We start from the raw sequence: 53,033 nt of genomic DNA on the forward strand, positions 1-53,033 counted from the left end.
ACCGACCGCCGCGTCCGACGCGGTGCCCACGCCTGCATCGACCAGCACCGGCACCTTCGCACCCTCGACAATCAGGCGGATGGTCACGCGGTTCTGGATGCCCAGCCCCGAACCGATCGGCGCACCCAGCGGCATGATAGCGACCGCGCCTGCGTCCTCGAGCTGCTTCGCTGCAATCGGATCGTCGGCGCAATAGACCATCGGGTGAAAGCCCTCCTTCGCCAGCACTTCGGTGGCCTTCAGCGTCTCGCGCATGTCGGGGTAGAGCGTGCGCGCCTCGCCCAGCACTTCCAGCTTCACCAGATCCCAGCCCCCCGCCTCGCGCGCCAGCCGCAGCGTGCGCACGGCCTCGTCCCCCGTGAAACAACCGGCGGTGTTGGGGAGGTAGGTGATTTTCTTGGGGTCGATGAAGTCGGTCAGCATCGGCGCCTTGGGGTCGCTGACATTGACGCGCCGCACCGCGACGGTGACGATCTCCGCGCCGCTGGCTTCAACCGCGGCGGCGTTCTGCTCGAAGCTCTTGTACTTGCCCGTGCCGACGATCAGGCGCGAGCGGAAGGTGCGGCCCGCGACGCTCCACGTATCGTCGTGGTCGCCTCCGCCGACGAAGTGCACGATTTCAAGCACGTCGCCCTCCGCCAGCGCGGCCTCGCCCAGCGTCGAGCGCGGGACGATTTCGCCGTTGCGCTCAACCGCGACCTTTTCGGGCGCAAGGTCGAGTTCGCGCACCAGATCGGCGATGGTGACGGCCTTGCTGTTGTGGGGCGCGCCGTTGAGGGTGATGCTCTTGGTCATGTCGCGAGACATAGTCCCTCGCCGCTGAGGTGCAACCGCGCGTTTTGCGAGGATCAGTGCGCCGCGCGCAGGTTCAGCCAGTGCGCGAGCGAGACCAGCGCGACCCCGATCAGCGTCAGCACAAATTCGTTGGTTCCGTGCGGCACCACCAGCGCCGCTGCCATCAGCGCGAGCCCGCCCGCCGCGATGGCAAAAGGCAGCATCCGCCCATGGCGCAGCAGGCCCCAGCCGATTGCGATCGCCGCCACGACGAGCGCCAGCAACAGGCCGATGCGGTGGATGTTCTCTTCCAGCAGGAAATGCCCGCCCACACCCAGCGCCGAGACGATCACGATGGTCAGCAGGCAATGCACCGCGCACAGGCCAGCCAGCCCGATCCCGATCTGATCGAGTCGGCGCCGGAACGAGGTTCGACTCGCGGAGGGGAAAGCATCCTGGGACATTGTCCACCCCCAGATATGTAATGTTGTTACATTTCGCAAGCGGCAATGACGGAGAGAATCCCGGCAGTCGCCGCTGCGCTTGCACGTGCCGCACCGGCATTTGCGGCAAACAGGCTTGCGTGCGGGGCGGCAGAGGGACAAAGACCGGCGCGTCATGGCTACATCTGCCTCCGTTTCGAACCTGTTCCGTCCCGCAACAGCGAGCGATGCGCGCCCGCTGGTGCTGGCGCACTGGCTCTCTGTAGTGGCGGCGCTGGTCGTACTGATCGTGCTGGTCGGCGGTATCACCCGGCTGACTGAGAGCGGATTGTCGATCACCGAATGGAATGTCGTCAGCGGAGTCCTGCCGCCCCTGACCGAAGCCGCGTGGCAGGCCGAATTCGCCAAGTATCAGGCGACGGCAGAATTCCGGATGGAAGCCGGCCCAGCGGGGATGGACCTGGCGGCCTTCAAACTGATCTTCTTCTGGGAGTGGTTCCACCGGATTCTTGGCCGGGTAATCGGGCTCGCCTTCCTGCTGCCGCTGATGTTTTTCGCGGCGCGGCGGATGATTCCGCTCGGATACGGCTGGCGGCTGGCTGCAATGTTCGCGCTGATTTGCGGGCAGGGCACATTGGGCTGGTATATGGTATCCTCGGGCGTCGGGAACACCGATCTCACCGATGTCAGCCACTTCCGCCTCTCGGCCCACTTGCTGACCGCGCTGTTCCTGCTGGCGGGACTGGTGTGGACCGCGCGCGATCTGCGGCAGCTCGCCCGTGACCCAGCCGCGCCGCCCGCGCCGCTCAAGGCCGGGGCGGCGCTGGTCGGCTTCGTCCTGTTCGTCCAGCTGCTGCTCGGCGCGTGGGTGGCGGGGCTCAATGCCGGGCTGGCCGCGAATGACTGGCCGCTGATGAACGGGCGGCTGGTGCCCGAGGTGGACTGGTCGCAGGGCGCGGTGTGGACGCTCACCAACGATCCCTTCCTCCTCCACTTCCTGCACCGCTGGTGGGCGTGGGTCGCGGTCGCCGCGCTGGTGTGGCTGGCGCGCGCGGTGCGCAAGACCGCGCGTATCGATAGCGTGCTGGTCCACACCGCCTTCGGGACGATGGTGCTGCTCGGCATCGCCACGGTGATGAGCGGCGTCTCGCTGTGGATCGCCGCCGCGCACCAGTTGGTCGGCGCGCTGACCGTGGTGGCGACGGTGCGGGCGATGCACTCCTATGGGCGGGCATGATGCCCGGCGCGGCGCTGGTCTGGTGCCCCTTTCCCGAAATCGAGAGCGCCCGCGTCGCCGCCGATGCGCTGCTCGATGACCGTCTGATCGCCTGCGCGAATATCCTCGGCTCCGTCGAAAGCCGCTTCGTCTGGGACGGCGCCCGCGCGGTCGGGAGCGAGGTGGGCGTGCTGTGCAAGACCACCTCCGAGCGGCTCGAAGACGTGATCGAGCGGCTGGGCGAGCTTCATCCCTACGACACCCCGGCAGTGATCGGCTGGCACGCCGACGCCGCCCATCCGGCGACTTTCACGTGGCTGGCAGGGAGCATTCCGGGGTAGCGGTATTATTTTACCGTATCGAGAAATGGCGCTTTTGCTTGACTTCGCGCCCCTCAACCGACATTTGCGCGCCACTTCGCCAACCGGGCCGCGGGCCTGGCGGGTGATTCTCCCGGATCATTCCCGGCAGACAGTTTCGAACCAAGGACACATGCCATGAAGGCGCTCACCAAGCAGACCCGGTCGATCAAACCGGCCGAGGTCGAAAAGAACTGGCACATCATCGACGCCGACGGTCTCGTCGTGGGTCGTCTGGCCTCGATCATCGCCAACATCCTGCGCGGCAAGACCAAGCCGAGCTACACCCCGCACGTCGATTGCGGCGATCACGTGATCGTCATCAACGTCGACAAGGTGCAGTTCACCGGCAAGAAGATGGGCGACAAGGTCTATTACAAGCACACCGGCCACCCCGGCGGCATCAAGGAAACCACCCCGGCCAAGGTGCTGGGCGGCCGTTTCCCCGAGCGCGTGCTTGAAAAGGCTGTCGAGCGCATGATTCCGCGCGGTCCGCTCGGCCGTCAGCAGATGAAGGCGCTGCACCTCTATGTCGGCACCGAGCACCCGCATGACGGCCAGAAGCCGCAGGTGCTCGACGTCGCTTCCATGAACCGCAAGAACAAGGTGGCCGCATAATGGCTGACGAAACCACCACCGTCTCGGATCTCGCCGATCTCAAGGACATCGCCGGCAACGCCCCGCAGGGTGACGCCGCCGAAATCGCCCGCGTCGCCGCGCCGCTGCGCGACCGCGAAATCGATGCGCAGGGCCGTTCCTACGCCACCGGCCGTCGCAAGGACGCGGTTGCCCGCGTGTGGGTCAAGCCCGGCACCGGCAAGATCACCATCAACGGCCGCGATCAGGAAACCTATTTCGCGCGTCCGACCCTGCGTCTGGTGATCAACCAGCCCTTCACCGTCACCGACCGTGCCGGCCAGTATGACGTCGTCGCCACCGTGCGCGGCGGCGGTCTGTCGGGCCAGGCGGGCGCCGTGAAGCACGGCATCGCTCAGGCGCTGACCAAGTACGAGCCCGAGCTGCGCAGCGCGGTGAAGGCCGAAGGCTTCCTCACCCGCGACAGCCGCGTGGTGGAGCGCAAGAAGTACGGCAAGGCCAAGGCCCGCCGCAGCTTCCAGTTCTCGAAGCGCTAAGACCTTTCCCCAAGGGGACACAAAAAGGGCGGCTCCTGCGAGGGAGCCGCCCTTTTTCGTGCCGCGCTGCCGGAGCCGGTCAGCGCTGCAGCAGCATCACCCCGAACGACAGACCGGTTCCCGAAAAGAAGATCGGCCACGACCAGAAGAACTTGGTCTGCGCGATATTGACCATGTGGATCGCCAGGGGCCCTGCGCTCGTCCCCTGCGCGCCGATCACCAGAGCGAGCGTGACCGAAAGCACCGCGCCGAGCATGACAGACTTGATGAGATCCATCGCAAATCCCCTTCATCTCACGCGCCGCACCAGGCGGCGCATCGGTTGAACAGGACAGGTCGGGCAGCACTGGTTGTTGCAGACCACCCCCGCCTGCGCGTGCAATATACCGAAGAATTCCTTAACACGGGAAATAGAGAAAAGGTTAAGCTTTCCCCCCGTCAGGTTACCGAGGGCGTCAGGTCGGCGCCCGAACCGAGCGGCGCGATCAGCCGCAAGTGGGTGTCGATCACCCCGCCGGGCGCGCAGTCGATCACCCGCCAGCTGGCCGGGGCATCGTGTCGCAGCCGGGTGGAGAGCGTGCCGGTGCCGATCGTCCGCATCGCCTGCCCGCCGCTCTCGCGCTGCTCGTCGAAGGGCACATGGACATGGCCCGAAATCACCGCATGGGCCCCCGCCGCCGCCAGCGCGGCAAAGGCGGCATCCCCGCCGATGGTGGGATTGCGCTGCGCCCCCGCCGGGCCGAGCAGCGGGTGATGCGCGATTACGATCACGGTGCGCGGATCGCCCTTCAGCGCCTCGAGCGCGGCGAGCGTGCTGCTGAGGGCAGCGGGCTTCACCACCCCGTCCGACCACGGAAACCGCCGCTGTGCCCGCACGGTGGTGCGCAGCGGCACCAGCACCACATCCTCGGATTCAAATCCGCCCGCCACCGCGGCGCGCAGGGTCTCGAACCGCCGGAAGGGATCGGTGAAGCGCTCCCACGGGTTGTAATAGGGCATGTCGTGATTGCCCGGTTCGAGCACCACCGGCACCCCCAGCCCGGCAAACCACGCCTGCGCTGCGGCATATTCGGAATGCTTGGCGCGCTGGGTCAGGTCGCCGGTGCACACCACCGCCGCCGGACGCTCGGCCGCGACCGCCGCCGCCACCGCATCGAGCGCGGCGCGGTCCTCCACGCCGAAATGGACATCGCTGATATGGAACAACCGGGTCGTCATGCCCGCGCCTATAGTCGCCGGGTCAGGATAAGCCACGCCGCAAAGCCATTGGCGATGGTGTAGATCCCATAGAAATAGGCGAAGATCGGCCAGCCGCGGACCGACAACAGCAGCGCCACCCACAGCACCACGAATTCGCTGACCAGCGCGGCGCGGCTACCGAGCGTCTGGCTCGCCTGCGGCAGGCGCACGAACAGCGGGTGGCCGCTGTCGAACACCGCGCGGTTGATCGCGAAATTGGCGATTCCCATCAGGAAGATGATCACCGTCGCCCAGGTCATGCCCCCACTATGGCGCTGCGCTGGTCGATTGCAAACCGCCATTTGTCCGCGCGCTGGCGCCATTGGTCATCGCGCCGCTGCCCCGGTCGAGCGAGCGGACGGGGTTGATCGAAGGTCGCATGATCGGGGACTGGTGGGGGCGTAGAACAGGTTTCAGCAGGATGCCTCATCCCCCCCAATCGGGCCCCCAAAGTTCTTGGCACCCGATCACAGGCCGCCTGCCAAACGGAGGAAGAGAGAGATGAAACCCCTTGCGAAAACAATCACCCACACCCTTGCGGCGATCGGCATGGCCGGCGCCGCGATCAGCCCGGCGCTGGCCGGCGAAGTGCAGACGATGACGATCAGCGTCGACACCGCCGATCTCGATCTCGGCACGGTCAAGGGTCAAAAGACCCTCGATCAGCGCGTCGAAAAGGCCGTGCGCAGCGTATGCCGCACCACCAGTGCCCAGACCGGTTCGCGCGTGATGAGCGATGAGGCCCGCACCTGCCTCGCCAAGGCCCGCGCCGATGCGCGCCAGCAGGTCGCGCTACTGCTGTCGAACGAACGGCGCGGCGGCTGATCTGCGCTTACCCAGCTTGCGCCGTCCCTCGCCCCGCAGGCGGGATGGTGCATCCTAAGGCCCGAACCCCTCCAGTCCCTTGGGGTTCGGGCCGTTTTTTTGTGCTCTTTGTTTGGTAGCCACCTTCGGTGGCGCAGACCCCCCGCCCCACCTCCCCACCCGGCCACCATACCGTAATGGTATTCTTGGTGGCCGGGTGGGGAGGCGGGGCGGGTGGTCTGTGGTTCGCGTCAGCGAACCCGCAATCAACCACTCACCTTCCGGCCATCGCCTTGACGCGCGCCAGATAGGTGCGGCCGATGCGCAGCGCCTCGCCGTTCACCAGTTCCGCCGACCACACGCCGAGGCCATCGTGGCGCAGCCCGCGGATATGGTCGCGGCGCAGGATGGTGGAGCGGTGGATGCGGATGAACTGTTCGGGATCGAGCCGTTCTTCCAGCCCCGCGATCGTCTGCAGCAGCAGGTAGGAACGCCCGCCCTCGGCCCCGCCGACATGGAGCCGCACATAATCGCGCTCGGCATCGATCTGGTGGACCTCGCTCACCGCGATGCGCAGCAGCTCGGAGCGGTGCGGCACCCACAGCTCGTCGAGATAGCGGCCCTGCTTCTCGCGCCGCTGCCCACGGCGGGCGACCGCGCGCTCGATCGCGCGCTCCAGCCGGTCGGCGGAGACGGGCTTCAGCACATAGTCGACCGCTTCCAGATCGAAGGCCTCGACCGCGAAGTGGTCATGCGCGGTGACGAAGATCACCACCGGGGCCTGCGGCTGCGCGGCAAAGTGGCGCGCGACGCCGAGGCCGTCGAGCTCGGGCATGGTCATGTCGAGCAGCACCAGATCGGGCGTCAGCTTCTCGGCCAGCCGCAGCGCCGCGGCGCCATCGCTGGCGGTGCCGACCACGCGCACCGCGGGGATCTCGGCGCAGATCACCTGAACACGCTCAACCGCGAGCGGTTCGTCGTCGACGATCAGGGTTCTGAGGGCGGCGGTGTCGGCTTGCGGATCAGACATGGCGGCTCGTGGTTCTGGTCAGGGGGATGCGGATTTCGGTGCAATAGCCGCCCGGCACGGGGGCGGAGGAAAAGCCGATATCGGGGCCGAAGCGCGCCTCCAGCCGGTCACGCACATTGGCGAGCCCGATGCCGAAGCCGTGCCGTGTGCCCTGCGGCACGCCGGGGCCATCGTCGCCCACGGTGATCACCAGCCGGTCGAATTCCTCACGCGCGGCCATCGTAATCGTGACGGGGCGCGAGACCGGCGAGACCGCATATTTCACCGAATTCTCGACCAGCGGTTGCAGGATCATCCCCGGCACGCGCGCGTCCTCGAGATCGGCAGGCAGATCGAACACCGTCACAAGCCGCGTGGGAAAGCGCACCGCCTCGATATCGAGATAGAGCTTCTGCAGGTCGAACTCGTCGATCAGCGACACATCGGCGGTGGGCTCGTTGGCGAGGCTGTGGCGGTAGAAGCGGCTGATCGTCTGGATCATCCGCTCGGCCCGCTCGGCCTTGCCGGTCATCACCAGCGCCGAGAGCGAATTGAGCGTATTGAACAGGAAATGCGGGTTCACCTGATAGCGCAGGGACAGCAGTTCGGCGGCCTTGGCGGCGGAGCGGAACTGCTCCTCGCGCCGCTGCGCCGCACGCGCCTGCACCCCGGCCAGCAGCGCGAAATAGGTCGAGGCCCAGGCGAGCAGCAGGAAATAGCGCCCCAGCGCCACGTCGAGCAGCTTGCGCCAGAAATCTGCGCTGGTTTCGGCCGACTCGATCAGCACGCTCTGTGAATCCACCACCTCGTCCTGAGGTGTTTGCGTGCCGTTTCCGGCGGTCTGTCCCGGCGGGGCAGGGCGACGTACGGGTACATCGATCAACAAGTTGCCGCTTTCGTCGCGGCGCAGGTTGAGGTTGTATTTCTCGGCATAGGCTTGTCGCTGGGCGAACTCCATGTCCTTGAACACGAGGTAATTGACCTGCCCGATCCCCAGCGCGACCGGCATCGCCAGCACGATCGCGCCGGAAATCTTGATCCACAGCGGGCGGGTGTCGAACAGGCGCAGCAGCAGCCACAGCACGATGGTGAAGCCGACCCCGATCACCGTCACCAGCAGGCGCCGCCAACCGAGCTCGAACTGGAGATCGAAATCCATCACCATCGCGCGCACGGTGGTGAGGATGAAATAGGTAGCCCACAGCACGATCATCGAGAACAGCACCGTGCGGAACGAAACGGTCGGCACGGACCCGTCGGGCGCGGTGTCGTGGGTGTTGGTAATCGCCATTATGGCAATCAGCGATACTGCGCCCGCCCGGCGAAAGCTAGCGGGCGGGGCGAAGGTTGTCGGGCGGAGACTCGCCTTGGTCGAAAGATGAACGGCTGTTCACAATCGACCAACGGCACTTAATCCCGCGGCTTAATCATATCCGAGGGCACGACCCACTGCGCAAACTGCTCTTCGGTCAGCAGCCCGAGCGCCAGCGCCGATTCCTTCAGCGTGGTGCCCTCCGCGTGCGCCTTCTTGGCGATCTTGGCGGCGTTGTCGTAGCCGATGTGGAGGTTGAGCGCGGTCACCAGCATCAGGCTTTCGTTGAGCAGCTGGGTGATGCGCGTGGTGTTCGCCTCGATCCCCACGACGCAATTGTCGGTGAAGGCGTGGCTCGCATCGCCGATCAGCTTCATCGACTGGAGCACGTTGTAGATCATCACCGGCTTGAAGACGTTGAGTTCCAGATGCCCGTGCGATCCCGCCACCGTCACGGTCATGTGGTTGCCCATCACCTGCGCGCAAACCATCGTCATCGCCTCGCACTGGGTCGGGTTGACCTTGCCCGGCATGATCGAGGAGCCCGGCTCGTTGGCGGGGAGGCTCAGCTCGCCGAGACCCGAGCGCGGGCCGGAGCCCAGCAGGCGGATGTCGTTGGCGATCTTCATCAGGCTGACTGCAAGCACGTTCAGCGCGCCCGAAATCTCCACCATCGCATCATGCGCGGCGAGCGCTTCGAACTTGTTGGGCGCGGTGACGAAGGCGTGGCCGGTGAAGTCCGCGACTTCGGCGGCGAAGGCGACATCGAAGCCGACCTTGGCGTTGATCCCGGTGCCCACGGCGGTCCCGCCCTGCGCCAGCTCGAGCACGCGCGGCAGCGCCGCCTCGACCCGCGCGATGCCATATTCGATCTGCTTGGCGTAGCCCGAGAACTCCTGCCCCAGCGTCATCGGGGTCGCGTCCTGCAAGTGGGTGCGGCCGATCTTGACGATGTCGGCGAATTCCTTCGCCTTGGCATCGAGCGCGCCGTGCAGCTTCCGTAAGGCCGGGATCAGGTGGTCGATCGCCTCGCTCGCCGCGGCGATGTGCATCGCAGTAGGGAAGGTGTCGTTGGACGACTGGCCCATGTTGCAGTGATCATTGGGGTGGACCGGGCTCTTGCCGCCCTTCTGGCCGGTGAGAATCTCGTTCGCGCGGCTCGCGATCACTTCGTTGGCGTTCATGTTCGACTGTGTGCCGCTGCCGGTCTGCCACACCACTAGCGGGAACTGGTCGGCGAGCGTCCCGTCAATCACCTCGCGCGCGGCCTGGACGATCGCCTCGCCCAGATTCGGATCGAGCACGCCCAGCTTCATGTTGGCCTTGGCCGCCGACAGCTTCTGCACACCCAGCGCGCGCACCAGCGCAGGCGGCATCTTTTCGCCGCCGATCGGGAAGTTGACGATGCTGCGCTGCGTCTGCGCGCCCCAATGCATGTTCGCCGGAACCGCCACTTCGCCCAGCGAATCGGTCTCGATCCGCACCTCTGCGCCATTCGCCGTCATGTCACTCATCGAAGCCATCCCTCACTAAGTCGATTTGCGCCCCACAGGGTTTGGCGCTCCCCTAAGCACCGGGAGGCGGCGAGGTCAAAGGGCGAAATCGCCAGCCGGGCCAAAGCGCTTGGAACCGCGCCCGCGCACGTTTAAGGAGAGGGTTGACGAACTGTATTGCCATCCTAATACAGTTACCCAAAGAGCGATGAGCACCATGACCACGACCCTCCCTGACAGCACCACCGCCCGCCGCGCGATGATCGACAGCCAGCTGCGCACCAGCGGCGTGAACGAGGAATTCGCGCTCGCCCGGATGCTGGCCGTCCCGCGCGAGGATTTCCTCCCCGCCGACAAGGTGGCGCAGGCCTATACCGACCGCTCGGTGATGCTCGGAGAGGCCGGTCATCTCGCCGCGCCGCTGTTCTACGGCAAGGCGCTGCTTGAGGCCGCACCCATGCCCGAGACCCGCGTGCTGGTGGTGAGCGGCGGCACCGGCTACCTCGCCGCGCTGCTGCGCCCGCTGGTCGCGACGCTGACCGAAGTTTCCGCCGAAGATGCCGCCGCGGGCAAGGTGACGGGCGAATATGATCTGATCGTGATCGACGGTGCGATCGAACAGCTGCCCGATGCGCTCGCCGCGACGCTGACCGACGAGGGCCGGATCGTCACCGGGCTGCTGCTGCGCCAGGTCACCCGGCTCGCCACCGGCCGCAAGGTCGCGGGGCGGGTCAACCTGCTCCCGGTCGAGGATCTCGGCATTCCCGTGCTCCATGCCTTCGACGCGCCCAAGGGCTGGACCTTCGCGTGAAGCTGAGGCCCGCCTTGCTGATGCGCGCCGCTCCGGTCGGCCTGCTGGCGCTCGCCGCCGCAGGAGCCCCGGTTGCGGCCGACAATCTGCGCGAGGCGCTGGTCGAGGCCTACAACACCAACCCCACGCTCGAAGCCGCGCGCGCCAACCAGCGCGCCACGGATGAAGGCGTGCCGATCCAGCGTTCGGCAGGGGTGCCGTCGGCGAACATCACCGCGACTCATATCGAATTCATCCAGCAATCGGCCAACGCCTTCACCGCGCCCGAGCGCAACCTCGGGGTCAATGCGCAGGTGCTGGTGCCGGTCTATTCGGGCGGTGCGGTGCGCAACGGGATCGCGGCGGCGAAGCAGCGGGTCGAGGCCGGGCAGGCCGAATTGCGCAACACCGAAAGCGCGATCTTCAGCCAGGTCGTCGCCGCCTATATGGACGTGCTGCGCACCGAAGCGCTGGTGGCACTGGCGACCAACAATGTCGCGGTGCTGCGCACCAATCTCGAAGCCACCGGCGACCGGTTCCAGATCGGCGATCTCACCATCACCGATGTCGCCCAGTCGCGCTCGCGCCTTGCCATAGCCGAGGGCGATTTGCAGGTGGCCGAGGCCAATCTGATCGCCGCGCGCGAGACCTATATCCGCCTTGTCGGCAGCGAACCGGGTGAGCTTGAAGCCCCGCCGCCGCTCCCCGGCTTGCCCGCGACGGTGGGCGAGGCGATCGTCACCGCGCTCGAAAACAACCCCAATCTCGATGCCGCCAAGCAGCGAGCCGAGGCTGCCGGGTATGACACCAAGGTCGCAGGCGCGGGCCGCCTGCCGACGGTCAATGTCTTCGTCAACGGCGATTACAGCGATTTCTACGGCACGCTGGGCGGCCCGATTTCGGCCGATTTCGCCCAGAGCGAAAAGACCGCCAATGCCGGGGTGCGGCTGACGATCCCGCTGTTTCAGGGCGGGCTCCCCGCCGCACGCCAGCGGCAGGCCGGAGCGCGCGAGAGCGCCGCGCTGGAAGACGTGATCGCCGCCGAACGACAGGTGATCGCCGAAACCCGCTCGACCTATTCCAACTGGCAGGCCGCCAACGGGGTCATCAAGAGCGCGCAGGCGGCGGTCGAAGCCGCCGAACTCAGCCTTGAAGGCGTGCGCGCCGAACAGTCGATCGGCAACCGCCAGGTGCTCGACGTGCTGAATGCTGAGCAGGAGCTGGTCAACGCCCGCGCCCAGCTGGTGACAGCGCGGCGCAATGCCTATGTCGCCGGTTTCACGCTGCTGGCGCTGATGGGCCGGGCCGAGGCGCGCGATCTCAACCTCGACACCGGCGGGGTGCTCTACGACCCGCAGGTCAATGCCGACCGGGTCAGCAGCAAGATGTGGGACTGGGACCGCGACCCCGAACCTGCCCCGAAATCGACCAGCACCGTTGACATTCCCCCCGCCACGGCAACAATCGGCCCGCAACTGCTGCCCGGCGAGTGAATCTGTTCCCGATTCGGGACAGGCCGGGTGGTGTGATACGGGGCGAATAATGGGCCAAGACAACGAAGCGTCAGTCGAGGAAATCCTCGAATCGATCAAGAAAGTGATCGCGCGCGACAACCGCGTGGGCGCGATGGAGGCCCGCCGCCGCCGGATTCTCGTTCCCGAAGAGCCCGAAGGCGAAAGCCCCCCGCTCGCGCGCACCCACACCGTGCGCGATTCCGAGGAGGTGCTCGATCTCGGCGAAATGGAGCTAGCGCCCGAGGCCGAAACGCCCGCCATGCCGATGGACACGGCCGAGGAAACCCCGCTGATCGCCGATCAGGTGCGCGATGCGATGCAGGAAAACCTCGCCGCGCTGGCGATGCTGGCCGAACCGCCCGCGCGTCCGCAGATCGTGCGGCAGGGCGAGACGTCACTGGAAGGCCTGACCCGCGAGTTGCTGCGCCCGATGCTGGCCGAATGGCTTGAGGCGAACCTTCCGGCGATGGTGGAACAGCTGGTGCAGGCCGAAATCGCCCGTATCGTCGGCAAGCGGCGCTAAGCGCTGGCAAGAGGCGGGCAGGCGGGCTAATCCCCTGCGCCATGCGTAACATTCTTGCTTTCGGCGCAGTCGTCGCCGCTGTCGCCCTGTCCGCCACCCCGCTGGCCGCGCAGGAGGCCGCGCCTCCGCCCGCGATCCCCGGCCTCGCCCACCCGCCGATGAGCGCCGCGGATCTGGTGACGCTCCCGCGCCTCGGCGCACCTGCGGTCAACCGCGAGGGCACGCTGGCAGCCTACAGCGTCACAGTCACCGACCCGGAGACGCTCAAGCGCTCGCCGCAGCACTATCTGCTCGATCTGACCAAGCCGGGGGCCGCGCCGGTACCAATGGAGGGCCTGACCGCCTCCGATCTGACCTTCGGCCCGGACGGCTATCTCTATTACCTCAGCGATGCCGCGCCGGAAGAGGGCGCACCCGAGGTCAGCCGGGTGTGGCGCATGAGCGTTGCCGCCGACGGCCGGACCGGCATTCCCGAAGTGGTCGCCGGGTTCGACACCAGCATCGCCGGCTTCAAGCTCGCCCCCAACGGATCGGCCATCGCCATCTGGGGCGGGATCGCTCGCGACTGCCCGACCTTCGGCTGCCCCGACGCCCCCGAGCGCAGCCTTCCCGGCCCGGGCACCGGGCGGCTTTATGACGGCACGGACGGCTTCGTGCGCCACTGGGACCGCTGGGCCACCCCCGGCACGCACAACCGCATCTTCACCTTCCCGCTGGTCGCCGGCAAAGCGCAGGGTCCCGGCGCGCCCGCCGACGGGCGCGACCCCGCCACCGGCATCATCGCCGACACCCCCACCCTGCCCTTCGGCGGGGGCGAGGAAATCGCCTTCGCGCCCGATGGCAAGACCCTCTACTTCACCGCGCGCCTTGCCAACGCCGAAGAGCCGCGCTCGACCAATCTCGATATCTACGCCGCCGACCTCACCGGCGCCGCGCCACGCCCGCTGACCGCGGCCAACCTCGCGACCGACACCACCCCTGCTGTCTCCCCCGATGGCCGCTATCTCGCCTGGCTGGCGATGGAGCGGGCGACCTACGAGGCGGACAGGCTGGCGGTCCAGCTGCTTGATTTGAGGACCGGCAAGGCGCGCAATCTCACGAAGGACACCGATCTCAGCTTCGGCAGCCTTGCGTGGAGCGCCGACGGCAAAAGCCTGATCGCCACCGCGCAGCAGGTGCTCGACACCCCCGCCTTCCGCATCGACATCGCCACCGGCAAGGTGACCGAGCTCAACCTGATGGCGGGCAACGAAGCGCATATCGCCAATCTCGTGCCGCTGCCGGGCGGCCGTGCGCTGTTCACGCGCGATTCGCTCGGCGCGCCTTCGGAGCTCTACCTGTCGGACGGCATGGGGCAGGCCCGCCCGCTGACCGATGTCGCCACCACCCGCATGGGCGGCATGGCAAGCGTCGTCACCCGCCGCTTCAGCTTTGCCGGGGCGGATGGCGACACGGTGTGGGGCCAGATCACCCGCCTTGCCGACCAGACAGGGCCGATCCCGGCGATCCTCTATATCCACGGCGGGCCGCAGGGCAGCTTCAACGACAGCTGGTCGAACCGCTGGAACCCGCGCGTCACGGCTTCGCAGGGCTATGCCGTGATCTCGGTCGATTTCCACGGCAGCACCGGATACGGGCAGGCCTTCACCGATGCGATCAACCGCGACTGGGGCGGCAAGCCACTGGAAGACCTGCAAAAAGGCCTCGCTGCCGCGCTGGTGCTCGATCCGCAGATCGACGGGGAGCGCGCCTGCGCGATGGGGGCGAGCTATGGCGGTTACATGGTCAACTGGATCGCCGGGAACTGGCCCGACCGCTTCGACTGCATCGTCCAGCACGACGGCCTCTTCGACATGCGCTCGATGTATTATGCGACCGAGGAATCGTGGTTCCCGCGCTGGGATTTCGGCGGCTCCTACGAAGAAGCCAAGGAAACCTATGAAAAGTGGAACCCCGCCAATTACGTCGCCAACTGGCGCACCCCGATGCTGGTGGTGACGGGCGAGAAGGACTTCCGCGTGCCCTACACGCAAGGGCTGCAAAGCTTCACCGCGCTGCAGGAACGCGGCATCCCCTCGCAACTGCTGGTCTTCCCGGACGAAAACCACTGGGTGCTGGGCGCCAAGAACTCGCTGCAATGGCACAACACGGTATTCGCCTGGCTGGATCGCTGGCTGAAGGCGGAGGAGAGCGGCGAGTGACCGACGAGGATTTGCTCTGTGCGCGGAGCAATCTCGCGCGGCATTACGGCAACCCCGCGAGCGGCACCGGCATCGCGCGGCACATCATGCTGTGCGCGATTTCGGAGAAGCAGAAGTGCTGCTCGCGCGAGGCGGGGGAGGAGGCGTGGGGCTTCCTCAAGTCACGGCTGAAGGAACTGGGCCTCGTCGGCCCGCAGCGCAGCGCCGAGAGCGCGCGCGGGGCAGGTGGGGGCGTGCAGCGAACCAAGGCGGACTGCCTGCAACTCTGCGCCGCCGGCCCCATCGCGGTCGTGTGGCCCGACGGGGTATGGTATCACTCCTGCTCCCCCGCGGTGCTCGAGCGGGTGATTCAGGAACATCTGATCGGCGGCGTGCCGGTTGAGGATTATCGCCTCAAGCCCGCCTAATCATCCCTCGGGCTCCAGAACTCGTCCTTCCCCGGAAGCTGGTTGTCGACCGATTCGTCGTGCCCCGTGCCGTTGGAGAGGAACACCAGCCCCATCAGCGCGCCGCCCAGCAGCATCGTCAGGCTTATGCCGAGCGCGACCGCGATGTAGAAATGCACCGAAATCATGCCGTTATAGGCAAACAGCAACCCCATCGCGATGGCCACGACCAGCACGGTCGCCGCGAGCAGCAGCTTCATGATCTGGCGATAGCGCGCCCAGGCGTGGGCGGCGTTCACGGGATCGTCGAGCGGGGATTTGCGGGTCATCCCTCCGACATGGCGCGCACGGGGGCGCAATGCAACGCGCGAAAGCTGCAAGGTGGCCTGCATCGGACGCAATGGCAGCACTACGTGATGCGACGGAGCGATTCGCCTTTTGCCGCAAATCATGGCATTTTCTTCATCCGATAGAGGGAGACTGCCATGACCATCGCCCGTATCATCGCCCAGCGCGGCCCATCCGACATCATCGCCTGCGACGTTGCCACACCCGTGGCGCAGGTCGTCCAGACGCTCGCCACCAAGCGCATCGGCGCGCTGCCGGTGCTGCGCGAGGGCAAGGTGGTGGGGATCGTCTCGGAACGCGACGTGATCTACCGCCTCGCCGACAAGGGGCGCGAATGTCTCGACTTTCCGGTCGGCGAGATCATGACCTCACCCGCGATCACCGTCGAACCCGCCACCACGGTTGACGAAGCGCTGGGCATGATGACCCGCCGCCGGTTCCGCCACTTCCCGGTGGTCGAAAATGGCGCGCTAGTCGCCTTCATCTCGATCGGCGACCTCGTGAAGCACAAGATGGACGAGGTGCAGCACGAGGCCGATCAACTGCGCAACTACATTCAGGCGGTGTGACCGCTTGAGGAACGCCCCTGCGCGTCTTAAATGAGTGGCATGAGCGCCGAGCCCCTGATCCTCACCCCGTCCGCCGCCAAGCGGGTGGCCTTCATCGCGCAGAAGCAGGCGCGCCCGGCGATCCTGCGACTTGCGGTCGAGGGCGGGGGCTGTTCGGGCTTTCAATACAAGTTCGACCTCGCCGACGCGCCCGATGCAGAGGACAGCGTGTCCGAATGCGAGGGGGTGAAGCTGGTGGTCGATCCGGTCAGCCTCGATCTGATCGCGGGCAGCACGGTCGATTTCGTCGAATCCTTGGGCGGGGCGGCCTTCAAGGTCGAAAACCCGCAGGCCGCCGCCGGTTGCGGCTGCGGCGCGAGTTTCGGGATTTAGATTAGACCCGCGGGGCCGTTTGCGGCACAAGCGCGCGCATGAAAATCGCCACCTTCAACATCAACGGCATCAAGGCGCGCGGGCCGCGCCTGATCGAATGGCTCGAAGAGACCCGCCCGGCGGTCGCCTGCCTGCAGGAGATCAAGACGCAGGACGAAGGCTTCCCCGCGAGCGATTTCGAGGCGATCGGCTATTCCGCGATCTGGCACGGACAGAAGAGCTTCAACGGCGTCGCGATCCTCGCCGATACGCGCGCGGGTTACACGCTGACCGAAGTGCAGCGCGGTCTCGGCATCCCCGGCCCCAATGAGGGCGACGAGGAGCAGGCGCGCTATCTCGAGGCGGATGTCTCGGGCGTGCGCATCGCCTGCCTCTACCTGCCCAACGGCAACCCGCATCCGGGGCCGAAATTCACCTACAAGCTGGCGTGGATGGCGCGGCTGCGTGAGCGGATGGCGCAAATCTGGGCCGAGGAAGTGCCCGCGGTGGTGCTCGGCGACTTCAACGTCATTCCGCATGACGATGATGTGTGGTCGGTGAAGGCGATGCAGGATGACGCGCTGATGCAGCCCGAAAGCCGGGCTTCCTATGCCAGCCTGCTCGCCGATGGCTGGACCGACGCGATCCGCACGCACAACCCGCGTGGGGGGGTGTGGACATACTGGGACTATCAGGCCGGCGCCTGGCAACGCGACCACGGCTTCCGGATCGACCACATCCTGCTCTCGCCCGAATGCGCCGACCGGATGGAAGGCTGCGGCGTCGACAAGGCCTATCGCGGCCGGGAAAAAGCGAGCGACCACACGCCTGTTTGGGTGCGGTTGAGGGACTAACCTCCACCGCCGTTCGCCCTGAGCCTGTCGAAGGGCCGCATTTCACTTCCGCCTTGCGTGATGGTCGCGAAGAAAGTGCGGTGCTTCGACAAGCTCAGCACGAACGGACGAGAGTGAGGGGCCCAGGGGCGTTGAACGGCGCTCCGCGCCGCAAGGGCGAAACGCGGCGAGGATCAACGATAAAAAATATGCGTGTCGATCTGCGCCAGCCGCGTCTTGGTGCGGCGCCAGCCGGGCTTCACGTAGCGGGCGTGGAAGAACACCGCGCCCTCGGCTTCGGATTCCCACAGGCCCTGATGCGCGATGCGCGCGATGGCGACCGCGCGGGTCCAGGCGGGGGTGCCTTCGCGCACGGCGGGCATCTGCCGACCTCGCATGAAGCTGAACTGCCCCGGCTGGGCGACCACGCCGCAATAGGAGCGCGGGAAGCGGCGGTCTTCGCTGCGGTTGATGATGACCTGCGCCACGGCCAGCTGGCCGGCCAGCGGCTCCCCGCGGGCTTCGAAATAGACCGCACCGGCAAGGCAGCGCAGCTCGGCATCCATTGCTTCGCTGGTGTCGACCATGCCGACCAGCTCGGCGAGCGATCCGGCTTCGGTGAGGGTGGGGGCGTCTTCGGCCTGCGCTTCTTCGGGGAGCGGCTGCACCACCGGTTCGGCCACGAAAGTGATGGCTTCGGGGACCAGCTCGGCGGCGGGAAGCGCGCTCGGCTGATCGGGGGTGGCTTGCGCCAGAGCGGCGGTTTCGGGGCCGCTCGGAAACAGGGTGGCTGCGATGGCGAGGCCCGCAATCGCGGCAACAGTGGCAGTCTTGCGACTCATTCAATCTACAAATCGGGCGGTGAGCGCGCACAGACGCAGGCGGGAACCTTTTCCAGATCTTGCGATTTGGGGGGTTCGAAGAAGCCTGCCGGCCGCTCCCCGTCTGCGTGCTGGAGGATCGGCCGAATTGCCGCCCGCCAGCCTGCGCTAGGGATTGGCGGGGGCGGTTAGCCGAGTTGACGTTTGCGTCAACGCAATTCGTTAAGCTGTGCGACGAACCGTTCGGGATCCGCGATATCCACCTCGATCAGCCACAAATCGGGGTCTCTGGCGTGTCTGCGGGCCAGATATTCGGAAAATTCCTGCTTATTTTCAGCATCTTCCGACTTTGCGGCAACAAAAAGGCGCGTGCCGTCCAGCTGAGGCATTCTTTCGTAAAGCACGGAAGCCTTGCCGCGACACAGCATTACAAGCGCGATCGTGCCCGCGTCGCGTTCACCTTTCGCGAGCACGGTTGCATAACCGCCCTGCGACTCGGCGAGGCGGAGAATCGCGCCTGCCTCCAGATGCGCGGGCAGGCGGGCGTCGTCCATCACAGCCCCGAAGGCCCGCCCGCAGCATAGCCCGGCAGGCTGGAGAGCGGGATGCGGCTCTTCATGAAGGTGCCGGTGCCGCGCCCGATCTCCTCGCCCTCGTCATCGACCAGCCGCGCCTCGGCGACGAACACCCGGCGGCGGCCGCTGACCCAGCGCCCTTCGGCAGTGACCGTCCCGGCGCGCACCGGCTTGGTGAAGTGCAGGTTGAAGCTGGTGGTCAGCAGGAAGCGATCGGTCACCAGCGAATTGGCGGCATAGAAGGCCGCATCATCGAGCATCTTGAAATAGATCGTCCCGTGCGCCGCGCCCGCCGCGTGGTAATCCTCCGGCGTGACGGTGAAGGTCAGCCGCGAGCGGCCCTCGCCCGGAAGGTGCAATTGGCTGGCGAACTTGGCGTTGACCGGGGCCGAGGCATAAAGCCGCTCCAGCGCCCGGTAGTGCTGCTCGGCACCCGTGGCAGGAGAGGTCGCATCGTCGCCGGACATCGGATCGCTTCGGGTTCGCTTCGGAAAATCAGGCCGCGTCGCGCAGGAACTGGTTGGTCAGCAGCGCATAGACCGCCTCGGTGTCCGGCGCATCGGCGAGCATCTGGAGCATCGCCTCGTCCCGCGTCAGGCGCGAAATCGCGGCGAGCGCGTGCAGGTGCGTCGCCCCGGCGTTCTCGGGCGAGACCAGCCCGCAGATCAGCGAGACGGGGCGCGAATCCGCGGCGGCGAAATCGATCGGCGTCTCGAGCCGGATCAGCGCGAGGCTGGGGCGGCGCACATCCTTGCTGCGGCAATGCGGGATCGCCACTCCGCGCCCGAACCCGGTGCTGCCCAGCGCCTCGCGCGCTTCGAGATTTTCGAGCACCTCGCCCGCATCCAGCCCATAGGCCTCAGCCAGCACCTCGGCCGTTCGCTGGAGAACCTTGGGCTTGGTATCGAGCCGGGCGAAAGCAATCGCCTGCGGTGAAAGAGCCAGGTTGACGTCCATTACTCAACGAATCCCGATTGAACTCACGCCCCCGCGATGGGTGGCGAAAAACCGGTCCGGTCATGCTGTCAGAAGCATCGCCGGGCCGGGGCGGTAGCCCCTCCTGCTGCCGCCGGATGAACCCTGAGAGATCGCCCCTGCCCTTACGACAAGGGCGTGTCCCGGCCCTATTTCGGCTCGACCCATCCGATCGAGCCATCGGCGCGCCTGTAGACCATATTATGCCGTCCCGTGCCAGCATTTTTGAAAAACAGCGCCCCCGTGTTGCGCAGGTCCATCAGCATCACCGCATCCGCGACGCTGGCGGTGGGGATATCGACGCGGGTTTCAGCGATCACCAGCGGCGCGTCGGCGACGACTTCCACCTCGTCATCCTCTTCGACCGCGAAGATGGTGTAGGCGGCCTCTTCCTCACCGCGCGCGTGATCGGCCTGTTCGTGGCGGTCGGTGAGGCGGCGCTTGTAGCGGCGCAGCTGCTTTTCGATCTTGGCGACGGCATCGTCGAACGCGAAATGCGCATCATGCGCAGACCCTTGCGCCTTGAGGATCAGGCCCTGCATCACATGGGTGACGATATCGCAGCTGAACGCGCCGGCGGGCGCCTTGCCGAAGGTCACGTGACTGGACAGCGCGCGGTCGAAATACTTGTCGACGACCGCGCCAAGGCGGTCAGCAGCGTGTTCCTGCAAGGCTGAGCCGGTGGCCATCTGATGGCCCGAAATCCGAATGTCCATGAAGCAAAGTCCTCCCGATGAGGTTGAGGATCGAGGTGTGATGGCGTGCGCCGCGCAAGGCTTTCAGCGTGTCCAGATCGCGTCGGCGATCCCGGCGATGAAGGCGCGGTGGCGTTCCAGCTCCTCCGGGCTGGCAACATGAGGGCGAGGTTCCCGTCGCGGCTTGTCCGCGGGCGGGCGGTGCCAGGGCATGTTGCCCGGCTGCGGTGTGGCGGTATCGGCAGCAGGGTCGATCGGGCTGAGGCCCAGCCCGATCTGGCGGCCCCCGGTGAGCTCGACATAGACCTGCGCCAGCAGCTCGGCATCGAGCAGTGCGCCGTGCTTGACCCGGTGGCTCCGGTCGATCCCGTAGCGGGTGCACAGCGCGTCGAGGCTGAGCTTCGCACCGGGGTGCCTCTTGCGGGCGAGCGCGACGGTATCGACCATCCGCTCCATGCTGATCGGTTCGCGGCCGATCAGCTCCAGCTCGTTGTTGAGAAAGCCGAAGTCGAATCCGGCATTGTGCGCTACCAGCGGGGCATCGCCCAGAAAGGCGAGCAATTCATCGGCGGTCGCGGCGAATTTCGGCTTGGTCGCAAGGAAGGCGGCGCTGAGGCCGTGCACCCGCTCAGCCTCGGGCGGCATATCGCGTTCGGGGTTGAAATAGGCGTGGAAGGTGCGGCCCGTCTCGACCCGACCGACCATTTCGATGCAGCCGATTTCCACCATGCGGTCCCCGGTCTTGGGATCGAGCCCGGTGGTTTCGGTGTCGAAGATGATCTCACGCATTTGCCGGACTATCTGCCCAAGTTCGGGGAGTTGCAAGCGCCGGATGCGATCAAAGTGACGCAATCAGCGCGGCGACCTGCGCGCGGGTTTCTGCGAGGGTGGTGCCGGTGTCGATGACATGATCGGCGCGCGCGCGTTTTTCGGAATCGTGGAGTTGCAGGCCATAGATGTGCTCGAATTTCTCGCGCGTCATGCTAGGGCGGGCGAGCACGCGGGCGCGCTGGATGTCCTCGGGCGCGGAGACGACGACGATGGTGTCGACGCCCTCATGCCCACCGCGTTCGAACAACAGCGGAATGTCGAACACCACCGCGCGCTTGTCGGCGTTGGCTGCGAGGAAAGCGGCGCGCTTCGCGGCGACGGCGGGGTGGACGATGGCTTCGAGCCGGGCGAGGGCGGCCTTGTCGGCGAAGACCTGATGGCCCAGCCGGTCACGGTCGACGCCTTCGGGGCCGGTGCTGCCGGGAAAGGCGGCCTCGATCGCGGGAAGGAGTTCGCCCCCCGGCCCCTGCATCGCGCGCACCTCGGCATCGGCGTCGAACACCGGAATCCCGGCCTCGGAGAACATTGCCGCGACGGTGGATTTGCCCATGCCGATACTTCCGGTGAGGCCGATGATCTTGGGCTTGGTCATGCGGTGAGGATCGCGCGGAGTTCGGCATCATGTTCGCGCGGGGCGGGCTGGCCGAAGAACTTTTCGAAGGCGACCGCGGCCTGCCCGATCAGCATGGCGAGGCCATCGATGGTGCGGCGGCCTCGCTCCCGAGCGGCTTGCAGAAATGCGGTGTCGCGCGGGGCGGTGACGATGTCGTAGGCGATGCTTCCCGGAGGGGCGTGGCTCCAGTCGAACGGCAGCGGGGGCTGGCCGGTCATCCCCAAGCTTGAGGCATTGACGACGAGATCGCAGCACCCCTCGCGGTCGTCGAAGGCGAAGTCGGTCGGGTCGGCGAAGTGGGCGAGGTCGATGGCGTGATGCTCGCCTTCCGGGGCCAGTTCATCGAGCAGAGCGCGCGCCTTGGCGGGATCGCGGCCTGCGACCACTAGCGTGAACCCGTGACCCGCCAGCGCGGCGATGATCGCCCGCGCCGCGCCACCGGTGCCGAGGATGCGCGCCATGCGGAAGTAGTGCGGGCGGGCGAGGTCTCCGCCAAGGGGTTCGAGGAACCCGGCAGCATCGGTGTTGGTGCCGGCGAGCGTTCCCTCCCCCAGCGGCAGGATGGTGTTGACCGCGCCGATGGTGTCGGCGGGCGGGTCGATCCGGTCGAGGAGCCGCATCACCGCCTGCTTGTGCGGCATGGTGACATTGCACCCGCGCCAGTTGGCATCGGCGCGGCGGGTGGCGAGATAGTCGCCGAGTTCCTCGGCCCGCACATGGCAGGCGCGGTAGTCGGCATCGATCCCCAGCTTCTTCAGCCAGAAACCGTGGATCAGCGGCGACTTGGATTGCGCGATGGGGTCGCCGATCACCTCGGCGTAAGGCCGCGTCATGCCAGCAGCAACCCTTCCTCGCGCAGCGCGCCGAGCAGGGGGAGCAGCGGCATCCCGAGCACGGTGAACTGATCACCCTCGATGGCCTCGAACAGTTGCACCCCCGGCCCCTCGATGCGGAAGGCGCCGACGGTGTGGCCGATGGCGGGCCATTCGAGCGTCAGGTAATGTTCGATAAAGTCGTCGGAGAGTTCACGCACGTGCAGCCGGGCGAGGGCGGCGTGGCTCCACAGGCACCCCTCATCGCGCACCAGCGCGGCCGCGGAGTGGAGCTCCATCACCTGCCCCGAGAAGAACCGCAGATGCTCGCCCGCTTCCTCCCGGCTCGCGGGCTTGTCGAAGCGGCGGCCTTCGCACAGCACCAGCGAATCCGAGCCCAGCACTATCGCCCCCGGATTGCCCTCCGCCACCGCCGCCGCCTTGGCGACCGCCAGCGCCTGGGCGATCTCGGCAGGCGCGGCGCCTTCCAGCCCGGCCTCGACCGCGCGTTCGTCGATATCGGCGGGGATGCTGCGATAGGCTACGCTCGCGGCATCGAGCATCGCCCGGCGCGAAGCGCTCTTGCTCGCAAGGATCAGCGTCATATCGGCTTCCCCACCCCGCCCTCGCTCGCCGGCTTGCGGTCGCGTTCCTGCGCCAGCCGGATGATCGCCGCCGCAGTTTCCTCGATCGAGCGGCGGGTGACGTCGATCACCGGCCAGCCGTGATCGGCAAACATCCGCCGCGCGAACAGCAGCTCGGCCTTGACCCGGTCATTGTCGACATAGTCGGTGGCGGTCGCTTCGTTCAATGAGAGCAGCCGGTTGCGGCGGATCTGCACCAGCCGCTCCGGCGAGGTCGTCAGCCCCACCACCAGCGGGTGGCGCAACCCGAACAGCGCCTTGGGCGGCGGGCTTTCGACCACCAGCGGGATATTGGCGACCTTGTAGCCGCGATTGGCGAGATAGATGCTCGTCGGCGTCTTGGAGGAACGCGAGACGCCCGCGAGCAGGATGTCGGCCTCCTCCCAGTCTTCATGCGCGAGGCCATCGTCGTGGGCGATGGTGTATTGAATCGCATCGACACGCTTGAAATAGCTCTCGTCCATTATGTGCTGGCGGCCGGGGCGGCCATGCGCCTCCTGCCCGAGCTGCGCTTCCAATGCGGCGGTCACCTGATCGAGCACCGGCACCGCGGGCAGGCCCAAGTGGCGGCAATGCTCCTCCAGCCGCTTGCGCGTCTCGGGATTCACCAGCGTGTAGAGCACGAGGCCCGGATGCGCGGCGAGATCGGGGACGATCCGGTCGAGATGCTGGAGCGAGCGCACCATCGGCCAGAAATGCCGGTTCACCGCCGGGTTGTCGAACTGCGCCAGCGCCGCCTTGGCGATCATTTCCAGCGTCTCGCCGGTCGAATCGGATACAAGGTGGAGATTGAGCTGGTTCATCACCCGGAGCGCCTGTGGACAGAACGACGCATAAACCACGGGAGGGCGGGTCGAACAAGCTGGGGAGCACTTTTCATGCCCGCTACCGGCCTTTTCCTCGGGGTATTTGCCCACACGGGAGAAGTTTTGTCGACAGGCTGTGAAGAGTGGGCATAAAGCCAGCTTGACGTCCAATCCATGCGGATTCGGTGGGGGCATGAGTCAGGTGTGACGAGTGGGGGTAACCCGGCAAGCGCCGGTAATTCCCACTATCCACAGGGCCAACAGACTCCATCAATCCTTTTATAATTTGATTTGTTTTGTTCTAAGGAACCCTATGCCCGGTCCGCTTCTCGATACACTCAAAGGTGTCCGTCAGGACGTCGCTCCCGTCTGGCTCATGCGGCAGGCGGGGCGTTATTTGCCCGAATACAGGGAGTTGCGCGCCGAGAAGGGGGGCTTCCTCGAGCTGGTTTACGACAGCGAGGCCGCGGCCGAGATCACCGTGCAGCCGATCCGGCGCTTCGGGTTCGACGGGGCGATCCTGTTTTCCGATATCCTGATCGTGCCGCACGCGATGGGGCAGGGGCTGACCTTTCAGGCTGGCGAAGGCCCGCATCTGTCGCCGACGCTGCTTGAGGTGGAGCTCGATAGCTTCACCCCCGCCTTCGAGCGGTTCGAGCCGGTTTACGAGACCGTGCGCCTGACCCGCCAGCAGATCGGCCCGGCGGTGACAATGCTCGGCTTTGCGGGGAGCCCCTGGACGGTCGCGACCTACATGATCGCGGGCGAAGGGTCGAAGGATCAGGGCCCAGCGCGGCTGCTCGCCTATCGCGATGCAGGCCGGATGCAGGCGATCATCGACGCGATCATCGAGGTTTCGGTGACCTATCTGCGCGGCCAGATCGATGCGGGCGCCGAAGCGGTGCAGCTGTTCGACAGCTGGGCGGGAAGCCTTGCGCCCGACCAGTTCGAAAAATGGGTGGTGGCTCCCAATGCGGCGATCACCGCGAAGCTCAAGCAGACGCACCCCGACACCCCGGTGATCGGCTTCCCCAAGGGCGCAGGTGCGAAGCTGCCCGCCTATGCGCGTGAGACGGGTGTGGATGCGGTGGGTCTCGACGAGACGCTCGATCCCGCCTGGGCCCACGCCAGTCTGCCTGAAGGTATGCCGGTGCAGGGCAATTTCGATCCGCTGCTGCTCGAAGCGGGCGGCCCGGCGCTGGCGGCGCGGGTGAAGACCATCATCGACGCCTTCGAGGATCGCCCCCACGTCTTCAACCTCGGCCACGGGATCGGGCAGTTCACCCCGATTTCGCATGTCGAGGAATTGCTCGCGGCGCTGAGGGGTTGATCTGATGCAGGAAGCGCTCTCCTCGATCTACCTGTTCCTCAAGTCGGGCCATGTGATCTTCATGGTGTTCTGGCTCGCCGGGCTGTTCATGCTGCCACGCCAGTGCATCTACATGCTCGATCACGAACCGGGCTCGGCAGGGGAGGCCAAGTGGGCGACCCGGATGGGCAAGCTGCGCAAGATCATCCTCACCCCCGCGCTGATCATCGTCTGGGTGCTGGGGTTGACGATGGCCTACAGCGGCGGCTGGTTCACCTCCGGCTGGCTCCACGCCAAGCTGACGCTGGTGCTGGTGCTGACCGGCTATCACGGCTGGCTGGTCGCCCAGACCAAGAAAATGGCCCGCGGGGAGCGTCCGCTGACCGAAGGCACGCTGCGGATGATCGGCGAGGTGCCCGGCCTGCTGCTGATCGTGATCGTGCTGCTGGTCTATCTCAAGCCCTTCTGACGCGCGCAGGGCTCTGCAATCACCGATTGACCTCGCCCCTCAGCGCTCCTATTTCCCATCCACCTATCCGGTAGCGGAGCGGCGAGACGCCCTCCGACAGGTCTGCTTTCTCCAAGCCCAGCCCCTCGTCCAACCGGGGCACCTCTTTTCCAAAGAGGCACTGACCATCCGGCCACTCATCTGACTTTCGGAAACGACACACAATGCATCTCAAGGACCTCAAGCGAAAGACCCCGGCCGAATTGGTCGCGATGGCGGAAGAACTCGGCGTCGAGGGCGCCTCGACCATGCGGCGGCAGGATCTGCTGTTCAGCATCCTGCGCGAACTGGCCGAGGACGAGGAATACGAAGAAAAGATCATGGGAATCGGCACCATCGAGGTGCTGCAGGACGGCTTCGGCTTCCTGCGCAGCCCCGAGGCGAATTACCTCGCCGGGCCCGATGACATCTACGTCTCGCCCAATCAGGTCCGCCGCTGGGGCCTGCGCACCGGCGACACGGTCGAAGGCGAGATCCGCGCCCCCCGCGAAGGTGAGCGCTATTTCGCGCTGACCACGCTCGCCAAGGTCAATTTCGACGATCCCGACGCGGTGCGCCTGCGCACCAATTTCGACAACCTCACCCCGCTCTATCCCGATCAGAAGCTGAGCCTCGACACGCTCGACCCGACGGTGAAGGACAAGAGCGCGCGGGTGATCGACATCATCGCCCCGCAGGGCAAGGGCCAGCGCGCGCTGATCGTCGCTCCGCCGCGCACGGGTAAGACCGTGCTGCTGCAGAACATCGCCAAGGCGATCACCGACAATCACCCTGAGGTGTTCCTGATCGTCCTGCTGGTCGACGAACGCCCCGAGGAAGTCACCGACATGCAGCGTTCGGTGAAGGGTGAGGTCATCTCCTCAACCTTCGACGAGCCTGCCAACCGCCACGTGCAAGTTGCTGAAATGGTGATCGAAAAAGCCAAGCGCCTGGTCGAGCACAAGCATGACGTGGTGATCCTGCTCGATTCGATCACGCGTCTCGGCCGCGCCTACAACACAGTCGTGCCGAGCTCGGGCAAGGTGCTGACCGGCGGTGTCGATGCCAACGCGCTCCAGCGCCCCAAGCGCTTCTTCGGCGCGGCGCGTAACATCGAAGAGGGCGGCTCGCTCTCGATCATCGCCACCGCACTGATCGACACCGGTAGCCGTATGGACGAAGTGATCTTCGAAGAGTTCAAGGGTACCGGCAACAGCGAAATCGTGCTCGATCGCAAGGTTTCGGACAAGCGCATCTTCCCCGCGCTCGATGTCGGCAAGTCCGGCACCCGCAAGGAAGAGCTGCTGGTCCAGAAGGACAACCTCAGCAAGATGTGGGTCCTGCGCCGCATCCTGATGCAGATGGGCACCGTAGATGCGATGGAATTCCTGCTCGACAAGATGAAGGATTCCAAGACCAACGAAGACTTCTTCGCCACTATGAATCAATAGGATACACTGTTCGCGCGGGCCACGGGGTTGGCCCGCGCCGGACAGGCCGGAGGGACGGGATTACGTGCTTAGCCAGTATCTATACATCAGCACCGCGCCGACCCTGCCGCGCGAGGACGTTGACGCGATCCTCGCCACCAGCGCGCGCAACAATCCGGCACGCGGGATCACCGGCCTGCTGCTGTTCAACGGCCGCAACTTCCTCCAGCTGCTCGAGGGCGACGAGGGCGAAGTCTCGGAACTGATGCAGACCATCTCGGCCGACCCGCGGCACTCGGGCGTCTCGGTGATCGACCGTCGCAGCATCACCGCGCGCGCCTGCCCGACCTGGGCGATGAAGCGCGTGATGATCGCCGAAAGCATCGAAACCCGCCGCGACATGCTCGAGCGCGACCTGCCCGAGGGGCTCGACCCCGAGGTCCGCAAGATGATCGTCAACTTCGCGGTGTTGAACTGACACCACGGGAAAATCCCTAGGCCCCCGAGAGGCTCTGTCAGGCATCGCGGGCCTATGCTTCCGCGTTGTCACAGGACCGAGGGGACCCACGGTGCGCAGAATCATCTATCGCAGCACAGCCACGCCGGAGCTCGACCGGGCCGAGCTGTTCCGGCTGCTCTACCACGCCCGGGCGAGCAACGAGGCGCGCGGGCTTACCGGCGTGCTGATGTGCGCCGGGAACGAGCTGTTGCAGGTGCTCGAAGGCCCGACCTGGAAACTGGTCGCCACTTTCGAAGCGATCCGCCGCGATCCGCGCCATTGCGACGTGGCGGTGCTCGACGAACGCTCGATTGACGCGGCGACCTTCGCCGGCTGGCCGATGCGCTATTTCGACGACCACGACATCTGCAAGGCAGTGCAACAGATGACCGAAAAGGCGGGTGGCATCCTGCCGCCGACGATCGGCTGCGCGGTCAGTGATTTCTTCGTCGAAGCCTTCGTCGATGCCGAGGCAATCAGCCCTGCGCCGCCTGAAGCTGCGCTGCCATCATCTCCCAGACCTTGTTGATCGCCTTCAGTGGTCGCACCATCACCTTGAAATTAATAATCTTTCCTGCCTCATTGAAACGGATGATATCGACCCCGTTGACGGTGATCCCGTCCATCTCTGTGACGAATTCGAGCATCATCTCGTCCCCGTCCACCAACTCGCGGACATAGCGGAAGCTCTCATTGCCAAGCGTGTGGCTGGCGGCGACGAGATAGGCCATCACGATCGGCTTGCCCACCTGAGGCGTATGCACCACCGGCGAGTGAAACACCGCATCATCGGCCAGCAGATCGGCGAGGAGGGCAGGATCGCTCCCGCCCTCCATATAGGCGTGCCAGCGGGCGAGATGCGCGCGGCTCACCCAAGGTGCTCTACAAAGAACGCGGCTGTCCGCCCGTCGGCAAGGTTCGCGGCGGCCTCGTCGCGGCGCTTGCCGTGTTCGGTGGCGAAGCCGTGGTCGAGCCCTTCGTAATCGTGCAGCGTCACCTTGGGGTGATCGTCCAGCCCTTCGTGCATTGCGGCCTGTGTTTCACGTGAAACAAATCCGTCCGCGGTGGGGATGTGCAGCATCAGCGGGTGCGCGATCGCGTGCTTTTCGCCCAGCAACCCGTCGATCCCGACCCCGTAATAGCCGACGCTCGCATCGATATCGGTGCGCGCCGCGGTCATGTAGGCGAGCCGCCCGCCGAGGCAGTATCCGACGCAGCCGACCTTCGCGACGCCCATTGTGCGGCGGATGTGGTGGATCGTCGCCTCGATATCGCGGATGCCCGCGTCCTGATTGAACTTGCCCATCAGGTCGAGCGCGGTCTGGAACTCGCTCTCGACATCGGGATCGAGGCTGACTTCAGGCTGCAAGCGCCAGAACAGGTCGGGCGCGACCGCGAGATAGCCTTCGGCGGCGAATTTGTCGCACTTCTGGCGGATGCCGGGGTTCACCCCGAAAATCTCCTGAATGACGATGATCGCGGCCTTGGGCGTGCCCTCGGGCTGGGCGACATAGGCGCCAAACTGCGCGTCGCCTTCCAGCGTGGGAATCGCGGTGTTGAGGCTCATGGGGTCTCTCCTGAAGCTTGGGGGGGTGGGGGCGTGCGTGTGGTCTATCGCTTGCCTTGCCCGCCTGCCAAGCGCAAATGAACAGGGGAGGAGAACCGCTGATGAAGATCACCATCGAAGTCGATTGCACCCCGGAAGAAGCGCGCAGCTTCCTCGGCCTGCCGGATGTGAGCGCCGCCAACTCGGTCTATGTCGAGAACATCACCAAGGCGATGAAGGGGGTCTCCAACCCCGCGCAGATGGCCGAATATGCCCAGGCACTGGCGCCGATGGGGCAGGTGGGCCTGAAGCTGTTCCAGAGCTTTGTCGAAGGCGGGATGAAGGCGGCTTCGGGCGGCGGGACGAAGAAAGCGTCCGACTGACCACATGAGCACGGGTGCGACCATCTTCGCGCTGTCGAGCGGCGCGCCGCCCGCGGGCGTGGGCGTGATCCGCGTGTCGGGCACACAGGCACGCGCGGCGCTGGAGGCGCTGGCGGGCCGGGTGCCCGCGCCGCGCCGTGCCTCGCTTTCGCAGTTGCGGGGGGCGGATGGCGCGCTGCTCGACGAAGCGCTGGTGCTGTGGTTCCCGGGGCCGAACACCGCCACGGGTGAGGATCTCGCCGAGTTTCACTGCCACGGTGGGCGGGCGGTGATCGCGGCGGTGGAGGGAGCGCTCGCAGCCTTGCCCGACACACGCCGCGCCGAGCCGGGCGAGTTCACCCGCCGCGCCTTTGCCAATGGCCGCATCGACCTCGCCGAGGCCGAAGGGTTGGGCGATCTGCTCGCCGCCGAGACCGACTTGCAGCGCGCAGCGGCGCTTGCCAATCTCGGCGGAGCGCTGTCGCGGCAGGTCGAGGGCTGGCGCGAGCGGGTGCTGGGTCTCTCGGCCGAGGTCGAGGGCGTGCTCGATTTCTCTGACGAGGAGGATAGTGCCGATCTCCCCGAATGTTTCACGTGGAACATTGCCGCGTTGGCTGCGGAGTTGCGCGACTGGCTCGCCCGTCCCCGGTCAGAGCGGCTGGGCGAGGGCTTCCGGGTGGTGCTCGCCGGGCCGCCCAATGCGGGAAAATCGACCTTGTTCAATGCTTTGGTCGAAAGCGAGGCGGCGATCACCTCGCCCATTGCAGGCACAACGCGCGATGTGATTGAGCGCTCGGTGGCGATTGCGGGTGTGCCTTTCACCTTCGTCGACACCGCCGGCCTGCGCGCGGCGAGCGAGGACGCGATCGAAGCCATCGGCATCGCCCGCGCCGAGGCCGAGCTGGCGCGCGCCGATCTGGTGTTGTGGCTAGGGCCCGAAGGTGCGGGCCCGGAGGGTGCCTGGGAGATTGCGGCGCAGGCGGATTTGCCGGGGTTTACGCCCAAGGCGGCGGCGCACTTCACCCTCTCGGCCTCGACGGGCGAGGGTGTGGCCTCGCTCAAAGCCGGTCTGGTGGAAGCCGCCCGTGAGACTCTGCCCAAACCCGGCGAGGCGGCGCTCAATGCCCGCCAGCACGCCCGGTTGTCGGAAGCCGCTGAAGCGCTGGCGGCAGCGCAAGAACTATCCGATCCACTACTGGTCGCCGAGGAACTGCGCCGCGCGCGTCTCGCTTTCGACCGGCTGATCGGGCGCGCGACCACCGAGGACATGCTCGACACGCTGTTCGGGCGCTTCTGCATCGGGAAGTGATCCCGCGCAAAATGTTTCACGTGGAAGCGAAGCTGTGCCGCAGGCACAAACATTGGCCGCCGGATCGTTCAAAATGTTTCACGTGAAACATTGGCCCCGTGCGACGCCCTTAAATCCGCTTTGACGATCCCCGCGCCAGAGCCTATCTGCGCGCCATGCATTCCTTCGATGTCCTCGTCATAGGCGGCGGTCACGCCGGGGCGGAGGCTGCCTGCGCGGCGGCCCGCATGGGCGCGCGCACTGCGCTGGTGAGCTTCGACCTCGCCGCGATTGGGGCGATGAGCTGCAATCCGGCGATCGGCGGCCTCGGCAAGGGGCATCTGGTGCGCGAGGTCGATGCGCTCGACGGGGTGATCGGACGTGCGGCGGACGCGGGTGCGATCCATTACCGGATGCTCAACCGCTCCAAGGGCAGCGCCGTCTGGGGCCCGCGCGTGCAGGCGGACCGGGTGCGCTTCAAGGCGGCGGTGCAGGGCATCGTCCGCGCGCAGGCCAATCTGACGCTGGTGCAGGGCGAGGCTGCAGCGCTGGTGCTGAGGGGTGGAGCGGTCGCGGGGCTGGAACTGGCGGATGGCACCGTACTCGAGGCGCCGCGCGTGATCCTGTGCACCGGCACTTTCCTCGGCGGCGTGCTGTTCCGCGGCGAGGAGCGCTTCGAGGGCGGGCGCATCGGGGAGAATGCCGCCAAGCGCCTCGCCCAGCAGCTGCGCGGGGCCGATCTGCCGATGGCACGGCTCAAGACCGGGACACCGCCGCGTCTCGACGGACGGACGATCAATTGGGCGGTGCTCGAAGAACAGCCCTCGGACGGCGAGGCCTGGACCATGTCGCCGCTCACCGAGCGCCGCATCAATCCGCAGGTGTTCTGCGCGATGACCCGCACCACGCAGGCGGGGCATGATGCGATCCGCGCCAACCTCCACCGTTCGCCGCTTTTCTCGGGCGCGATTGCCGCGGCGGGGCCGCGCTATTGCCCTTCGATCGAGGACAAGATCCACCGTTTCGGCGACCGCGAGGGGCATCAGGTGTTCCTCGAGCCTGAGGGACTGGACACGCACATGGTCTATCCCAACGGGATCAGCACCTCGCTCCCGGTGGATGTGCAGGAGACGGTCGTGCGCACCATGCCGGGCTGCGAGCGGGTCGACATCGTGCAGCCGGGCTATGCGGTGGAGTATGACCATATCGATCCGCGCGCGCTGACGCCGGATTTGCAGCTGCGCGCGATCCCCGGGCTCTATTGCGCGGGGCAGATCAACGGGACGACGGGTTACGAGGAAGCCGCGGCGCAGGGGCTGGTCGCCGGACTGGAGGCGGCAGCTGCGGCGCTCGGCAGGGCGGCCCCGGCGCTCGACCGGGCCAATTCCTATATCGCGGTGATGGTCGATGACCTCACCTTGCAGGGTGTTTCCGAGCCCTACCGGATGCTCACCGCCCGCGCCGAATACCGCCTGCGGCTGCGCGCCAACAATGCGGCGACTCGGCTGACGGGGCTTGGCATTGAAGCGGGGTGCATCGGACCGGAGCGCCGCGCATGGTGGGAGCGCCGCGAGCAAGTGCGCGAAATGTTTCACGTGAAACATTCCGAGCGCATCCACGCGCGCGAACTCGCCAATCACGGTCTGCCCGTCCGCCGCGATCATGGCGATAAGACCATCGCCGAGTGGCTCCGCTATGACGGCGTCACTCCCGACGCGCTCGCCCCCTGGCTGGCAGAGGTGACCGCGCTCGACCCGCTGCTCGCCGAGGAAATGGCCGAGGATGCCGCCTATGCGCCTTACCTCGCCCGGCAGGACTCCGAATTGCGCGACCTGCGGGCGAGCGAGGCTTTGCCGCTTCCGCCCGACTTTCCCTATGCCGAAGTGCCGGGCCTCTCCAATGAGATGGTCGAACGCCTGACCAAGGCCGCCCCCGGAACGCTGGCCGCGGCAGGGCGTGTGCCTGGCGTTACCCCGGCGGCGCTCTCTGCATTGCTGGTTCACGCGCGGCGAAGGCTCGCGGCATGATTGCCACTGAAGAAGAAGCCCGCGCCTATGTCGCCGGGCTGACCGACGCCGAGGGCATGGCCCGGCTCGAGCGTTTCGCCGCACTGGTGCTGGAGGAGAACCAGCGCCAGAACCTGATCGCAAAGGCAACCGAGCCGCACCTGTGGCAGCGCCACATCGCCGATTCGGCGCAGCTCACGCAGAATGTTTCACGTGAAACATTCGGTGCCAACGCAGGCGGGCCGTGGCTCGACCTGGGGAGTGGGCCGGGTTTTCCGGGGCTGGTGATCGCCGCGCTCCATCCCAATATGCTGGTGGTGCTGGTCGAATCCCGCGCCCGGCGCGTCGAGTTCCTCAATGCCGCGATCGCAGCGCTCAATCTCCCCAAATGCCGGGTCGAAGCCCAGCGGCTCGAGCGCGTCACGCCTTTCGCCGCCCGCGCCATTTCGGCACGGGCCTTCGCGCCGCTCCCCAAGCTTCTCGAACTATCCGCACCCTTCTCCACAAGGCAGACCGCCTATGTGTTGCCCAAGGGGCGCTCGGCGGCGCAGGAGTTGGAGACGCTCAAGCCTTCGATTCGGGCAATGTTTCACGTGAAACATTCCTTGACCGATCCCGACGCGGGAATCATTGTGAGGGCCTGAAGCGGATTTCAGCGCGGATCGGCGCGAACAGGACAGGATTCTTCCATGCTGACGATCGCGATTGCCAATCAGAAGGGCGGGGTGGGCAAGACCACCACCGCAATCAACATCGCCACCGCGATGGCTGCGACCGGCTGGCGCACGCTGCTGATCGATCTCGATCCGCAGGGCAACGCCTCGACCGGGCTGGGCGTCCACGCTGCCGCGCGCGAGGTTTCGAGCTATGATCTGCTGGTCGACGAAGTGCCGCTCGACAGCGCGATTGTACCCACCAGCATTCCGCGGCTCGATCTGATCCCGGCGACGGTCGATCTGTCGGGCGCGGAGGTGGAGCTGGTCGCGGTGGAAGGGCGCACCCACCGGCTCGACAAGGCGCTGGCGAACCACAAGGGCCACGACATCTGCTTCATCGACTGCCCGCCCTCGCTCGGCTTGCTGACGCTGAACGCGCTGTGCGCGGCCGACACGCTGCTGGTGCCGCTGCAATGCGAATTCTTTGCGCTGGAAGGGCTCAGTCAGCTGCTTCAGACGGTCGATCAGGTGCAGCAGCGCTTCAATCCCGATCTCGGGATCATCGGCGTCGCGCTGACCATGTATGACCGGCGCAACCGGCTGACCGATCAGGTGTCGGACGATGTGCGCGATTGCCTCGGCAAGCTGGTGTTCGAGACTGTGATCCCGCGCAACGTCCGCCTCTCCGAAGCGCCGAGCCACGGGCTCCCGGCGCTGATCTATGACCAGCATTGCACCGGCAGCCGCGCCTATATGGCCCTGGCGCGTGAATTGATCGGGCGATTCCCCGCAGAAAGACAGGCCGCATGACCGAGAATAGCCCGCAAATCGCTGATACTGCTGCACATTCGCGCGGTGACGACAAGCCGCGGCGGCTCGGCCGGGGGCTCGGCGCGTTGCTGGGCGAGACCCGGCGCGAGGAACCGCTGGTGCGGCGCGAGGAGGCTCCGACCGATGCACCCGCCAGCGGCAATTCGCCGCTTCGGATGCTGGCGCTGGCGACGATCAAGCCGCTGCCCGGCAACCCGCGCAAGCATTTCGACGAAGCCGCGCTGGATGAACTCGCCGCCTCGATCGCCACGCGCGGCGTGATTCAGCCGATCATCGTGCGCCCCCATCCCGCCGGGTCGGGCTACGAGTTGGTTGCGGGTGAGCGGCGTTGGCGCGCGGCGCAGAAGGCGCGGCTGCACGAGATCCCGGCGCTGGTGCGCGACCTTGATGATCGCGAGGTGATGGCGCTGGCGCTGATCGAGAACTTGCAGCGCGAAGACCTCAGCCCGGTCGAGGAAGCGCGCGCCTATCATCGCCTGTCCGAGCAGGAGGGGATGATCCAGGTCGACATCGCGAAGCTGGTCGAAAAGTCGCGCAGCCATGTTGCCAACATGATGCGGCTGATGTCGCTGCCGGGCCGGGTGCTCGAGCTGATCGACGAGGGCAAGCTCTCGATGGGCCACGCCCGCGCGCTGATCGGGCGCGAGGATGCGCTGCATCTGGCCGAAATCGCTGTGGCCGAGGGGCTGTCGGTGCGCGATGTCGAAACACTCACCCGCAAACCCGCCAAGCCCCGCGAAACGAGCGCCGGGGCGCCGCAACCCGCTGAGAACGCGGATATCGTCGCGGTGCAGCAGCATCTCGAGGAATTCCTCGGCCTCAACGTGCGGATCAAGCCCGAGGGCGACCCGCGCAAGGGGGTAATGACAATCCGCTACACCACGCTCGATCAGCTCGACCTGCTGTGTCAGCGGCTCACCGGCGGGGAATTTTAGTGCGGTTTCCACCCCCACCGAGGCACGAAAAAGCCCCGCAAGCTCGCCTGAACTTGCGGGGCTTTTTGCATTGCCCCTCAAGGGGTTGCCGGAAAAATCAGCGCTGCTTGATCATCTTGGGCGAGGGACGGCGATCGGGTATGATCCGCTCAGCCGGGGCGCGGGGGACGCTGTAGGTCTCCTCACGCACGGTTTCGCGCACCACCACCTGCTGCTGCACCTCGGTGCGCACCGGCACCAGCACCATCTGCGGCGGCGGGGCGTAGCTGTAACCGTAGGAATAGGCCTGGGGGTAGCCATAGCCATAGCCATAGGCGGGATAGGCGATCTCGCGGCTGGCGATACGCGGGCCCGGGGTGCCATAGGCCGACAGGTAGCTGTCGAGCGCCGCCTCGCATTCGTAGAGGTTCTTCTTCTTGTCGCCATCGAACAGGCTGCCGAGCAGCCCGCCGATCAGTCCGCCGCCGCCCACGCCGAGCACGGTGCCGAGCACGCGGTCGCCCACCCCGGCGATCTCGTAACCTGCAAAGCCGCCCGCGATCGCGCCGAGCAATCCGCCGATGATCTTGCCGGTGTCGTCACGGTTCTGCCCGCGCGTGCGGCGCTGGCATTCGGCGATCCACTGGTCGCGCTCGAACACGGCGGGGGCATAGCCCATCGCGGGGGCCGGGTAGGCCTGCGGAGCGTAGGCCGGTTGCGGCGCGACGGGAAGCGCGCGGGGCGAATCGATGCGGCGGGTGCGGGTGATGGTCTCCACCCCGTCGATCACCGTCACCGTCTCCTCGGTCTGCGCCATCACCGGGGCAGTGCGATATTCCACCGGGAGCGTGCGCACCTCGGCCTCGCTCATCGGGGAAAGCGGTGGGAGATCGTCGTAATTCTGCGCCTGCGCGGCCGCCGGAAGGGCGAGCGCGAGCGCGGCGAGCGAGACAGTCGGCGAAAGCTTGAACATGGGTAAATCCCCCTTGGTCAGCCACAGTCAGCTGATGGTTAGCAAAAGCTTAACACCGCCGGGCCGTCAGGCCCAAGCGATGCGTGCTGCGCTGTCCCGATTCGGGAAGGAAGTGAGGGGATTGCGGCTCAGATGCGGTCGGAAAGCATCGCGGCAAGCGCCTCGATCCCGGTCGCATCGGCGGCGGTGAAGCGGGCGGGGCTGGGGCTGTCGAGGTCGATCACCGCGATCACCGCGCTATCGCGCAGCACCGGCACCACCAGTTCGGACTGGCTAGCGGCGTCGCAGGCGATGTGGCCGGGGAAGGCGTGGACATCCTCCACCAGCTGCGTCGCGCCGCTCTTCGCCGCTGTGCCGCAGACGCCGGTGCCGAAGGGGATGCGGATGCAGGCCGGGCGGCCCACGAAAGGCCCGAGCACCAACTCGTCCCCAGCGCCGTTCTTCGCCGACCCCACCCGGTAGAAGCCCGCCCAGTTCAGATCGGGCAGAAACTCCCACAAGAGCGCCGCGACATTGGCCATGTTGGCGACCGCGTCGGGCTCGCCCGCGGTCAGCGCTTCGGCAGCGGCGACCAGCTCGCGGTAAAGCTCGGCGGCGGGGAGCGGGGTGGCGGGCTTGAAATCATACATTGTGCGCGGAGGCCTTTCGTCGCTTGCCGCAAGGGCGGGGGCGCCTTATCTCTTGCCACATGGCTATTTTTCGCAAGATCGCAATCGTCCTCGTGGTGCTTATCGTCATCGCCGGGGGCACCTTCTGGTATCTCGCGCAGGGCGATGTCGCCGATCTGTCGGTTGAGGAAGTCACCGGCACCGATCCGGTGTTGCAGGAGGGTGACGCGCAAACCGTCCCCACGGTCCAGATTGCCGAGCCGGTGGGCTGGCAACCGAACGAAGCGCCGACTCCGGCCGAGGGGCTGGAAGTCGTGCGCTTTGCCGAGGGGCTCGATCACCCGCGCACGCTCTACACCCTGCCCAATGGCGACGTGCTCGTCAGCCTCACCCGCGCGCCCAATATCGAGAAGCCGGGCGGCGGAATCATGGATTCGATCAAGGGCTGGGTCGAAGGAATCCTGATGGGCAAGGCCGGGGCGACCGGCGAATCGCCCAACCAGATCGTGCTGTTGCGCGATGCCGACGGCGATGGGCGGGCCGAAACCAAGAAGGTGATTCGCGAGGAAGGTCTCGATTCGCCCTCGGGGATCGCTTGGGCCGACGGGACGCTCTACGTCGCCAATCACAACGCCGTGCTGGCCTTCGACTATGCGCTCGGCGCCGATGCGGTGACCGGCGCGCCGCGCAAGCTGATGGATCTCGCCCCGGGCGGCGGGCACTGGATGCGCAATCTCGAACTCTCGCCCGATGGCACGCAGCTTTATGTTGCGGTCGGATCGGTCAGCAATATCGGTGAGAGCGGGATGGAGGTCGAAAAGGGCCGGGCGATGATCTGGGAGTACGATCTCGCCAAGGGCCGCGCGCGCCAATACGGGGCGGGGCTGCGCAATCCCAACGGGATGGATTTCAGCCCCTGGACCGGCGAGCTGTGGACCACCGTGAACGAGCGCGACATGCTCGGCAGCGATCTGGTGCCCGATTACCTGACCAACGTGCCGGTCGGCGCGCAGTATGGCTGGCCCTGGGTCTATTACCGCACCAATATCGACCGCCGGGTCGATGCGCCGATGCCGCGCTTCCTGATGGAATATGTGCGCAAGCCCGAATATGCGCTCGGCCCCCACGTGGCGGCGCTGGGGATGGTGTTCTCGAAGGAGGGCGACCGGATGGGCAGCGGCTTCGGCGGCGGGGTCTTCATTGCGCGGCACGGCTCGTGGAACCGCAAGCCGCCTTCGGGCTATGACGTGGTGTTCGTCGACTTCGACGATCTCGGCAATCCGGTGGGCAAGCCCAAGCCGGTGCTGACCGGGTTCCTGACCGGCAACGGGACGACGCGTGGGCGGCCGACCTGGGTCGAATGGGCGGGTGACGGTTCGCTGCTGGTGTCGGACGATACCGCGGGGATCATCTGGCGGGTGCGCTCACCCTCTGCCGCGCCCGCTGCCGCCATCGCGGCGCTGACCGGCCCCTCGCTCCCCCCGCGCGAGCTGCGCGATCCGCGCGCCGATTTCGAGGCGGACTACCTGCGCAAGCAGGCGGGGCAGAAGGTCAACTAGAGGGTTTTTCCCGCCCGCCCGGCCAGCTCGGTCGCGAATTGCAGCGCGGTGCGGCCCGAGCGGTTGCCGCGCTGGATGGCGAAAGCCATCGCCTCTTCCGGGTCGAAGGCGAGACCCAGCGGGGCGGTGTAGCCTTTGAGGATCGCGAGGTAGGTGTCCTTGTCCGCCGGGTGGAACCCCAGCGTCAGCCCGAAGCGGTCGGCGAGCGCCAGCGCATCGTCCCGTTCGTCGCGTTCGTGGATCGCGGCGGAGGTATCCTCCCGTTCGACGATGCCGCGGCGATTGGCGGTCACGGCCAAGCGGATATGCGCCGGGCGCGGGGCGATCCCGCCGTCGAGCAGGCTGCGCAGGGCGAGCATCTCCGCCCGCCCGTCCGCACCGAAGCCGAGATCGTCGATGAAGAGCATGAATGCGCGGTTCTGACTTGCCAGTTCGGCGATCAAAGCGGGGAAGCTGGGGAGCGTGCCGGGGGCGAGCTGGACCAGCGCCAGCGCCGCAGGATCGCCCCGCTGCACATCGGCGACACAGGCCCGCACCAGCGCCGATTTGCCCATCCCGCGCGCGCCCCACAGCAGCACGTCATGCGCCGCAGCGCCTGATGCAAGCCGGGCGCACAAGTTGCGCAGCGCGACTTTCTGCGTGTCGATTCCGTGGAGCGCTTCGAGCGGCAGGGCGTCGAGCACAAGCACAGCCCGCGCCCGCTCACCCTCCCACCGATAGGCAGGTGCGGCGTGCCAATCGGTCGGTGGCGGAGGCGGCGGGGCGAGCCGCTCGAGCGCGGCGGCGATCCGCTCCAGAGGCTCGCGGTCGCCGCCCGCCATGTCAGCCGACCAGTGCAGCGGCGGGGAGGGTGTAGAGCCCCTCGGCCCCGGCCACCGCACCGGCCTTCAAACCCGCTGCTTCAGGCACGATCCGGTCGAGGAAGAAGCGCACTGTCACCGGCTTGGTCGCCGCGAGTTCGGGCGCTGCACCCGCCGCGACCGCCGCAGCCTGCTTCATCAGCTGCCACCCGGCGACACACACTGCGGCCATGGTGCAGAAGGGCACGCTGCCCGCGAGCCGATCGTCGAGGCTCGCCTCGTCGCGCATCCAGCGCGCGACATTGGCGCAGTCGCGGGCGAGAGCGGAGAGCGCGAATTCGTCCCCCGTCTCGCGCGCGATCATGTCGAACAGCGCTACCAACGCCTCGCCGCCCTCAAGCCCCAGCTTGCGGGTGACGAGGTCGGCGGCCTGAATGCCGTTGGTGCCTTCATAGATCGGCGCAATGCGCGAATCGCGCCAGTGCTGAGCGGCACCGGTCTCCTCGACGAAGCCCATCCCGCCGTGAATCTGGATGCCCAAGCCAGCGACTTCCACGCCGATATCCGTGCCCCAGGCCTTGATCAGCGGCACCACGATCTCCGCCCGCGCCCGCGCTGCCGCGTCGCCGAGATTGCCGCGATCGACCTGCCCCGCGCAGTAGTAGAGCAGCGCCCGCGCGCCTTCGGTGAGGGCCTTCATGCGCAGGATCATGCGGCGCACGTCGGGGTGCTCGATGATCGCCACCGGGGTCTTGTCGGGCGAGCCGGCGCGGGCGGACTGCACCCGGTCGCGCGCATAGCCGAGCGCCTGCTGGGTCGCCCGCTCGCCGATCTGCACGCCCTGATTGCCGACATTGATGCGCGCGTTGTTCATCATCGTGAACATTGCAGCGAGGCCCTTGTTGGGCGCGCCGACCAGCTCGCCGATGCATTCCCCGTTGTCGCCATAGGACATGACGCAGGTGGGCGAGGCGTTGATGCCCAGCTTGTGTTCAAGGCTGACGCAGCGAAGGTCGTTCTTCGGCCCGAGGCTGCCGTCGGCGTTCACATGATACTTCGGCACCACGAACAGCGAGATGCCGCGCGAACCTTCAGGCGCGCCGGGGAGGCGGGCGAGGACGAGGTGGATGATGTTCTGGGCCAGCTCATGCTCGCCCCAGGTGATGTAGATCTTCTGGCCGGTGATCTTGTACTTGCCCGTGTGCTCGCCGCTCTCGATCGGCTCGGCGGTCGAGCGCAGCGCGCCGACATCGCTCCCCGCGGCGGGTTCGGTGAGGTTCATCGTCCCCGACCATTCGCCGCTCACCAGCTTGGGCAGATACATCGCCTGCTGCGCGGGGGAGCCATGATGCTCCAGCGCTTCGATCGCGCCGACGCTCAGCATCGGGAGCAGGGTGAAGGCCATGTTGGCCGCGCCAAGGTTCTCCAGCACGTTGCAGGCGAGGGTGAAGGGCAGGCCCTGACCGCCATGCGCCACCGGAGAGGCGATGGCGTTCCAGCCCTGCGCGACATAGGCCTGATACGCGGCCTCGAACCCCTCGGGCAGGCGCACCACGCCGTTCTCCAGCTTCGCGCCTTCGAGATCGCCCTTGCGGTTCAATGGCGCGAATTCGCCCGCCGCGAACTGGCCTACGCCTTCGACAATCGCCTCGACCAGATCGGGCTCGGCATGAGCGAAGCGTTCGCTCGCCGCCAATTCCGCGATCCCCGCATTGACGCGGATGGCGAGCAGCTGGTCGGCGGTCGGCGGGGTAAAGGGGGTCACGGTGCGAAGTCCTTCGGGTGGTATGGGGGGCTGCGCTCTTGGCAGGGCGGGGGTTTGAATATAGCGCCGGGGCATGAGCGGCAAGAACGTTACGGAAGTGCGGCTGGCAGATGCCGCGGGGATCGCCGAGGCGGCGCGCATCCTCGAATCGGGCGGGCTGGTGGCCGTGCCGACCGAGACGGTCTACGGCCTCGCCGCCCGCGCCGACAGCGCCGAGGCGGTGGCGAAGATCTATGCCGCGAAGGGGCGGCCGGATTTCAATCCTCTGATCGTGCATGTCACAGGGCTGGCGCAGGCGGAGCGCTATGCCGAATTCTCGCCCGAGGCCCGCGCGCTCGCCGCCGCGCATTGGCCCGGCCCGCTGACGCTGGTGCTGCCGCGCCGCCCTGACGCCGGACTGGCCGAGGCGGTGACGGCGGGTCTGCCGACCGTGGCTCTGCGCGCGCCGGCCCACCCGGTGATGCAGGCGCTGCTCGCGACTTGCGGCTTCCCGCTGGCGGCGCCTTCGGCCAACCGCTCGGGCTTCATCAGCCCGACCACGGCGGATCATGTGTGCGCCTCGCTGGACGGGCGGATTGACATGGTGCTCGATGGCGGGCCGACCAGTGCGGGGGTGGAGTCCACCATCGTCGCCGTGCGCGCCGATGGGAGCGTCGAGGAACTGCGCCCCGGCCCGCTTGCGATCGGGGTGCAGACCGATGGCGATAGTATCGAAGCGCGTCTGGAGGCTCCGGGCCAGCTCGCCAGCCACTATGCGCCGGGAAAGCCGGTGCGCCTGAATGCGACCGGCGCTGAGCCGGACGAATTCCTGATCGGCTTCGGTCCGGTCGCGGGCGATGTCACGCTGTCGGAGAGCGGCGATCTGGCCGAGGCGGCGGCGCGGCTCTACGCTGCCCTGCACGAAGCGGCGCGGGCCAGTCAGCCTCGCATTGCGGTCGCCTCGGTGCCCGATGACGGCGTGGGCCGCGCGATCAACGACCGGCTGCGGCGGGCGGCGGCCTAGTCGCTGTCGGGCTCCATCGGCACGCCCTGCATCAGTGCCTTCTGCTCCGCGCGGATCGCCTGCGCCTTTTCGCAAGCCTCGTCGTCCCCGTCGCCGCAGCGTTTCATCGCCTTGTCGTAGTTGCGCTCAAGCTCACCCAAGCGTTCCTCGCGCTTGCGGATTTCCCGCCCGCGCTTCTCGTCGGCTTCGGACTGGCTGGTGGTGACCGCGTCGACCCCGGCGCTCGCCGCCCTGATCGGCAGCGTCACCACATCCACCGCCGCGCGTGCCAGGCACCCCTGCAAGGCAAGGGCGGCAAGGCTTACGCCGAACAAAGGGAGCGCGCGCGTCACGGGACGATTGTCGCGCAATCCCTTCATTCAAGCAATTGCTATTCTGCCGGTTCGGGCGCCACCGGGGCTTGCGGTGCGGCGGGCGGCGTGGGGGCTGCGGCGGCGGTCGCCGTGCCCTCGGCGCAATTGAGCGAGCCCGAGCCGAAAGCGCTGACGGTGCACTTGGCCTTGCCGGTGACGTTGATGTCGCCCGCACCCGCGATGCTGGCCGTCACTTCGCCATCCGAGGCGAAGGCGACATCGCCCGCGCCGCCGATCGAGATTTCCGCTGTGTCGGCTTTCAGGCCGGGCATTTCGACATCGCCGCTGCCGCCGATCGAGATTTCGAGGTTGCGCACCGTGCCTGCGCCGGTGACCTTGCCCGAGCCGCCGATACTGATCGCGAGCTTTTCCGCCGCGATCGTGCCGAATTCGACCGTGCCCGATCCGCCGATCGCAATTTCCGAGGTGCTCGCCAGCGTCGCCGCCTTGATCGTGCCGCTGCCCGCGATGGTGACTTCCTTAGGCGCGGGCATGGTGATGCGGATCGTTGCGTCGCTGCTGCCGTTCCAGCCCTTCTCGCGGGTGATGCCGATGGTCTCGTCATCGCGCACGAAGCGCAGGGAATCGGTGTTGCTGCCCTCGACCTTCAGCGCGAAGGTCTCGCCCTCGGTCAGGATCACGGTGTCGCCCGAGGCGAGCACCACTTCCGACGGGGCCGGCCCGGCGATTTCAACCTCGGACAGCGGCACCCCGTCCTTGCCGTTGATCGAAATATCCGCGCCCGAACAGGCGGCGAGCGACGACAGGGCAGCCATCGCCGCGATGGCCGGTACGGTGTGGCGGCGGGTCAGTTGGATCATGGTAGGCCTCTCCGGGATTGCGTAAGCGTATTGCCTACATAATACACCAAACCGGGCCGCACAACCAAAAAGGGCCGCCCCGAAGGACGGCCCCTGATGTTTTCGAAAGCGAGGAGAGGCTTACGCTTCTTCGGCGCTGTCGTAATATTGCGGAGCGTGTTCGCGCAGCACGTCGAGAATCTTGTTCAGCGCGGTCGGCTCGTCGGTCTCTTCCATCGCCGCGAGTTCGCGGGCGAGGCGGCTGGAGGCCGCTTCGAAGATCTGGCGTTCCGAATAGGACTGCTCGGGCTGGTCTTCGGGGCGGAACAGGTCGCGGGTCACTTCGGCGATCGACACGAGGTCGCCCGAGTTGATCTTCGCTTCATATTCCTGCGCGCGGCGCGACCACATGGTGCGCTTGACCTTGGGCTTGCCCTTCAGGGTTTCCATCGCCTGCTTCAGGGTCTTGTCGGAAGACAGCTTGCGCATCCCGATCGCTTCGACCTTGCCGACGGGCACCCGCAGCGTCATGCGCTCTTTCTCGAAACGCAGAACGTAGAGTTCGAGTTGCATCCCGGCGATCTCTTCCTTCTGGAGTTCGACCACCCGGCCAACGCCGTGCTTGGGGTAAACGACATAATCGCCGACGGTGAATGCGTTCGCGGTGCTTGCCATGCACATTCCTTTCTGTGGGCCGACCTGGCAACGGGGGAGCGGACGAGCGTCCCGGCAGCGCAGTGGGCTTGACTGAAGGGGGGCCTCAGACAAAGCGAGCGCCGGGTGCGATCATCCGGTTGGGGGGTTGCTGGTGTCGGGCCTTCCTGGTTTCAACGCCTGCGCGGGCGGAGCCCAGCGCGGTTGCTGTATTATATAGCACGTCTGCAACAAAATTGCGAGTCTGCGTTTCAACCAGGGGTGCAGACCTTCATATCTGCAAGCAAATGCAGCAAAATCAGTCGCCGTCGCCGGGCTCTTCGCTGAAATACTTCTCGAACTTGTCCTTTTCGCCCTTGTGCGCGTCGGCATCTTCGGGCGGAGCCTTCTGGCTGGTGATGTTGGGCCAGACCGCTGAGAACTGGGTGTTGAGCTCCAGCCACTTTTCCAGGCCATCCTCGGTATCGGGCAGAATCGCCTCGGCCGGGCATTCCGGTTCGCACACGCCGCAATCGATGCATTCGCTGGGGTTGATCACCAGCATGTTCTCGCCTTCGTAGAAGCAGTCCACCGGGCACACTTCCACACAATCGGTGTACTTGCACTTGATGCAGTCTTCGGTGACGACGTAGGTCATTGCGGCTCTTTCAAGAGGGAACTTCAGACGTATCGGGCGACGGCGCGCCTGTGGAGTTTTGCCCTTTAGGGACAACTTGGCCCTCGTCAACCTCACTAAAACCAGCAAGCTCGCGATAATGCGACCGCGCCGCTTCGGGCGAGCCGCGCCGGTCGGGCAAGGCGACAAGCTCGATCACGCGGACCTGACGGCCCAGCGCAATCGTCAGCACATCGCCAATACGCGCCTGTTCGCTGGGGCGCAGCACATGGTTTCTGTTGCGCCGCAAAGCGCGGGTTTCGATCAGGGTGAGCGCGGCGGAGCGGGTGCGGGCAAAGCGCAGGCAGACCAGCAGGCGGTCGATGCGGATCGATTGTCCCGCAGCTCCTGCCGTCATCCCTTGAGCAGGTCCGCCAGCTTGTCGAAGGCACCCCCGGCGCGGGCCGGGCCTGTGTCGGGCTTGGGCGCGGGGCGATGGTCGCGCCGATCATCGCGCTGGGGCTTGGCACCATTGCGATCGGGGCGCTTGCCCTTTGGGCGCTCGGGCCGTTTGTCGCTTTGCGGCTTGCCCTGCGCGGGGCGGGCATCCTTGCGTTCGGGGCGACGGTCCGAGCGGCGCGCCTCGCGCTCTTCGGGGCGGCGCGGGCGCCAGAACCAGCGGTCGGGCGCGGGGGCACCCTGCGCGCCTTCGGGCAGGGCGCGGGCGCGTTCGCAGCGGAAGCCCGCACTGCCGAGCAACCGGCGCGCGTTCTCCGGCTCCAGCCCGACCGAGACCGCCAGCGCCAGATCGAGCCGGAACGGCAGATTGCGCGCCTTGGGATGGGCGGCGGTGACCTTTGCGCGGGCATCGAAGGCGGCGCGGAAAATCTTCTCGGCGAGATCGACGCGGATCGCCTGGCTTCCTGCATAGCGGTATCCGGCGGGCAGGCGGCCTTTGGCCCAGCTGCCCTCGGCCAGCACCGGGAGCATCGCTTCCTGCACCGCGCGGGTATCGAGCCCCAGTGCGTGCAGCAACCGGCGCGGGGCGGGCTTCAGCAGCGGCGCATCGAAGATGTCGAGCGCGCCGAAGGTGACGCCGAGCTTCCTCAGATAGGGCCGCATCTCCTTGGGCAGATTCTCCAGCCCCGCATCCTCGCGGCTGATCACGCCGCGCGCTTCGATCAGCGTGATGACCAGCGCGCGCGCCTGCGACCCCGCCTCGGGATCGCGCGCGGCATCGGCGAGCTTGCGCAAGGGGGCGAGCGGTTCGAGTTGCTTGTCGAGCCACGCCGCAAGCCCCGCCTCGAGCGACGCCTTGGCGGCATCGGGCAGCAGCACCATATCGCGGGTCAAAGTGAGCTTCGGAGTGCCGAAATTGCCCGAGCCGGGGTGGCCGGGGAAACTGATCTCGGCCAAGGCGCGGCCCTGCCAGCGGATCGCACCGCCACTGATTTCGAGTTCGCCCAGACCCTGGCCCAGCAGCCATTCGGCCCGCTCGGTCAGCAGCGCAGGCAAAGCCTTCTCGCCCGCCGCCAGCAGCATCCGCCGGTCGGCGACGCCCGCACTGGGATCGACATGGAAACGGAAGCCTTCGAGCCGGCCAATGCTCTCCCCCTCCACGGTGAGGTGGCCATCGGGTTCGAGCGTGACGGGCAGCGCAGATGCGTCCTGCCCCAGCGATTTCATCAAGAGTGTCGTCCTTCGGTTCACGAAACGCTCGGTCAGCCGCGCATGCAGCGCATCCGAGAGCTTCGCTTCGACCGCACGTGCCCGCGCGGCCATTTCGTCGCGTGCCAGCACCCAATCGGGCCGCTGGCAGATGTAGGCCCAGCTGCGAATCGCCGCGATTCGCCCTTGCAGCGTGTCGATGTCGCCCTGCATCCGGTCAAGCTCGGCGATGCGCGCGGCGACGAAATCCGCGCCGAGATACCCTCCACGCAGGTCGTCCCACAGCCGCGCGACGAAGCGTGCGTGCTGTTCCACCCCCAGCGAGCGGAAATCGGGGAGCGAGCAAGCCTCCCAGAATCGCCGGACGTTACCCGCCCCGCGAATGCTCCGCCCGATATCGTCCTCGGCCAGACGGCGCAGCACCGCCATGTCGATCGCTTCGGGTGCAGCTTTGAGCACGGGATTGTCGGGCCGCGCCTCGAGATCGGCAATCAGCGCCGCCAGCGTGTCGAAGCGCGGATCGGCCTCGCGCCAGAACAGGTGGGTGAGCGGCGCGAAGCGGTGCTCCTCGATCGCGTAGACTTCCTCGTCGGTGAAGGCGAGCGGTTCGCCGTCGCCCTTACCGGTGCCGGACAGCGTGCCGAAGGTTCCGTCGCGCTGGTGCCGCCCGGCGCGCCCCGCGATCTGCGCCATTTCCGAAGGGGTGAGCCGTCGCTTGCGCCGCCCGTCGAACTTCGCCAGCGCGGCGAAGGCGACATGATCGAGATCGAGGTTCAGCCCCATCCCGATCGCGTCGGTGGCGACGATGTAGTCGACCTCGCCCGACTGGAACAATTCCACCTGCTTGTTGCGGGTCTCGGGCGAAAGCGCGCCCATCACCACCGCCGCCCCGCCGCGAAAGCGCCGCAAGGCCTCGGCCATGGCGTAGACCTGCTCGACCGAAAAGGCGACCACGGCGGAGCGCTTGGGCAGGCGCGAAAGCTTGCAGATCCCGGCGTGGCTGAGGGTCGAGAACCTCGGCCGGCTGGTGATCTCGGCCCCGGGAATCAGCGCCTTCACCATCGGCTCGAGTGTCGCGCTGCCGAGGATCATCGTCTCCTCCCGCCCCCGCGCGTGGAGCAGGCGGTCGGTGAAGATGTGGCCGCGTTCGGGGTCGGCGCCCAGTTGCGCCTCGTCCAGGGCGACGAAAGCGTGCTGGCCGCTCACCCGCGGCATCGCCTCGGCGGTGCAGAGGAAATAGCGGGCGTCGGGCGGCTCGATCCGCTCCTCGCCGGTGATCAGCGCGACCTGCTTGTCGCCCTTGATCGCACGCACCCGGTCATAGACCTCGCGTGCCAGCAGGCGCAGCGGGAAGCCCATCATCCCACTGGAATGTCCGCACATTCGCTCGATTGCGAGGTGCGTCTTGCCGGTGTTGGTCGGTCCCAGCACGGCGCGCACGCGGCTGTCCTCGGGCTTGCCGGTCGGGGGGCGAAAGGGTGGGGGGCGGGTCACGACGCCAAGGGTTCTGTCAGGCTTGACCCGGCGCGGCAAGGGCGGCGGCGAGCCTCTTTGCGATCTACGCACAACACCTTATCGCATCAGCAGCGCGGCTGGTCGCTGGTTAACCGGGCGTTTACTATGATCGGGCAGAGAAATGCGACACAGCAGCGACCTGCCGACCGGATCGTTCGGAAAAGCTGCTCTCGGGGCATCGATGTTGGATCATGCGCGTACATTGACGGAAGGGCCCGAGCCTGCGGGCGAGCCCGAAGGCGCGCGCCTTCCGGCTGCGCGTGCGCTCGTCCCGGTCGAAGGCCCGCCTCCGGGCGAACCGGTCGATGCCGAGACCGCACGCGAATTGCTGCCCTATCTGCGCAACGGCAAGAAACTCGCTCTGCCGACCAAGACGCAAAAGGCGAAACGCAAGGCCGCCGCGCGGCTTGGTTCTCTGGCGGATCGCTACGAAGCCTGGCGTCTTGACGCCTCGGCATGGTTCGACCGGCTCGATCTCGCGCCCGATCTGGCCGAGGAGATCGGCAGCCGACGCTGGCTGCGGGGTCTGGGGACGATGGTGGGGCTGGGCGCGGTGGCGCTGGCCTTCTGGCCCGATCTCACCCCGCTCGAAGCCCGCCCGGCCATGCCGCAGGGCGAGGCGGTGCAGTCCGAATTGCGCAGCCAGATGATCCTGCCGCTGGCACTGGGTGCGGACAGCGGCCGCCGGATGGGGCCGACGCAGGCGGTTATCCCGCTGAAAAGCGCCCCCGAACGCCCGCAGATCGCGCTGGTGGTGACGCTCGCGCCGGGCGACAGTTTCGTCACCATGCTGCGCCGCGCCGGTGTTGCGGGCGAGGATATCGACCGTGCCGCCGCGCTCGTCGGGCAGGCGGTGGCGGTGGGCGACATCCAGCCCGGCACGCAGATGGACGTGCTGCTCGGCCGCCGCCCCGCGCCGGGTGAGCCGCGCCCGCTCGACAGCCTCGCCTTCCGCGCGCGCTTCGATCTCCAGCTCGAACTGACGCGCCCCGGCGTGGGCGAGATCGCCGCTGACGGCACTCCCGTCGTCCCCTCCGGCCCGCTGGCGCTCAAGCGCAACATCATCCGCGTCGACGAGACCCCGCTGCGGGTGCGCGGCGTGGTGGGCAGCAGCCTCTACCGCTCGATGCGGCAGGCCGGCGTCCCGGCGAGTGCGGTGCAGGACTACCTGAAGGCGCTCGACGCGCAGATCGACATGGACCGCGAGGTCGGTGCCTCCGACGAATTCGACATCATCATCGCCTATCGCCGCGCCGCCACGGGCGAACGGCAGGCCGGGCAATTGCTCTATGCCGGGATCGACCGCGGCGGTCGTCCGCGCACCCAGCTGATGCGCTGGGGGAGCGACGGGCGCTTCTACGAGGCTTCGGGCGTGGGCGAACAGCGGCGCGGGTTGCTGGCACCGGTGCCCGGCGCGATCAGCTCGAGCTTCGGGATGCGCCGCCACCCGATCCTCGGCTACAACCGGATGCACGCCGGGATGGACTTCAAGGCGTCATATGGCACGCCGATCGTCGCGGTCAGCGATGGCAAGGTCAGCGCTGCGGGCCGCGCCGGCGGCTGCGGCATCGCGGTGCGGCTGGAGCATGGCGGGGGCCTCTCGACACGCTATTGCCACATGAGCCGCATGGCGGTGCGCGCCGGGCAAAGCGTGCGGCGCGGGCAGGTGATCGGCTATGTCGGCTCGACCGGCCTCTCCACGGGTCCGCACCTGCATTACGAGATGTATCGCGGCGGGCGGGTGATCAACCCGGCCAGCGTGTCCTTCGTCACCCGCGCCGAGCTGTCCGGCACCGAGCTGATCGATTTCCGCCGCCAGCTGATCCGCCTGAAGGAGATCGAAGTCGGCGCGGCGCTCAAGGATCTCGCCCCGCTGCCGAACGAGGTGAAGGAGCCCGTGCGCGAGATCGAGAAGGTCGATACCGCGCGCAGGGGCACGCCCGCGGTCACACTGTAGGCGTGTCTCTGTAACGGGCACTTGTCGTCCAGCCGAAATTGAGCGTAAGCCTTGCGCCCATGACCGGACATTACCCCAACACCCGCCTGCGCCGCACCCGTGCCACCGGCTGGAGCCGCGCGCTCCACCGCGAGACGGTGCTGACCCCTGCCGATCTGATCTGGCCGCTGTTCGTGACCGCGGGCGAAGGCGTCGAAGAGCCGATCGGGACGCTCCCCGGCGTGTCGCGCTGGTCGGTCGACGGGATCGTCGCGCGCGCCAAGGAGGCGGTGGATCTCGGTATTCCGGTGATTGCGCTGTTCCCCAACACCCCGCAGGACCTGCGCAGCGATGACGGGGCCGAGGCGCATAATCCCGACAACCTGATGTGCCGCGCGATCCGTGCGATCAAACACGCCTGCGGCAACGACATCGGCGTGCTGACCGATGTGGCGCTCGACCCCTATACCAGCCACGGGCAGGACGGGCTGATCGACGATGCGGGCTATGTCGTGAATGATGAGACCGTGGCGATGCTGGTCGATCAGGCGGTCAATCAGGCGGACGCGGGCGCGGACATCATCGCGCCATCCGACATGATGGACGGCCGCATCGGCGCAATCCGCCGCGCGCTGGAGATGAACGGGCACCCCAACGTCCAGATCATGTCCTACGCTGCCAAATATGCGAGCGCCTTCTACGGCCCGTTTCGCGATGCTGTCGGTTCTGGCGGGCTGCTGAAGGGCGACAAGAAATCCTACCAGATGGACCCCGCCAACGCCGACGAAGCCCTGCGCGAAGTGGCGATGGACATTGCCGAGGGCGCCGACTCCGTGATGGTGAAGCCCGGCCTCGCCTATCTCGACATCATCTACCGGGTGAAGCAGCGTTTCGACGTGCCGGTCTTCGCCTATCAGGTCTCCGGCGAATACGCGATGATCGAGGCTGCCGAAGCCGCCGGGATCGGCAACCGCGATGCGCTGGTGCTGGAAAAGCTGATCGCCTTCAAGCGCGCGGGGTGCAGCGGTATCCTGACCTACCACGCCGCCCACGTGGTCCGTCTGCTGAATGGGTGAGGACGGTACGCTCACGACCGCGCGGCTCATCCTGCGCCCGCCGGTCGAGAGCGACCTGCCGTGGCTGCTCGCCGCGATGAACACCGAAGCCGTGCTGCGCCATCTCGCCGGGGTGCGCACGCGCTCCGAGGTCGAGCAGAGCCTCGCCGCCGACATCGCCGCATTTCACACCGGCGGGCACCAGCGTTGGACCGTGTGGCTGCGCGATGGTGAGACCAGAATCGGTCGCTGCGGGCTGTTCCACGTCCGCTCCCCCGCCGCGCCGCCCGCCTTGCAGGGCCAGCGCGAGATCGGCTGGACCTTTGCGGAAAGCCATTGGGGCAAGGGATACGCCACCGAGGCTGCGCGCGCGGTGCTCGGCCATGCCTTCGGGCCGCTGGGATTGCGGCGCGTGTGGTCGCAGGCGAGCGACTCCAACGTCGCCTCGACCCGGATGATGCACCGCCTCGGGTTCACTTTCCGGCCCGAGCTCGGCTATGCCGATCCCGATTATCCCCCCGAAGACAACCCGACCACGGTGTGGTCGCTGGATGCACCCGCCGAGACAGACCATGCCTGAATTCCGCCACGACACCCCCCGCCTGACCCTGCGCGATTGGCGTGAGGAGGACTGGCCCGAGTTCTGGCGCGTCACCAACACGCCTGCCGTGATGCGCTGGCTGGGCGGCATGCAGGACGAGGCCGGGCGCGCGGCGGCGCAGGCGCGGCTGGAGTCCTACCAGGCGGATCACGGCCACACCTTCTGGGTGGTCGAACGGCGGGAGGACGGTGCGCTGCTCGGCTTTTGCGGGCTGAAGCGCTCCAACCAGCCCGGCGGGCCGCAGGGGATGATGGAGGTCGGCTGGCGCTTACGCGAAGATGCCTGGGGGCAGGGCTATGCCAAGGAGGCCGCCGCCGCGTCGCTCGATCTGGCCTTCGACCGCTTCGGCGCGGACGAAGTGATCGCGCTGACGGTGGAGGGCAACACCGGCAGTTGGGGCCTTATGCTTCGGCTCGGCATGGCGCGGCGCGAAGACCTCGATTTCGACAGCGCCGACTTCGATCCCGAAAACCCGCGCATCATCGCCTATGCCATCACCCGCGAGGCATGGCAGGCCCGGTGAGCGATACGGTGCTGACCACCGCCCGGCTGGTGCTGCGGCGCATCCGCGAAGACGATCTCGACGCGCACATGGCGCTGCTCAACACCCCCGCAGTGATGCGCCACCTCGGCGGCGTGCAGCCGCGCGGGGTGATCGCGGCCAAGCACGAGGCCTCGCGCGACAGCTTTGCTGCCGATGGCTATGGCTTCATGTTCGCCGAGGAGCGCGCGACCGGCGAAATCATCGCCCATTGCGGGCTGCGCCGCGTCGCGCATCCGCTCGCGCCCAATCCGCACGACTTCGAGATCGGCTGGCTGGTGCGCGAGGATCGCTGGCGGATGGGCTATGCCTTCGAAGCGATGCGGGCGGTGGTGGACTGGGGCTTTGCCGTCCATGCCGCGCCGCAGATCGTCGCGCTGACCCTCGCCAAAAACGCGGCAAGCTGGCGATTGATGGAAAAACTCGGCATGAGGCGCCGCGCAGACCTCGACTTCGCCGATCCCGACGCGGGCGAGGTCAACATCCAATACGCGATCACCCGCGCAGAATGGGAGAGCCAGCCATGACCCACCGACCGCCCGAACGACCGGGCGTCAATATCATCCCGATCCACGGCACGACCCCGCAGATCCACGACACCGCCTTCATCGCGCCGGGCTGCACGATCATCGGCGACGTGGTGATCGGGGCGGGAAGCTCGATCTGGTACAATTGCGTGCTGCGCGCCGACGTGTTCTCGATCCGCATTGGTGAGCGGACCAATGTGCAGGACGGCAGCATCCTCCACTGCGATCCGCCGCGCCCCGGCGATCCGGAAGGCTGCCCGCTGGTGATCGGCGATGATGTGCTGATCGGCCACATGGCGATGGTTCACGGCTGCACGATCCACGACCGCGGCTTTGTCGGCCTCGGCGCGATCGTGATGAACAAGGCGGTGATCGGGAGCGACGCGATGCTCGCGGCCGGCGCGATGCTGACCGAGCGCAAGGTGATGGGAGAACGCGAGTTGTGGGCGGGGCGTCCGGCGGTGAAGATGAAGGACTTGGGCGAGGCCGCCATCGCCGGGATGCGGATGGGCGTGGCGCATTATGCCGAAAACGCCAAGCACCACGCCGAGGCGGTGGCGGCGGCGCTTTAGCTTTAGCGCAACGATTCGACCTCGTTCGCGAAGGGGGCGTCGGGGGAGAGGATCCGCCATTCCTCCGGGCGGCGGCTGTCGATCACCACCACCCCGCCCTTGGGGCAGATG

At 67.0% G+C, this 53,033-nt stretch carries 64 protein-coding genes (2 of these 64 only partly in view); 32 read left to right on the forward strand and 32 right to left on the reverse strand.

Annotation, left to right across the window (positions count from 1 at the left end; genetic code table 11):
- Together thiS and BZF59_RS03455 are read right to left on the reverse strand one after the other, a co-directional pair.
- On the reverse strand, positions 1-795 hold the 5' portion of the coding sequence (thiS, locus tag BZF59_RS03450; RefSeq protein WP_086606858.1) for a sulfur carrier protein ThiS. The gene continues 180 nt to the left of window position 1, outside the view; the window shows 795 of its 975 coding nt (coding positions 1-795); it begins with the start codon at positions 793-795; the stop codon falls past the left edge of the window.
- A 53-nt stretch (positions 796-848) separates the two neighbouring features.
- A complete protein-coding gene (locus BZF59_RS03455; protein ID WP_086606859.1) occupies positions 849-1,238 on the reverse strand; it encodes a MerC domain-containing protein in 390 nt (129 codons plus the stop codon).
- 154 nt (positions 1,239-1,392) lie between these two features.
- Between BZF59_RS03455 and BZF59_RS03460 the strand changes: the two genes are divergently transcribed.
- From BZF59_RS03460 to rpsI, 4 genes are all read left to right on the forward strand, one after another.
- Positions 1,393-2,454, forward strand: a complete 1,062-nt coding sequence (locus tag BZF59_RS03460) for a COX15/CtaA family protein (protein ID WP_086606860.1) — start codon at positions 1,393-1,395, stop codon at positions 2,452-2,454.
- Entirely contained in the window at positions 2,451-2,774 is a 324-nt protein-coding gene (gene cutA, locus BZF59_RS03465) for a divalent-cation tolerance protein CutA (RefSeq protein WP_086606861.1), read from the forward strand. The genes BZF59_RS03460 and cutA overlap by 4 nt, the downstream gene beginning before the upstream one ends.
- 156 nt (positions 2,775-2,930) lie before the next feature.
- Positions 2,931-3,410 (forward strand): 50S ribosomal protein L13, encoded by a 480-nt coding sequence (gene rplM / locus BZF59_RS03470; RefSeq protein ID WP_086606862.1) that lies wholly within the window; start codon positions 2,931-2,933, stop codon positions 3,408-3,410.
- Positions 3,410-3,925 carry a 30S ribosomal protein S9 gene (gene rpsI, locus BZF59_RS03475; protein WP_086606863.1) on the forward strand — a complete coding sequence of 172 codons (516 nt, stop codon included), beginning with the start codon at positions 3,410-3,412 and terminating at the stop codon, positions 3,923-3,925. The genes rplM and rpsI overlap by 1 nt, the downstream gene beginning before the upstream one ends.
- Before the next feature lie 79 nt (positions 3,926-4,004).
- Here rpsI and BZF59_RS03480 read toward each other — a convergent pair whose 3' ends face one another.
- The 3 genes from BZF59_RS03480 to BZF59_RS03490 form a co-directional block, all read right to left on the reverse strand.
- Positions 4,005-4,202, reverse strand: a complete 198-nt coding sequence (locus BZF59_RS03480; RefSeq protein ID WP_086606864.1) for a hypothetical protein — start codon at positions 4,200-4,202, stop codon at positions 4,005-4,007.
- 161 nt (positions 4,203-4,363) lie between these two features.
- The gene (locus tag BZF59_RS03485) at positions 4,364-5,143 is read right to left on the reverse strand and encodes a metallophosphoesterase family protein (protein ID WP_086606865.1); all 780 of its coding nucleotides are present in this window, start codon (positions 5,141-5,143) and stop codon (positions 4,364-4,366) included.
- 8 nt (positions 5,144-5,151) lie between these two features.
- Positions 5,152-5,424 (reverse strand): hypothetical protein, encoded by a 273-nt coding sequence (locus tag BZF59_RS03490; protein ID WP_086606866.1) that lies wholly within the window; start codon positions 5,422-5,424, stop codon positions 5,152-5,154.
- A 241-nt stretch (positions 5,425-5,665) separates the two neighbouring features.
- On the opposite strand from BZF59_RS03490, the gene BZF59_RS03495 reads away from it, so the two are divergent.
- Complete coding sequence (locus BZF59_RS03495) at positions 5,666-5,989, forward strand: UrcA family protein (RefSeq protein WP_086606867.1); 324 nt, start codon at positions 5,666-5,668, stop codon at positions 5,987-5,989.
- A gap of 253 nt (positions 5,990-6,242) precedes the next feature.
- On the opposite strand, the gene BZF59_RS03500 is transcribed toward BZF59_RS03495, so the two are convergent.
- From BZF59_RS03500 to fumC, 3 genes are all read right to left on the reverse strand, one after another.
- Complete coding sequence (locus BZF59_RS03500; protein WP_086606868.1) at positions 6,243-6,998, reverse strand: LytR/AlgR family response regulator transcription factor; 756 nt, start codon at positions 6,996-6,998, stop codon at positions 6,243-6,245.
- Positions 6,991-8,268 (reverse strand): sensor histidine kinase, encoded by a 1,278-nt coding sequence (locus BZF59_RS03505; protein ID WP_086606869.1) that lies wholly within the window; start codon positions 8,266-8,268, stop codon positions 6,991-6,993. The genes BZF59_RS03500 and BZF59_RS03505 overlap by 8 nt, the downstream gene beginning before the upstream one ends.
- A 119-nt stretch (positions 8,269-8,387) precedes the next feature.
- Positions 8,388-9,794, reverse strand: a complete 1,407-nt coding sequence (fumC, locus tag BZF59_RS03510; protein ID WP_086606870.1) for a class II fumarate hydratase — start codon at positions 9,792-9,794, stop codon at positions 8,388-8,390.
- Between the two features lie 205 nt (positions 9,795-9,999).
- Between fumC and BZF59_RS03515 the strand changes: the two genes are divergently transcribed.
- The 5 genes from BZF59_RS03515 to BZF59_RS03535 are packed head-to-tail and all read left to right on the forward strand — an operon-like array spanning position 10,000 to position 15,217.
- Positions 10,000-10,593, forward strand: coding sequence for a protein-L-isoaspartate O-methyltransferase family protein (locus tag BZF59_RS03515; protein ID WP_342744107.1), 594 nt, complete (start codon positions 10,000-10,002; stop codon positions 10,591-10,593).
- Positions 10,594-10,613: 20 nt separating this feature from the next.
- The gene (locus BZF59_RS03520) at positions 10,614-12,065 is read left to right on the forward strand and encodes a TolC family outer membrane protein (RefSeq protein ID WP_086607066.1); all 1,452 of its coding nucleotides are present in this window, start codon (positions 10,614-10,616) and stop codon (positions 12,063-12,065) included.
- Positions 12,066-12,114: 49 nt separating this feature from the next.
- Positions 12,115-12,609: a DUF2497 domain-containing protein gene (locus tag BZF59_RS03525; protein WP_086606872.1), complete on the forward strand. Its 495-nt coding sequence runs from the start codon at positions 12,115-12,117 to the stop codon at positions 12,607-12,609.
- Between the two features lie 41 nt (positions 12,610-12,650).
- Positions 12,651-14,810 (forward strand): dipeptidyl-peptidase 5, encoded by a 2,160-nt coding sequence (locus tag BZF59_RS03530; RefSeq protein WP_086606873.1) that lies wholly within the window; start codon positions 12,651-12,653, stop codon positions 14,808-14,810.
- Between the two features lie 11 nt (positions 14,811-14,821).
- Positions 14,822-15,217, forward strand: coding sequence for a (2Fe-2S) ferredoxin domain-containing protein (locus tag BZF59_RS03535; protein ID WP_425429554.1), 396 nt, complete (start codon positions 14,822-14,824; stop codon positions 15,215-15,217).
- On the opposite strand, the gene BZF59_RS03540 is transcribed toward BZF59_RS03535, so the two are convergent.
- Positions 15,214-15,525: a hypothetical protein gene (locus tag BZF59_RS03540; RefSeq protein WP_086607067.1), complete on the reverse strand. Its 312-nt coding sequence runs from the start codon at positions 15,523-15,525 to the stop codon at positions 15,214-15,216. The two genes, BZF59_RS03535 and BZF59_RS03540, sit on opposite strands and share 4 nt — an antisense overlap.
- A gap of 156 nt (positions 15,526-15,681) precedes the next feature.
- On the opposite strand from BZF59_RS03540, the gene BZF59_RS03545 reads away from it, so the two are divergent.
- The 3 genes from BZF59_RS03545 to xth are packed head-to-tail and all read left to right on the forward strand — an operon-like array spanning position 15,682 to position 17,318.
- On the forward strand, positions 15,682-16,113 hold the full coding sequence (locus BZF59_RS03545) for a CBS domain-containing protein (protein ID WP_086606875.1): 432 nt from the start codon (positions 15,682-15,684) through the stop codon (positions 16,111-16,113).
- 39 nt (positions 16,114-16,152) lie between these two features.
- The gene (locus tag BZF59_RS03550; RefSeq protein ID WP_086606876.1) at positions 16,153-16,485 is read left to right on the forward strand and encodes a HesB/IscA family protein; all 333 of its coding nucleotides are present in this window, start codon (positions 16,153-16,155) and stop codon (positions 16,483-16,485) included.
- Positions 16,486-16,523: 38 nt separating this feature from the next.
- A complete protein-coding gene (gene xth, locus BZF59_RS03555) occupies positions 16,524-17,318 on the forward strand; it encodes an exodeoxyribonuclease III (RefSeq protein ID WP_086606877.1) in 795 nt (264 codons plus the stop codon).
- Positions 17,319-17,491: 173 nt separating this feature from the next.
- Here xth and BZF59_RS03560 read toward each other — a convergent pair whose 3' ends face one another.
- The 10 genes from BZF59_RS03560 to BZF59_RS03605 form a co-directional block, all read right to left on the reverse strand.
- Entirely contained in the window at positions 17,492-18,139 is a 648-nt protein-coding gene (locus tag BZF59_RS03560) for a cell wall hydrolase (protein ID WP_086606878.1), read from the reverse strand.
- Positions 18,140-18,327: 188 nt separating this feature from the next.
- The gene (locus tag BZF59_RS03565) at positions 18,328-18,672 is read right to left on the reverse strand and encodes a DUF1491 family protein (protein WP_086606879.1); all 345 of its coding nucleotides are present in this window, start codon (positions 18,670-18,672) and stop codon (positions 18,328-18,330) included.
- The gene (locus BZF59_RS03570) at positions 18,672-19,160 is read right to left on the reverse strand and encodes a PaaI family thioesterase (protein ID WP_086606880.1); all 489 of its coding nucleotides are present in this window, start codon (positions 19,158-19,160) and stop codon (positions 18,672-18,674) included. Before BZF59_RS03570 ends, BZF59_RS03565 begins: the two co-directional genes overlap by 1 nt.
- Before the next feature lie 28 nt (positions 19,161-19,188).
- Positions 19,189-19,650, reverse strand: coding sequence for a PTS sugar transporter subunit IIA (locus BZF59_RS03575; protein ID WP_086606881.1), 462 nt, complete (start codon positions 19,648-19,650; stop codon positions 19,189-19,191).
- A 167-nt stretch (positions 19,651-19,817) separates the two neighbouring features.
- Positions 19,818-20,384: a ribosome hibernation-promoting factor, HPF/YfiA family gene (gene hpf, locus BZF59_RS03580; RefSeq protein ID WP_086606882.1), complete on the reverse strand. Its 567-nt coding sequence runs from the start codon at positions 20,382-20,384 to the stop codon at positions 19,818-19,820.
- Between the two features lie 63 nt (positions 20,385-20,447).
- Positions 20,448-21,152, reverse strand: a complete 705-nt coding sequence (gene dnaQ / locus BZF59_RS03585; RefSeq protein ID WP_086606883.1) for a DNA polymerase III subunit epsilon — start codon at positions 21,150-21,152, stop codon at positions 20,448-20,450.
- A 49-nt stretch (positions 21,153-21,201) separates the two neighbouring features.
- On the reverse strand, positions 21,202-21,786 hold the full coding sequence (coaE, locus tag BZF59_RS03590) for a dephospho-CoA kinase (protein WP_086606884.1): 585 nt from the start codon (positions 21,784-21,786) through the stop codon (positions 21,202-21,204).
- Positions 21,783-22,640: a shikimate dehydrogenase gene (gene aroE / locus BZF59_RS03595; RefSeq protein WP_086606885.1), complete on the reverse strand. Its 858-nt coding sequence runs from the start codon at positions 22,638-22,640 to the stop codon at positions 21,783-21,785. The genes coaE and aroE overlap by 4 nt, the downstream gene beginning before the upstream one ends.
- Entirely contained in the window at positions 22,637-23,224 is a 588-nt protein-coding gene (locus tag BZF59_RS03600; RefSeq protein ID WP_086606886.1) for a Maf family protein, read from the reverse strand. The genes aroE and BZF59_RS03600 overlap by 4 nt, the downstream gene beginning before the upstream one ends.
- Positions 23,221-24,066, reverse strand: a complete 846-nt coding sequence (locus BZF59_RS03605; protein WP_086606887.1) for a pyruvate, water dikinase regulatory protein — start codon at positions 24,064-24,066, stop codon at positions 23,221-23,223. The genes BZF59_RS03600 and BZF59_RS03605 overlap by 4 nt, the downstream gene beginning before the upstream one ends.
- Before the next feature lie 316 nt (positions 24,067-24,382).
- On the opposite strand from BZF59_RS03605, the gene hemE reads away from it, so the two are divergent.
- The 5 genes from hemE to BZF59_RS03630 all read left to right on the forward strand — a co-directional run bounded on the left by hemE (position 24,383) and on the right by BZF59_RS03630 (position 28,323).
- Positions 24,383-25,399 (forward strand): uroporphyrinogen decarboxylase, encoded by a 1,017-nt coding sequence (gene hemE / locus BZF59_RS03610; protein WP_086606888.1) that lies wholly within the window; start codon positions 24,383-24,385, stop codon positions 25,397-25,399.
- 4 nt (positions 25,400-25,403) lie between these two features.
- Positions 25,404-25,847 (forward strand): CopD family protein, encoded by a 444-nt coding sequence (locus BZF59_RS03615; protein ID WP_086606889.1) that lies wholly within the window; start codon positions 25,404-25,406, stop codon positions 25,845-25,847.
- 203 nt (positions 25,848-26,050) lie between these two features.
- Positions 26,051-27,316, forward strand: coding sequence for a transcription termination factor Rho (gene rho, locus BZF59_RS03620; protein ID WP_086606890.1), 1,266 nt, complete (start codon positions 26,051-26,053; stop codon positions 27,314-27,316).
- Between the two features lie 64 nt (positions 27,317-27,380).
- A complete protein-coding gene (locus BZF59_RS03625) occupies positions 27,381-27,773 on the forward strand; it encodes a BLUF domain-containing protein (RefSeq protein ID WP_158094268.1) in 393 nt (130 codons plus the stop codon).
- 91 nt (positions 27,774-27,864) lie between these two features.
- Positions 27,865-28,323, forward strand: a complete 459-nt coding sequence (locus BZF59_RS03630; protein ID WP_158094269.1) for a BLUF domain-containing protein — start codon at positions 27,865-27,867, stop codon at positions 28,321-28,323.
- Here the strand turns inward: BZF59_RS03630 and BZF59_RS03635 are convergent.
- Together BZF59_RS03635 and BZF59_RS03640 are read right to left on the reverse strand one after the other, a co-directional pair.
- Positions 28,271-28,630, reverse strand: coding sequence for a nuclear transport factor 2 family protein (locus BZF59_RS03635; protein WP_086607068.1), 360 nt, complete (start codon positions 28,628-28,630; stop codon positions 28,271-28,273). The genes BZF59_RS03630 and BZF59_RS03635 overlap by 53 nt on opposite strands.
- 32 nt (positions 28,631-28,662) lie before the next feature.
- Complete coding sequence (locus BZF59_RS03640; protein WP_086606893.1) at positions 28,663-29,361, reverse strand: dienelactone hydrolase family protein; 699 nt, start codon at positions 29,359-29,361, stop codon at positions 28,663-28,665.
- 101 nt (positions 29,362-29,462) lie between these two features.
- Between BZF59_RS03640 and BZF59_RS03645 the strand changes: the two genes are divergently transcribed.
- The 6 genes from BZF59_RS03645 (at position 29,463) to BZF59_RS03670 (ending at position 35,418) form a co-directional block, all read left to right on the forward strand.
- Positions 29,463-29,723, forward strand: a complete 261-nt coding sequence (locus BZF59_RS03645; RefSeq protein WP_086606894.1) for a DUF6489 family protein — start codon at positions 29,463-29,465, stop codon at positions 29,721-29,723.
- Positions 29,724-29,727: 4 nt separating this feature from the next.
- Entirely contained in the window at positions 29,728-31,011 is a 1,284-nt protein-coding gene (mnmE, locus tag BZF59_RS03650; protein WP_086606895.1) for a tRNA uridine-5-carboxymethylaminomethyl(34) synthesis GTPase MnmE, read from the forward strand.
- A 155-nt stretch (positions 31,012-31,166) separates the two neighbouring features.
- A complete protein-coding gene (mnmG, locus tag BZF59_RS03655; protein ID WP_086606896.1) occupies positions 31,167-33,017 on the forward strand; it encodes a tRNA uridine-5-carboxymethylaminomethyl(34) synthesis enzyme MnmG in 1,851 nt (616 codons plus the stop codon).
- Positions 33,014-33,640, forward strand: a complete 627-nt coding sequence (rsmG, locus tag BZF59_RS03660) for a 16S rRNA (guanine(527)-N(7))-methyltransferase RsmG (RefSeq protein WP_086606897.1) — start codon at positions 33,014-33,016, stop codon at positions 33,638-33,640. Before mnmG ends, rsmG begins: the two co-directional genes overlap by 4 nt.
- A gap of 45 nt (positions 33,641-33,685) precedes the next feature.
- On the forward strand, positions 33,686-34,462 hold the full coding sequence (locus BZF59_RS03665; RefSeq protein ID WP_086606898.1) for a ParA family protein: 777 nt from the start codon (positions 33,686-33,688) through the stop codon (positions 34,460-34,462).
- On the forward strand, positions 34,459-35,418 hold the full coding sequence (locus tag BZF59_RS03670; protein WP_086606899.1) for a ParB/RepB/Spo0J family partition protein: 960 nt from the start codon (positions 34,459-34,461) through the stop codon (positions 35,416-35,418). Before BZF59_RS03665 ends, BZF59_RS03670 begins: the two co-directional genes overlap by 4 nt.
- Positions 35,419-35,515: 97 nt before the next feature.
- On the opposite strand, the gene BZF59_RS03675 is transcribed toward BZF59_RS03670, so the two are convergent.
- Together BZF59_RS03675 and BZF59_RS03680 are read right to left on the reverse strand one after the other, a co-directional pair.
- Complete coding sequence (locus BZF59_RS03675; protein ID WP_086606900.1) at positions 35,516-36,370, reverse strand: hypothetical protein; 855 nt, start codon at positions 36,368-36,370, stop codon at positions 35,516-35,518.
- A gap of 128 nt (positions 36,371-36,498) precedes the next feature.
- On the reverse strand, positions 36,499-36,999 hold the full coding sequence (locus BZF59_RS03680) for a GAF domain-containing protein (protein WP_086606901.1): 501 nt from the start codon (positions 36,997-36,999) through the stop codon (positions 36,499-36,501).
- 59 nt (positions 37,000-37,058) lie between these two features.
- Here BZF59_RS03680 and BZF59_RS03685 point away from each other — a divergent pair, with 59 nt between their 5' ends.
- Positions 37,059-38,537, forward strand: coding sequence for a PQQ-dependent sugar dehydrogenase (locus BZF59_RS03685; RefSeq protein ID WP_086606902.1), 1,479 nt, complete (start codon positions 37,059-37,061; stop codon positions 38,535-38,537).
- Here the strand turns inward: BZF59_RS03685 and BZF59_RS03690 are convergent.
- Both BZF59_RS03690 and BZF59_RS03695 read right to left on the reverse strand, forming a co-directional pair.
- Positions 38,534-39,358: a DUF815 domain-containing protein gene (locus tag BZF59_RS03690; protein WP_086606903.1), complete on the reverse strand. Its 825-nt coding sequence runs from the start codon at positions 39,356-39,358 to the stop codon at positions 38,534-38,536. The two genes, BZF59_RS03685 and BZF59_RS03690, sit on opposite strands and share 4 nt — an antisense overlap.
- Before the next feature lies 1 nt (position 39,359).
- Positions 39,360-41,102 carry an acyl-CoA dehydrogenase family protein gene (locus tag BZF59_RS03695; RefSeq protein ID WP_086606904.1) on the reverse strand — a complete coding sequence of 581 codons (1,743 nt, stop codon included), beginning with the start codon at positions 41,100-41,102 and terminating at the stop codon, positions 39,360-39,362.
- A 73-nt stretch (positions 41,103-41,175) separates the two neighbouring features.
- Between BZF59_RS03695 and BZF59_RS03700 the strand changes: the two genes are divergently transcribed.
- Positions 41,176-42,105, forward strand: coding sequence for an L-threonylcarbamoyladenylate synthase (locus BZF59_RS03700; protein WP_086606905.1), 930 nt, complete (start codon positions 41,176-41,178; stop codon positions 42,103-42,105).
- Here the strand turns inward: BZF59_RS03700 and BZF59_RS03705 are convergent.
- From BZF59_RS03705 to BZF59_RS03730, 6 genes are all read right to left on the reverse strand, one after another.
- Positions 42,102-42,437 carry a hypothetical protein gene (locus BZF59_RS03705; RefSeq protein ID WP_245806005.1) on the reverse strand — a complete coding sequence of 112 codons (336 nt, stop codon included), beginning with the start codon at positions 42,435-42,437 and terminating at the stop codon, positions 42,102-42,104. The two genes, BZF59_RS03700 and BZF59_RS03705, sit on opposite strands and share 4 nt — an antisense overlap.
- Positions 42,438-42,475: 38 nt before the next feature.
- Positions 42,476-43,279, reverse strand: a complete 804-nt coding sequence (locus tag BZF59_RS03710) for a head GIN domain-containing protein (RefSeq protein ID WP_086606907.1) — start codon at positions 43,277-43,279, stop codon at positions 42,476-42,478.
- A 120-nt stretch (positions 43,280-43,399) separates the two neighbouring features.
- A complete protein-coding gene (locus tag BZF59_RS03715; protein ID WP_086606908.1) occupies positions 43,400-43,933 on the reverse strand; it encodes a CarD family transcriptional regulator in 534 nt (177 codons plus the stop codon).
- Positions 43,934-44,210: 277 nt separating this feature from the next.
- Entirely contained in the window at positions 44,211-44,549 is a 339-nt protein-coding gene (gene fdxA, locus BZF59_RS03720; protein ID WP_086606909.1) for a ferredoxin FdxA, read from the reverse strand.
- A 10-nt stretch (positions 44,550-44,559) separates the two neighbouring features.
- Positions 44,560-44,925 carry an RNA-binding S4 domain-containing protein gene (locus BZF59_RS03725; protein WP_211277342.1) on the reverse strand — a complete coding sequence of 122 codons (366 nt, stop codon included), beginning with the start codon at positions 44,923-44,925 and terminating at the stop codon, positions 44,560-44,562.
- Positions 44,922-47,669, reverse strand: coding sequence for a helicase-related protein (locus tag BZF59_RS03730; protein ID WP_425429549.1), 2,748 nt, complete (start codon positions 47,667-47,669; stop codon positions 44,922-44,924). The genes BZF59_RS03725 and BZF59_RS03730 overlap by 4 nt, the downstream gene beginning before the upstream one ends.
- A gap of 223 nt (positions 47,670-47,892) precedes the next feature.
- Between BZF59_RS03730 and BZF59_RS03735 the strand changes: the two genes are divergently transcribed.
- Genes BZF59_RS03735 through BZF59_RS03760 form a run of 6 tightly spaced genes read left to right on the forward strand, consistent with a single transcriptional unit; the run spans position 47,893 to position 52,922 of the window.
- A complete protein-coding gene (locus tag BZF59_RS03735; protein WP_342744108.1) occupies positions 47,893-49,647 on the forward strand; it encodes a peptidoglycan DD-metalloendopeptidase family protein in 1,755 nt (584 codons plus the stop codon).
- A gap of 59 nt (positions 49,648-49,706) precedes the next feature.
- Positions 49,707-50,702: a porphobilinogen synthase gene (gene hemB, locus BZF59_RS03740; RefSeq protein WP_086606911.1), complete on the forward strand. Its 996-nt coding sequence runs from the start codon at positions 49,707-49,709 to the stop codon at positions 50,700-50,702.
- A complete protein-coding gene (locus tag BZF59_RS03745; RefSeq protein ID WP_086606912.1) occupies positions 50,695-51,261 on the forward strand; it encodes a GNAT family N-acetyltransferase in 567 nt (188 codons plus the stop codon). Before hemB ends, BZF59_RS03745 begins: the two co-directional genes overlap by 8 nt.
- Positions 51,254-51,805, forward strand: a complete 552-nt coding sequence (locus BZF59_RS03750; RefSeq protein ID WP_086606913.1) for a GNAT family N-acetyltransferase — start codon at positions 51,254-51,256, stop codon at positions 51,803-51,805. The genes BZF59_RS03745 and BZF59_RS03750 overlap by 8 nt, the downstream gene beginning before the upstream one ends.
- A complete protein-coding gene (locus BZF59_RS03755) occupies positions 51,790-52,350 on the forward strand; it encodes a GNAT family N-acetyltransferase (protein ID WP_245806006.1) in 561 nt (186 codons plus the stop codon). The genes BZF59_RS03750 and BZF59_RS03755 overlap by 16 nt, the downstream gene beginning before the upstream one ends.
- Positions 52,347-52,922, forward strand: coding sequence for a gamma carbonic anhydrase family protein (locus BZF59_RS03760; protein WP_086606914.1), 576 nt, complete (start codon positions 52,347-52,349; stop codon positions 52,920-52,922). The genes BZF59_RS03755 and BZF59_RS03760 overlap by 4 nt, the downstream gene beginning before the upstream one ends.
- Before the next feature lie 2 nt (positions 52,923-52,924).
- On the opposite strand, the gene BZF59_RS03765 is transcribed toward BZF59_RS03760, so the two are convergent.
- A protein-coding gene (locus tag BZF59_RS03765) for a (2Fe-2S) ferredoxin domain-containing protein (protein WP_086606915.1) crosses the window boundary here: on the reverse strand, positions 52,925-53,033 show its 3' portion. Its footprint extends 191 nt past the window's final position; 109 of the gene's 300 nt are visible here — the last part of the coding sequence; the start codon falls outside the window, past its right edge; its stop codon occupies positions 52,925-52,927.

Origin of the sequence: Erythrobacter donghaensis (assembly GCF_002155425.1) — a bacterium.
In the GTDB taxonomy this organism is placed as follows: Bacteria; Pseudomonadota; Alphaproteobacteria; order Sphingomonadales; family Sphingomonadaceae; genus Erythrobacter; species Erythrobacter donghaensis.

Coding starts and splice junctions, on each gene's coding strand:
- BZF59_RS03455 (WP_086606859.1), bottom strand. CDS start 1,238: ATGTCCCAGGATGCTTTCCCCTCCGCGAGTCGAACCTCGTTCCGGCGC.
- BZF59_RS03460 (WP_086606860.1), top strand. CDS start 1,393: ATGGCTACATCTGCCTCCGTTTCGAACCTGTTCCGTCCCGCAACAGCG.
- cutA (WP_086606861.1), top strand. CDS start 2,451: ATGATGCCCGGCGCGGCGCTGGTCTGGTGCCCCTTTCCCGAAATCGAG.
- rplM (WP_086606862.1), top strand. CDS start 2,931: ATGAAGGCGCTCACCAAGCAGACCCGGTCGATCAAACCGGCCGAGGTC.
- rpsI (WP_086606863.1), top strand. CDS start 3,410: ATGGCTGACGAAACCACCACCGTCTCGGATCTCGCCGATCTCAAGGAC.
- BZF59_RS03480 (WP_086606864.1), bottom strand. CDS start 4,202: ATGGATCTCATCAAGTCTGTCATGCTCGGCGCGGTGCTTTCGGTCACG.
- BZF59_RS03485 (WP_086606865.1), bottom strand. CDS start 5,143: ATGACGACCCGGTTGTTCCATATCAGCGATGTCCATTTCGGCGTGGAG.
- BZF59_RS03490 (WP_086606866.1), bottom strand. CDS start 5,424: ATGACCTGGGCGACGGTGATCATCTTCCTGATGGGAATCGCCAATTTC.
- BZF59_RS03495 (WP_086606867.1), top strand. CDS start 5,666: ATGAAACCCCTTGCGAAAACAATCACCCACACCCTTGCGGCGATCGGC.
- BZF59_RS03500 (WP_086606868.1), bottom strand. CDS start 6,998: ATGTCTGATCCGCAAGCCGACACCGCCGCCCTCAGAACCCTGATCGTC.
- BZF59_RS03505 (WP_086606869.1), bottom strand. CDS start 8,268: ATGGCGATTACCAACACCCACGACACCGCGCCCGACGGGTCCGTGCCG.
- fumC (WP_086606870.1), bottom strand. CDS start 9,794: ATGACGGCGAATGGCGCAGAGGTGCGGATCGAGACCGATTCGCTGGGC.
- BZF59_RS03515 (WP_342744107.1), top strand. CDS start 10,000: ATGACCACGACCCTCCCTGACAGCACCACCGCCCGCCGCGCGATGATC.
- BZF59_RS03520 (WP_086607066.1), top strand. CDS start 10,614: ATGCGCGCCGCTCCGGTCGGCCTGCTGGCGCTCGCCGCCGCAGGAGCC.
- BZF59_RS03525 (WP_086606872.1), top strand. CDS start 12,115: ATGGGCCAAGACAACGAAGCGTCAGTCGAGGAAATCCTCGAATCGATC.
- BZF59_RS03530 (WP_086606873.1), top strand. CDS start 12,651: ATGCGTAACATTCTTGCTTTCGGCGCAGTCGTCGCCGCTGTCGCCCTG.
- BZF59_RS03540 (WP_086607067.1), bottom strand. CDS start 15,525: ATGACCCGCAAATCCCCGCTCGACGATCCCGTGAACGCCGCCCACGCC.
- BZF59_RS03545 (WP_086606875.1), top strand. CDS start 15,682: ATGACCATCGCCCGTATCATCGCCCAGCGCGGCCCATCCGACATCATC.
- BZF59_RS03550 (WP_086606876.1), top strand. CDS start 16,153: ATGAGCGCCGAGCCCCTGATCCTCACCCCGTCCGCCGCCAAGCGGGTG.
- xth (WP_086606877.1), top strand. CDS start 16,524: ATGAAAATCGCCACCTTCAACATCAACGGCATCAAGGCGCGCGGGCCG.
- BZF59_RS03560 (WP_086606878.1), bottom strand. CDS start 18,139: ATGAGTCGCAAGACTGCCACTGTTGCCGCGATTGCGGGCCTCGCCATC.
- BZF59_RS03565 (WP_086606879.1), bottom strand. CDS start 18,672: ATGGACGACGCCCGCCTGCCCGCGCATCTGGAGGCAGGCGCGATTCTC.
- BZF59_RS03570 (WP_086606880.1), bottom strand. CDS start 19,160: ATGTCCGGCGACGATGCGACCTCTCCTGCCACGGGTGCCGAGCAGCAC.
- BZF59_RS03575 (WP_086606881.1), bottom strand. CDS start 19,650: ATGGACGTCAACCTGGCTCTTTCACCGCAGGCGATTGCTTTCGCCCGG.
- hpf (WP_086606882.1), bottom strand. CDS start 20,384: ATGGACATTCGGATTTCGGGCCATCAGATGGCCACCGGCTCAGCCTTG.
- dnaQ (WP_086606883.1), bottom strand. CDS start 21,152: ATGCGTGAGATCATCTTCGACACCGAAACCACCGGGCTCGATCCCAAG.
- coaE (WP_086606884.1), bottom strand. CDS start 21,786: ATGACCAAGCCCAAGATCATCGGCCTCACCGGAAGTATCGGCATGGGC.
- aroE (WP_086606885.1), bottom strand. CDS start 22,640: ATGACGCGGCCTTACGCCGAGGTGATCGGCGACCCCATCGCGCAATCC.
- BZF59_RS03600 (WP_086606886.1), bottom strand. CDS start 23,224: ATGACGCTGATCCTTGCGAGCAAGAGCGCTTCGCGCCGGGCGATGCTC.
- BZF59_RS03605 (WP_086606887.1), bottom strand. CDS start 24,066: ATGAACCAGCTCAATCTCCACCTTGTATCCGATTCGACCGGCGAGACG.
- hemE (WP_086606888.1), top strand. CDS start 24,383: ATGCCCGGTCCGCTTCTCGATACACTCAAAGGTGTCCGTCAGGACGTC.
- BZF59_RS03615 (WP_086606889.1), top strand. CDS start 25,404: ATGCAGGAAGCGCTCTCCTCGATCTACCTGTTCCTCAAGTCGGGCCAT.
- rho (WP_086606890.1), top strand. CDS start 26,051: ATGCATCTCAAGGACCTCAAGCGAAAGACCCCGGCCGAATTGGTCGCG.
- BZF59_RS03635 (WP_086607068.1), bottom strand. CDS start 28,630: ATGGAGGGCGGGAGCGATCCTGCCCTCCTCGCCGATCTGCTGGCCGAT.
- BZF59_RS03640 (WP_086606893.1), bottom strand. CDS start 29,361: ATGAGCCTCAACACCGCGATTCCCACGCTGGAAGGCGACGCGCAGTTT.
- BZF59_RS03645 (WP_086606894.1), top strand. CDS start 29,463: ATGAAGATCACCATCGAAGTCGATTGCACCCCGGAAGAAGCGCGCAGC.
- mnmE (WP_086606895.1), top strand. CDS start 29,728: ATGAGCACGGGTGCGACCATCTTCGCGCTGTCGAGCGGCGCGCCGCCC.
- mnmG (WP_086606896.1), top strand. CDS start 31,167: ATGCATTCCTTCGATGTCCTCGTCATAGGCGGCGGTCACGCCGGGGCG.
- rsmG (WP_086606897.1), top strand. CDS start 33,014: ATGATTGCCACTGAAGAAGAAGCCCGCGCCTATGTCGCCGGGCTGACC.
- BZF59_RS03665 (WP_086606898.1), top strand. CDS start 33,686: ATGCTGACGATCGCGATTGCCAATCAGAAGGGCGGGGTGGGCAAGACC.
- BZF59_RS03670 (WP_086606899.1), top strand. CDS start 34,459: ATGACCGAGAATAGCCCGCAAATCGCTGATACTGCTGCACATTCGCGC.
- BZF59_RS03675 (WP_086606900.1), bottom strand. CDS start 36,370: ATGTTCAAGCTTTCGCCGACTGTCTCGCTCGCCGCGCTCGCGCTCGCC.
- BZF59_RS03680 (WP_086606901.1), bottom strand. CDS start 36,999: ATGTATGATTTCAAGCCCGCCACCCCGCTCCCCGCCGCCGAGCTTTAC.
- BZF59_RS03685 (WP_086606902.1), top strand. CDS start 37,059: ATGGCTATTTTTCGCAAGATCGCAATCGTCCTCGTGGTGCTTATCGTC.
- BZF59_RS03690 (WP_086606903.1), bottom strand. CDS start 39,358: ATGGCGGGCGGCGACCGCGAGCCTCTGGAGCGGATCGCCGCCGCGCTC.
- BZF59_RS03700 (WP_086606905.1), top strand. CDS start 41,176: ATGAGCGGCAAGAACGTTACGGAAGTGCGGCTGGCAGATGCCGCGGGG.
- BZF59_RS03710 (WP_086606907.1), bottom strand. CDS start 43,279: ATGATCCAACTGACCCGCCGCCACACCGTACCGGCCATCGCGGCGATG.
- BZF59_RS03715 (WP_086606908.1), bottom strand. CDS start 43,933: ATGGCAAGCACCGCGAACGCATTCACCGTCGGCGATTATGTCGTTTAC.
- fdxA (WP_086606909.1), bottom strand. CDS start 44,549: ATGACCTACGTCGTCACCGAAGACTGCATCAAGTGCAAGTACACCGAT.
- BZF59_RS03725 (WP_211277342.1), bottom strand. CDS start 44,925: ATGACGGCAGGAGCTGCGGGACAATCGATCCGCATCGACCGCCTGCTG.
- hemB (WP_086606911.1), top strand. CDS start 49,707: ATGACCGGACATTACCCCAACACCCGCCTGCGCCGCACCCGTGCCACC.
- BZF59_RS03745 (WP_086606912.1), top strand. CDS start 50,695: ATGGGTGAGGACGGTACGCTCACGACCGCGCGGCTCATCCTGCGCCCG.
- BZF59_RS03750 (WP_086606913.1), top strand. CDS start 51,254: ATGCCTGAATTCCGCCACGACACCCCCCGCCTGACCCTGCGCGATTGG.
- BZF59_RS03755 (WP_245806006.1), top strand. CDS start 51,790: ATGGCAGGCCCGGTGAGCGATACGGTGCTGACCACCGCCCGGCTGGTG.
- BZF59_RS03760 (WP_086606914.1), top strand. CDS start 52,347: ATGACCCACCGACCGCCCGAACGACCGGGCGTCAATATCATCCCGATC.